At 68.2% G+C, this 55,604-nt stretch carries 57 protein-coding genes and 1 pseudogene (2 of these 58 only partly in view); 23 read left to right on the top strand and 35 right to left on the bottom strand.

Annotated elements, in window-relative coordinates; all coding sequences use genetic code 11:
• Positions 1-416, top strand: the 3' end of a protein-coding gene (locus tag HCA44_RS07735) for a YafY family protein (RefSeq protein WP_169647962.1). Its footprint begins 547 nt before the window's first position; the window shows 416 of its 963 coding nt (coding positions 548-963); the start codon falls outside the window, past its left edge; it ends in the stop codon at positions 414-416.
• A gap of 156 nt (positions 417-572) precedes the next feature.
• Positions 573-986 (top strand): hypothetical protein, encoded by a 414-nt coding sequence (locus tag HCA44_RS07730; protein ID WP_169647961.1) that lies wholly within the window; start codon positions 573-575, stop codon positions 984-986.
• 137 nt (positions 987-1,123) lie between these two features.
• Here HCA44_RS07730 and HCA44_RS07725 read toward each other — a convergent pair whose 3' ends face one another.
• The 4 genes from HCA44_RS07725 to HCA44_RS07710 all read right to left on the bottom strand — a co-directional run bounded on the left by HCA44_RS07725 (position 1,124) and on the right by HCA44_RS07710 (position 4,856).
• On the bottom strand, positions 1,124-1,327 hold the full coding sequence (locus tag HCA44_RS07725; protein WP_169647960.1) for a cold-shock protein: 204 nt from the start codon (positions 1,325-1,327) through the stop codon (positions 1,124-1,126).
• Positions 1,328-1,571: 244 nt separating this feature from the next.
• On the bottom strand, positions 1,572-2,426 hold the full coding sequence (gene rsmA / locus HCA44_RS07720) for a 16S rRNA (adenine(1518)-N(6)/adenine(1519)-N(6))-dimethyltransferase RsmA (RefSeq protein WP_206037880.1): 855 nt from the start codon (positions 2,424-2,426) through the stop codon (positions 1,572-1,574).
• A 118-nt stretch (positions 2,427-2,544) separates the two neighbouring features.
• A complete protein-coding gene (locus HCA44_RS07715; protein WP_169647958.1) occupies positions 2,545-3,672 on the bottom strand; it encodes a resuscitation-promoting factor in 1,128 nt (375 codons plus the stop codon).
• A 56-nt stretch (positions 3,673-3,728) separates the two neighbouring features.
• The gene (locus HCA44_RS07710) at positions 3,729-4,856 is read right to left on the bottom strand and encodes a resuscitation-promoting factor (protein ID WP_169647957.1); all 1,128 of its coding nucleotides are present in this window, start codon (positions 4,854-4,856) and stop codon (positions 3,729-3,731) included.
• Positions 4,857-5,172: 316 nt separating this feature from the next.
• Between HCA44_RS07710 and HCA44_RS07705 the strand changes: the two genes are divergently transcribed.
• Positions 5,173-6,549 (top strand): amino acid ABC transporter substrate-binding protein/permease, encoded by a 1,377-nt coding sequence (locus HCA44_RS07705; RefSeq protein WP_169648098.1) that lies wholly within the window; start codon positions 5,173-5,175, stop codon positions 6,547-6,549.
• Positions 6,546-7,310: an amino acid ABC transporter ATP-binding protein gene (locus tag HCA44_RS07700; RefSeq protein ID WP_169647956.1), complete on the top strand. Its 765-nt coding sequence runs from the start codon at positions 6,546-6,548 to the stop codon at positions 7,308-7,310. The genes HCA44_RS07705 and HCA44_RS07700 overlap by 4 nt, the downstream gene beginning before the upstream one ends.
• 80 nt (positions 7,311-7,390) lie before the next feature.
• Here the strand turns inward: HCA44_RS07700 and HCA44_RS07695 are convergent, their stop codons facing one another.
• Both HCA44_RS07695 and HCA44_RS07690 read right to left on the bottom strand, forming a co-directional pair.
• The gene (locus HCA44_RS07695; RefSeq protein ID WP_169647955.1) at positions 7,391-7,819 is read right to left on the bottom strand and encodes a DoxX family protein; all 429 of its coding nucleotides are present in this window, start codon (positions 7,817-7,819) and stop codon (positions 7,391-7,393) included.
• 90 nt (positions 7,820-7,909) lie between these two features.
• Positions 7,910-8,761: a TatD family hydrolase gene (locus HCA44_RS07690; protein ID WP_169647954.1), complete on the bottom strand. Its 852-nt coding sequence runs from the start codon at positions 8,759-8,761 to the stop codon at positions 7,910-7,912.
• A 155-nt stretch (positions 8,762-8,916) separates the two neighbouring features.
• Between HCA44_RS07690 and HCA44_RS07685 the strand changes: the two genes are divergently transcribed.
• Entirely contained in the window at positions 8,917-9,741 is an 825-nt protein-coding gene (locus tag HCA44_RS07685; protein ID WP_169647953.1) for an SDR family oxidoreductase, read from the top strand.
• A 66-nt stretch (positions 9,742-9,807) separates the two neighbouring features.
• Entirely contained in the window at positions 9,808-11,370 is a 1,563-nt protein-coding gene (gene metG / locus HCA44_RS07680; protein WP_169647952.1) for a methionine--tRNA ligase, read from the top strand.
• A gap of 111 nt (positions 11,371-11,481) precedes the next feature.
• Here metG and HCA44_RS07675 read toward each other — a convergent pair whose 3' ends face one another.
• The 4 genes from HCA44_RS07675 to rsmI all read right to left on the bottom strand — a co-directional run bounded on the left by HCA44_RS07675 (position 11,482) and on the right by rsmI (position 13,901).
• Entirely contained in the window at positions 11,482-12,321 is an 840-nt protein-coding gene (locus tag HCA44_RS07675; RefSeq protein WP_169647951.1) for a class I SAM-dependent methyltransferase, read from the bottom strand.
• Positions 12,322-12,324: 3 nt separating this feature from the next.
• A complete protein-coding gene (locus tag HCA44_RS07670) occupies positions 12,325-12,687 on the bottom strand; it encodes a VOC family protein (RefSeq protein WP_169647950.1) in 363 nt (120 codons plus the stop codon).
• Positions 12,684-12,875: a ribbon-helix-helix protein, CopG family gene (locus HCA44_RS07665; protein WP_169647949.1), complete on the bottom strand. Its 192-nt coding sequence runs from the start codon at positions 12,873-12,875 to the stop codon at positions 12,684-12,686. The genes HCA44_RS07670 and HCA44_RS07665 overlap by 4 nt, the downstream gene beginning before the upstream one ends.
• A gap of 192 nt (positions 12,876-13,067) precedes the next feature.
• Positions 13,068-13,901: a 16S rRNA (cytidine(1402)-2'-O)-methyltransferase gene (gene rsmI / locus HCA44_RS07660; RefSeq protein WP_169647948.1), complete on the bottom strand. Its 834-nt coding sequence runs from the start codon at positions 13,899-13,901 to the stop codon at positions 13,068-13,070.
• Positions 13,902-13,949: 48 nt separating this feature from the next.
• Here rsmI and HCA44_RS07655 point away from each other — a divergent pair, with 48 nt between their 5' ends.
• A complete protein-coding gene (locus HCA44_RS07655) occupies positions 13,950-15,491 on the top strand; it encodes a phospholipid carrier-dependent glycosyltransferase (protein ID WP_169648097.1) in 1,542 nt (513 codons plus the stop codon).
• Between the two features lie 640 nt (positions 15,492-16,131).
• On the opposite strand, the gene HCA44_RS07650 is transcribed toward HCA44_RS07655, so the two are convergent.
• From HCA44_RS07650 to HCA44_RS07640, 3 genes are all read right to left on the bottom strand, one after another.
• Positions 16,132-17,712 (bottom strand): BCCT family transporter, encoded by a 1,581-nt coding sequence (locus HCA44_RS07650; RefSeq protein ID WP_206037878.1) that lies wholly within the window; start codon positions 17,710-17,712, stop codon positions 16,132-16,134.
• Positions 17,713-17,809: 97 nt separating this feature from the next.
• A complete protein-coding gene (locus HCA44_RS07645; protein ID WP_169647946.1) occupies positions 17,810-18,172 on the bottom strand; it encodes a GntR family transcriptional regulator in 363 nt (120 codons plus the stop codon).
• A 138-nt stretch (positions 18,173-18,310) separates the two neighbouring features.
• A complete protein-coding gene (locus HCA44_RS07640) occupies positions 18,311-18,982 on the bottom strand; it encodes an SDR family oxidoreductase (protein WP_346764642.1) in 672 nt (223 codons plus the stop codon).
• A 146-nt stretch (positions 18,983-19,128) separates the two neighbouring features.
• Here HCA44_RS07640 and arsC point away from each other — a divergent pair, with 146 nt between their 5' ends.
• The gene (gene arsC / locus HCA44_RS07635) at positions 19,129-19,476 is read left to right on the top strand and encodes an arsenate reductase (glutaredoxin) (RefSeq protein ID WP_169647944.1); all 348 of its coding nucleotides are present in this window, start codon (positions 19,129-19,131) and stop codon (positions 19,474-19,476) included.
• Between the two features lie 8 nt (positions 19,477-19,484).
• On the opposite strand, the gene arcA is transcribed toward arsC, so the two are convergent.
• Positions 19,485-20,708, bottom strand: coding sequence for an arginine deiminase (arcA, locus tag HCA44_RS07630; RefSeq protein WP_169647943.1), 1,224 nt, complete (start codon positions 20,706-20,708; stop codon positions 19,485-19,487).
• Between the two features lie 142 nt (positions 20,709-20,850).
• On the opposite strand from arcA, the gene HCA44_RS07625 reads away from it, so the two are divergent.
• Together HCA44_RS07625 and soxR are read left to right on the top strand one after the other, a co-directional pair.
• Positions 20,851-21,342, top strand: coding sequence for an FABP family protein (locus HCA44_RS07625; RefSeq protein ID WP_169647942.1), 492 nt, complete (start codon positions 20,851-20,853; stop codon positions 21,340-21,342).
• A 41-nt stretch (positions 21,343-21,383) separates the two neighbouring features.
• A complete protein-coding gene (gene soxR / locus HCA44_RS07620) occupies positions 21,384-21,872 on the top strand; it encodes a redox-sensitive transcriptional activator SoxR (protein ID WP_346764627.1) in 489 nt (162 codons plus the stop codon).
• 3 nt (positions 21,873-21,875) lie between these two features.
• Here the strand turns inward: soxR and HCA44_RS07615 are convergent, their stop codons facing one another.
• Positions 21,876-22,337: a GNAT family N-acetyltransferase gene (locus HCA44_RS07615; protein WP_346764626.1), complete on the bottom strand. Its 462-nt coding sequence runs from the start codon at positions 22,335-22,337 to the stop codon at positions 21,876-21,878.
• Positions 22,338-22,491: 154 nt separating this feature from the next.
• Here HCA44_RS07615 and HCA44_RS07610 point away from each other — a divergent pair, with 154 nt between their 5' ends.
• Positions 22,492-24,777: a glycerol-3-phosphate 1-O-acyltransferase gene (locus tag HCA44_RS07610; protein WP_169647940.1), complete on the top strand. Its 2,286-nt coding sequence runs from the start codon at positions 22,492-22,494 to the stop codon at positions 24,775-24,777.
• A gap of 5 nt (positions 24,778-24,782) precedes the next feature.
• Positions 24,783-26,210: an HAD-IB family hydrolase gene (locus HCA44_RS07605; protein ID WP_169648095.1), complete on the top strand. Its 1,428-nt coding sequence runs from the start codon at positions 24,783-24,785 to the stop codon at positions 26,208-26,210.
• A 44-nt stretch (positions 26,211-26,254) separates the two neighbouring features.
• Here HCA44_RS07605 and HCA44_RS07600 read toward each other — a convergent pair whose 3' ends face one another.
• Positions 26,255-26,476 carry a hypothetical protein gene (locus tag HCA44_RS07600; protein WP_169647939.1) on the bottom strand — a complete coding sequence of 74 codons (222 nt, stop codon included), beginning with the start codon at positions 26,474-26,476 and terminating at the stop codon, positions 26,255-26,257.
• Between the two features lie 225 nt (positions 26,477-26,701).
• Positions 26,702-27,445, bottom strand: a complete 744-nt coding sequence (locus HCA44_RS07595) for an SDR family oxidoreductase (RefSeq protein WP_169647938.1) — start codon at positions 27,443-27,445, stop codon at positions 26,702-26,704.
• A gap of 170 nt (positions 27,446-27,615) precedes the next feature.
• Here HCA44_RS07595 and HCA44_RS07590 point away from each other — a divergent pair, with 170 nt between their 5' ends.
• Entirely contained in the window at positions 27,616-28,515 is a 900-nt protein-coding gene (locus HCA44_RS07590) for a LysR family transcriptional regulator (protein ID WP_206037875.1), read from the top strand.
• Between the two features lie 675 nt (positions 28,516-29,190).
• Here HCA44_RS07590 and HCA44_RS07585 read toward each other — a convergent pair.
• The 4 genes from HCA44_RS07585 to HCA44_RS07570 are packed head-to-tail and all read right to left on the bottom strand — an operon-like array spanning position 29,191 to position 34,551.
• Positions 29,191-30,057: a dipeptide/oligopeptide/nickel ABC transporter ATP-binding protein gene (locus HCA44_RS07585; protein WP_169647936.1), complete on the bottom strand. Its 867-nt coding sequence runs from the start codon at positions 30,055-30,057 to the stop codon at positions 29,191-29,193.
• A complete protein-coding gene (locus tag HCA44_RS07580) occupies positions 30,054-31,778 on the bottom strand; it encodes a dipeptide/oligopeptide/nickel ABC transporter permease/ATP-binding protein (RefSeq protein ID WP_169647935.1) in 1,725 nt (574 codons plus the stop codon). The genes HCA44_RS07585 and HCA44_RS07580 overlap by 4 nt, the downstream gene beginning before the upstream one ends.
• Positions 31,775-32,773 (bottom strand): ABC transporter permease, encoded by a 999-nt coding sequence (locus tag HCA44_RS07575; RefSeq protein ID WP_169647934.1) that lies wholly within the window; start codon positions 32,771-32,773, stop codon positions 31,775-31,777. The genes HCA44_RS07580 and HCA44_RS07575 overlap by 4 nt, the downstream gene beginning before the upstream one ends.
• Before the next feature lie 59 nt (positions 32,774-32,832).
• The gene (locus HCA44_RS07570; RefSeq protein ID WP_169647933.1) at positions 32,833-34,551 is read right to left on the bottom strand and encodes an ABC transporter substrate-binding protein; all 1,719 of its coding nucleotides are present in this window, start codon (positions 34,549-34,551) and stop codon (positions 32,833-32,835) included.
• A 218-nt stretch (positions 34,552-34,769) separates the two neighbouring features.
• On the opposite strand from HCA44_RS07570, the gene HCA44_RS07565 reads away from it, so the two are divergent.
• Genes HCA44_RS07565 through HCA44_RS07555 form a run of 3 tightly spaced genes read left to right on the top strand, consistent with a single transcriptional unit; the run spans position 34,770 to position 37,194 of the window.
• Complete coding sequence (locus HCA44_RS07565; RefSeq protein WP_169647932.1) at positions 34,770-35,417, top strand: hypothetical protein; 648 nt, start codon at positions 34,770-34,772, stop codon at positions 35,415-35,417.
• Positions 35,414-36,139, top strand: coding sequence for a hypothetical protein (locus HCA44_RS07560; protein ID WP_169647931.1), 726 nt, complete (start codon positions 35,414-35,416; stop codon positions 36,137-36,139). The genes HCA44_RS07565 and HCA44_RS07560 overlap by 4 nt, the downstream gene beginning before the upstream one ends.
• Before the next feature lie 47 nt (positions 36,140-36,186).
• Positions 36,187-37,194 carry an iron-siderophore ABC transporter substrate-binding protein gene (locus HCA44_RS07555; protein WP_169647930.1) on the top strand — a complete coding sequence of 336 codons (1,008 nt, stop codon included), beginning with the start codon at positions 36,187-36,189 and terminating at the stop codon, positions 37,192-37,194.
• Between the two features lie 38 nt (positions 37,195-37,232).
• Here HCA44_RS07555 and HCA44_RS07550 read toward each other — a convergent pair whose 3' ends face one another.
• The 11 genes and pseudogenes from HCA44_RS07550 to HCA44_RS07500 all read right to left on the bottom strand — a co-directional run bounded on the left by HCA44_RS07550 (position 37,233) and on the right by HCA44_RS07500 (position 45,655).
• On the bottom strand, positions 37,233-37,616 hold the full coding sequence (locus tag HCA44_RS07550; RefSeq protein ID WP_169647929.1) for a hypothetical protein: 384 nt from the start codon (positions 37,614-37,616) through the stop codon (positions 37,233-37,235).
• A gap of 93 nt (positions 37,617-37,709) precedes the next feature.
• Positions 37,710-38,858 (bottom strand): RNA-guided endonuclease TnpB family protein, encoded by a 1,149-nt coding sequence (locus HCA44_RS07545; RefSeq protein ID WP_169647928.1) that lies wholly within the window; start codon positions 38,856-38,858, stop codon positions 37,710-37,712.
• Between the two features lie 84 nt (positions 38,859-38,942).
• Positions 38,943-39,029, bottom strand: a pseudogene (locus HCA44_RS20950) (helix-turn-helix domain-containing protein); the annotation flags it as partial.
• A 95-nt stretch (positions 39,030-39,124) separates the two neighbouring features.
• Entirely contained in the window at positions 39,125-39,988 is an 864-nt protein-coding gene (locus HCA44_RS07535) for a methylamine utilization protein (protein ID WP_169647927.1), read from the bottom strand.
• Positions 39,989-40,019: 31 nt separating this feature from the next.
• Positions 40,020-40,373 carry a plastocyanin/azurin family copper-binding protein gene (locus tag HCA44_RS07530; RefSeq protein ID WP_169647926.1) on the bottom strand — a complete coding sequence of 118 codons (354 nt, stop codon included), beginning with the start codon at positions 40,371-40,373 and terminating at the stop codon, positions 40,020-40,022.
• A gap of 3 nt (positions 40,374-40,376) precedes the next feature.
• A complete protein-coding gene (locus tag HCA44_RS07525; protein WP_169647925.1) occupies positions 40,377-40,721 on the bottom strand; it encodes a plastocyanin/azurin family copper-binding protein in 345 nt (114 codons plus the stop codon).
• 10 nt (positions 40,722-40,731) lie between these two features.
• Positions 40,732-42,318 (bottom strand): multicopper oxidase family protein, encoded by a 1,587-nt coding sequence (locus HCA44_RS07520; protein ID WP_169647924.1) that lies wholly within the window; start codon positions 42,316-42,318, stop codon positions 40,732-40,734.
• A complete protein-coding gene (locus HCA44_RS07515) occupies positions 42,315-43,631 on the bottom strand; it encodes a hypothetical protein (protein WP_169647923.1) in 1,317 nt (438 codons plus the stop codon). Before HCA44_RS07515 ends, HCA44_RS07520 begins: the two co-directional genes overlap by 4 nt.
• Entirely contained in the window at positions 43,628-44,296 is a 669-nt protein-coding gene (locus HCA44_RS07510; RefSeq protein WP_169648094.1) for a methylamine dehydrogenase light chain, read from the bottom strand. Before HCA44_RS07510 ends, HCA44_RS07515 begins: the two co-directional genes overlap by 4 nt.
• 86 nt (positions 44,297-44,382) lie before the next feature.
• Positions 44,383-44,997 carry a redoxin domain-containing protein gene (locus tag HCA44_RS07505; RefSeq protein WP_169647922.1) on the bottom strand — a complete coding sequence of 205 codons (615 nt, stop codon included), beginning with the start codon at positions 44,995-44,997 and terminating at the stop codon, positions 44,383-44,385.
• A gap of 67 nt (positions 44,998-45,064) precedes the next feature.
• Positions 45,065-45,655, bottom strand: coding sequence for a MauE/DoxX family redox-associated membrane protein (locus tag HCA44_RS07500; RefSeq protein ID WP_169647921.1), 591 nt, complete (start codon positions 45,653-45,655; stop codon positions 45,065-45,067).
• Between the two features lie 354 nt (positions 45,656-46,009).
• Here HCA44_RS07500 and HCA44_RS07495 point away from each other — a divergent pair, with 354 nt between their 5' ends.
• Complete coding sequence (locus HCA44_RS07495) at positions 46,010-47,545, top strand: APC family permease (RefSeq protein WP_169647920.1); 1,536 nt, start codon at positions 46,010-46,012, stop codon at positions 47,543-47,545.
• Positions 47,542-48,300, top strand: coding sequence for an IclR family transcriptional regulator C-terminal domain-containing protein (locus tag HCA44_RS07490; RefSeq protein WP_169647919.1), 759 nt, complete (start codon positions 47,542-47,544; stop codon positions 48,298-48,300). The genes HCA44_RS07495 and HCA44_RS07490 overlap by 4 nt, the downstream gene beginning before the upstream one ends.
• Positions 48,301-48,328: 28 nt before the next feature.
• Here the strand turns inward: HCA44_RS07490 and HCA44_RS07485 are convergent, their stop codons facing one another.
• On the bottom strand, positions 48,329-49,201 hold the full coding sequence (locus HCA44_RS07485; protein ID WP_169647918.1) for an SDR family oxidoreductase: 873 nt from the start codon (positions 49,199-49,201) through the stop codon (positions 48,329-48,331).
• Between the two features lie 163 nt (positions 49,202-49,364).
• Positions 49,365-49,508 carry a hypothetical protein gene (locus tag HCA44_RS07480; RefSeq protein ID WP_169647812.1) on the bottom strand — a complete coding sequence of 48 codons (144 nt, stop codon included), beginning with the start codon at positions 49,506-49,508 and terminating at the stop codon, positions 49,365-49,367.
• 482 nt (positions 49,509-49,990) lie between these two features.
• Between HCA44_RS07480 and HCA44_RS07475 the strand changes: the two genes are divergently transcribed.
• The 5 genes from HCA44_RS07475 (at position 49,991) to HCA44_RS07455 (ending at position 55,306) form a co-directional block, all read left to right on the top strand.
• Positions 49,991-50,407, top strand: a complete 417-nt coding sequence (locus tag HCA44_RS07475) for a helix-turn-helix domain-containing protein (RefSeq protein ID WP_169647917.1) — start codon at positions 49,991-49,993, stop codon at positions 50,405-50,407.
• Between the two features lie 938 nt (positions 50,408-51,345).
• Complete coding sequence (locus tag HCA44_RS07470; protein ID WP_240945363.1) at positions 51,346-52,569, top strand: hypothetical protein; 1,224 nt, start codon at positions 51,346-51,348, stop codon at positions 52,567-52,569.
• Complete coding sequence (locus tag HCA44_RS07465; protein WP_169647916.1) at positions 52,566-52,946, top strand: hypothetical protein; 381 nt, start codon at positions 52,566-52,568, stop codon at positions 52,944-52,946. The genes HCA44_RS07470 and HCA44_RS07465 overlap by 4 nt, the downstream gene beginning before the upstream one ends.
• Positions 52,947-52,970: 24 nt before the next feature.
• Entirely contained in the window at positions 52,971-53,558 is a 588-nt protein-coding gene (locus HCA44_RS07460) for a DUF3558 family protein (RefSeq protein WP_169647915.1), read from the top strand.
• Between the two features lie 296 nt (positions 53,559-53,854).
• Positions 53,855-55,306 (top strand): 2-isopropylmalate synthase, encoded by a 1,452-nt coding sequence (locus HCA44_RS07455; RefSeq protein ID WP_240945362.1) that lies wholly within the window; start codon positions 53,855-53,857, stop codon positions 55,304-55,306.
• On the opposite strand, the gene HCA44_RS07450 is transcribed toward HCA44_RS07455, so the two are convergent.
• Positions 55,221-55,604: the 3' portion of an excinuclease ABC subunit UvrA gene (locus HCA44_RS07450; protein ID WP_206037855.1), read on the bottom strand. Its footprint extends 2,178 nt past the window's final position; 384 of the gene's 2,562 nt are visible here — the last part of the coding sequence; its start codon lies off the right edge, out of view; the stop codon is at positions 55,221-55,223. The genes HCA44_RS07455 and HCA44_RS07450 overlap by 86 nt on opposite strands.

Raw genomic sequence — 55,604 nt, 5'->3', positions numbered from 1 at the left:
TCGTGGCCTGGGACCTCGACCGCGACGACTGGCGCTCCTTCCGCGTCGACCGCCTCACGCCGAAGATTCCGACGGGCCCCCGGTTCGCGCCACGCCCGCTGCCCGACGGCGGCGCGGCGGCATTCGTCGCGCGCGGCGTCAGCCGAGTATTCGGGCAGGCGTCGGCGCGGGTGACACTGCATGCCCCACTCGAGGTCGTCGCGCCGAGAGTGAGCGACGAGTGGTGCGCCCTCGAGGGCCTGCCCGACGGCCGCTGTTCGGTGGTGTTGCACGGCAGTTCGCTCGCGTCGATCGCACGTTGGCTCTCCGCGTTCGACCTCGACTTCACCGTCGAGGAGCCGGCTGCACTGCGCGACGAATGCCGGATCCTGCGCGACCACGCCCTCACCGTCGCCCGTCGATACGGTTGCGCCTGACCGCTCGACAGGTGTCTCATACCTGGGGTATCGCGCATAACGAGCAGGACACGAACGTCGGGGAACAACATCACAGTGAACGTCGGGGAACGACTACCAGCAATCGAATCAGGACCTTTCGAACACGCGGCAGCACCTGTCGAGCAGACGGCGCCCGTGCGTCACGGCGTCGCCGCACGGGATGCGAGACCGTCCACGACCGTCGTCGCCGCGCACGTCGCGCTGTCGACCGCCACGACCGCGATGATGGGCTTCTCGCTGGCCTTCACGTGCGCGTGGGAAGACGGCAGCGAAGGCTGGACGTGGCCCGCGGCGTTCTCCACCGAATGGATGATCGTGGTCGTCGCGGTAGCCGCGGCGGCGTGGGGCGTCGTGAACACCGCACTGTCGTTGTCGCGGCCGTGCTCGCCGAGGGGCGTCACGGCAGCCACGGTTCTGGTCGCGCTCACCCTCGGGTGCAGCGCGGTGGCCGCCTTCGTCGGGCCGGATCACCGGATCGCCGTGCAGTTGTGGATCGTGTGCGCGATGAACCTCGCGTACCAGGCCGTGGGACTGCGCCGCACACGCTGACAGCGGCACTCACACGAACGACGAACGCGCCCAGAACGTAATGTTCTGGGCGCGTTCGGTTCTGCACACAGTCACTCACGCGGGGAAACGGAATTTCTGCCGCGCGAGGATGATTCGGGGCGAACTCCGAAGCAGGATCAGAGCGTGGTGACGCCGGTGGCCTGCGGACCCTTCTGGCCCTGGCCGATCTCGAACGCGACGCGCTGGTTCTCCTCGAGCGTACGGAAGCCGTTGCTCTGGATCTCGGAGTAGTGGACGAAGACGTCGGAGCTACCGTCGTCGGGAGCGATGAAGCCGAACCCCTTCTCGGAGTTGAACCACTTCACGGTGCCTTCTGCCATGTTCTTACCTCTCTGGCATGTTGCGGGTAGGCGACCGGTCGGGCGCCTACGAGGGTCGTCCGAACGAGACGTCGATTCACTTCCGCGGAATGAACATTCCGAAGGAATGGGACTCCAGGAGGATGTCCGAACGCTCGCACTATCGATTTGCGAGCGTGGACTGGCACAAACACAAAACTTACGACCGCAACCAGTATGGCACATCCCGCGACGGGGAGCGAGCGTCGACCCTGCGCGATGCCGGTCACACCGGGGCAGGCGGCACCGCGGCGAGCCGCACGAATGCGTCGATCGGCAACTGCTCGCCGCGCGCCTGCGGGTCGACGTCCGCGGCACGCAGCCGCCGCTCCGCCTCGGCCGCCGAGCCCGCCCAGCCGGCGAGAGCCGCACGTAAAGTCTTGCGGCGCTGCGCGAATGCCGCGTCGATGACCGCGAAGACGCGACGACGATGCTCGGCGTCGGTGGGCCACGGCGGGTCCTCGTACGCGTCGATGCGGACGAGCCCCGACTCGACGCGCGGCACGGGCCAGAAGACGTTGCGACCCACCGCGCCGGCCCGGCGCACGCTGCCGAAGAACCGCGCCTTCGCGCTCGGCACGCCGTACACCTTCGAACCGGGCTCGGCCGCGAGCCGGTCGGCGACCTCGGCCTGGACCATCACCAGCGCGGTGCGCAGGCTGGGCAGTTCCGCGAACAGATGCAACAGCACCGGCACCGCCACGTTGTACGGCAGGTTCGCCACGAGGGCGGTCGGTTCGCCCGCGATCTCGGCCGCGCTCACGCGCATCGCGTCCGCGCCGACGACCGTCAGCCGGTCGGCGAGCCCAGGGGCGCGCTCGGCGACCGTCGCGGGCAGCCGCGCAGCGAGCTTCGGGTCGATCTCCACCACGACGACACGATCGACGACGTCGAGCAGTGCGAGCGTGAGGGATCCGAGACCTGGCCCGACCTCGAGCACCGTGTCGCGCGGGCCGACCCCGGCCGCGGCGACGATGCGGCGCACCGTGTTGGCGTCGTGCACGAAATTCTGGCCGAGGGTCTTGGTGGGCCGGACTCCGAACTCTTCCGCGAGCGCACGCACCTCGGCCGGGCCGAGCAGCGCGGCGCGGCCACGCGCAGCCGCGTCGGGCTGCGGGTCACGGGGCTCGCGATTCTCGGAGTCGCGGAAAGAAGAGCTTTCGGGGTCGGACACGGGACGAACTTAACGTACCGGCCGGTCAGCCCAAACCTAGTCGGCCCGAGCACGACGGCCACGCGCCCCAGCCCTGCGTCTGCTGGGTGCGCGACGCGACCGCGATCTGTTCCTCGCGGGTCGCGAGATCGGCGCGCGGTGCGTACTTCGTGCCGCCCTGACGCTCCCACGTGTTCTGATCGAACTGCACGCCCCCGTAGAAGCCGTTGCCGGTGTTGATCGCCCAGTTGCCGCCCGCCTCGCACTGCGCGAGCGCGTCCCAGGTCGCACCGTTCGCGACCGGCGGCACCTCGGTGCCGGGCTTCGCGCCGACCCGCACGATCTTCGGCTGGGCGGGCTCGAGCACCTCACTCGCCGTCTCGGTGCGGCGGGCCTCGCTGCCGTCGACCACGTCGACGTCGAACGTGACCTTGCGAGTGCCGGGCGTGCCGGTGTGCTCGACGACGGTGCGGCTCTGGTTGAGCTCGGGATCTTCGATGCGCTGCTCGGGCGGTTCGAGCGGCAGCGTCTCGACGCGGCGCTCGGTGCGGTCGCGGGTGACGACGACGGTCTGCCCGTCCGCGGGTCGCGCGTCCGCCGCGGGGACCGTGCGGTCGCGCTGTTCGAGCGGGGCACCCGTCGCGGCGACGAGATCGCCGATCGTGGGGGCAGCGAGATGCACGTCCACCGGCGCGGCGTCGCCGTCGACGAGGCGTACCGACACGGGCGTCACGACGTCGAGCGACGCGCCGTCGAGGGGAAGGCGCTCGCCGCGCGACGCCGACACGTGCACGTCGCCCGCGAGGCGGAACTGCGCGAGCGCGTCGTCGACCGTGAGCGCCGTGGTCCACAACGACTGCTGCCTGCCGTCGACCGTGAGCGACACCTCGCGCGCACGGCGCAGTACGACGGTGTCGCCGTCCGACACCGACGCGTCGGCCGACGGTGCGACGGCGTCGCGCTCCCCCACCGGGTAGCCGGCGTCGTCGAGCACGTCGGCCACCGTGCCCGACATCGTGCCCATCGACCGCACGTCGCCGTCGACGTCGACAGTCACGGTCTTGTGCTGCGCGACGGCGATCCCGGCGCCGAGGATCAACGTCGCGAGCAGTGCGGCGATCACGCCGTACAGCAACGGCGAACGACTGTGGTTGATCCGGGCGAACGGGGACATGCGGGCCTTTCGTCGGGTCTGTTCTCAGCGAGCGCGCGGCTCGGCGGTTTCCGGGGTCAGCGCAGGCCGAGCTTGCTGGTGCACGACGGCCATGCGCCCCAGCCCTGGCCGGCCTGGACCTTCTCCGCGATCGCGATCTGCTGCTCGCGGGTCGCCATGTCGGGGCGCGCGGCGTACTGCGTGCCGCCGTAGCCAGCCCAGGTCTGCTGCGTGAACTGGAGGCCGCCGTAGAAACCGTTGCCGGTGTTGGCGGCCCAGTTGCCGGTGGCCTCGCACTGCGCGAGCGCGTCCCACGTGGAGGCACGGGCCGACACCGGCACGACGGGCTTGGGCTTGGTGCCGACGCGCACGACCGCGGCGGCGGGCTCACGCAGCGTCTCGGACGCGAGTTCGGCGCGCTCGGCCTCGACGCCGTTGACCGTCTTGACGCGCACATCGACCTTGCGCTCGCCGGGCACGCCCGGGTTCTCGACGACCGTGTCGCCCTCGTCGACGTTCGGGTCGTCGACGTGCGTGCGCGGCGGGTCGATCGGGAGGGTCTCGGTCCGCGTCTCGGTGCGGTCCCGGGTCACGTGCACCTCGAGGCCGTCGGTGACCGGGGTGTCGGCGGCGGGCGTCACGCTGTCGGCCTGCTCGAGCGGCGCGCCCTGCACGGACAGCAGGTCGCCCACGGTGAGCGCGGCGACGCGCACGTCGGCGAGCGGGGCGCCACCGTCGGCGATCTTGACGTTCTTCGGCGTCGCGACGTCGAGCGACGCGCCTTCGAGCGGAAGACGTTCGGACCGCGAAGCCGATACGAAGGTGTCGCCCGCGAGCTGGAACTGTTTCAGCGCCTCGTCGACCGTGAGTGCCGTGGTCCACAGCGACTGCTGTGCGCCGTCGACCGACAGCGACACCTCGCGCGCCCGGCGCAGCACGATCTCGTCGCCGTCGTCGATGCGGCTGTCGGCCGCGGGGGCGACCGCGTCGCGCTCGTCGACCGTGAACCCGCCTGCGTCGAGTGCGCCTCGGACGTCGGTGGCCATCGTGCCGAGCGAGATGCGCTCGCCGTCGACGTCGAGCGTGACGGTCTTGTGCCGCGACACGGCGAGCAGTGAGCCGACCACGAGGGTGGCGAGGACGGCGGCGACGACCGCGACGAGCAGCGGCGATCGTGACGCATTGAGCTTGGCAAGAGGTGACACAGTGGATCCCAGGGCTGACGGACAATTGATCACGGCACGGTAACGAACTGGCGATATTATGGCAACTTCATGCCTCTGACCAGCACTTTCGTTCCCACATGCCCCGTCTCGACCATACGAACGTGCGGCCCTGGAGATCCGGCGCGATCGGCCCCACGGGTGCACCACTGCGAAGTAGATTCCGAACTGCACACCACCCCGCGAACGGGGGTGCCGGACACTGGGCGGAGGTCACGACTTGGCAGGCCGATCAGGACAGGCGCCGACAGGGACGACGCGGTGGGCGGCACTCGCCGCGGTGCTCGGCGTCCTGGCGATGCTCTTCACCCCGGCGACGGCGTCGGCGCAACCCGGCCGCACGTACACCATCGCCACCGACGTGACTTTCGCGCCTTTCGAATTCCAGGACGGCTCCGGCAACTTCGTCGGCATCGACATCGACCTGCTGCACGCGATCGCCGAGGACCAGGGCTTCTCGGTGCAGATCCAGCCGGTCGGCTTCGACGCGGCACTGCAAGCGGTGCAAGCCGATCAGGCCGACGGCGTCATCGCGGGCATGTCGATCACCGACGAGCGCAAGAACGTCTTCGACTTCTCCGACCCCTACTTCCAGTCCGGCGTGCAGATGGCGGTGCTCGCCGACAACGACGACATCACGTCCTACGACGACCTGCGCGGCCGACGCGTCGCGGTCAAGAACGGCACCGAGGGCGCTGCGTTCGCCGAATCGATCAAGGCGCAGTACGGCTTCGAGACAGTCTATTTCGCCGATTCGGCGAGCATGTACGACGAGGTCCGCACCGGCAACTCGGTCGCGGTGTTCGACGACTATCCCGTCCTCGCCTACGGCATCACTCAGGGGAACGGCCTGAAGACCGTCACCGAGAAGGAAGCGGGCAACGACTACGGGTTCGCCGTCAACAAGGGGCGCAATCCCGAACTGCTGCAGATGTTCAACGACGGCCTGCAGAACGTGCGCGACAGCGGACGCTACGACGAGATCATCGACTCGTATCTCGGCGAGGGCGCGGCGTCGTCGGACAACTCGATTCCCGGGCTGATCAAGAGCACGTATCCACAACTGCTGAAAGGCCTGTGGCTCACGCTCGTGCTCTCGGTCGTGGGCATCGCGATCGCACTCGTGATCGGCGCGGTGTTCGGCCTGTTCCGGGTGTCCCGCAATGTGGTGCTCCGCGGCATCGGCAGCGTGTACGTCGCGGTCTTCCGCGGCACCCCACTGCTCGTGCAGGCCTTCTTCATCTACTTCGGCATCCCCGCTGCGCTGCACTTCCAGATGTCCGCGTTCACGGCGGGCATCATCACGCTGTCGCTCAACGCCGGCGCCTACATGACCGAGATCGTGCGCGGCGGCATCCAATCCGTCGACAAGGGTCAGATGGAAGCGGCGCGCAGCCTCGGCATCGGTTACCTGAAGTCGATGCGCAAGGTGGTCATGCCGCAGGCGATCCGCACGATGATCCCGTCGTATATCAACCAGTTCGTCATCACGCTCAAGGACACGTCCATCCTGTCGGTGATCGGCCTCGCCGAACTCACCCAGACCGGGCGCATCATCATCGCGCGCAACTTCCAGTCCTTCAACATGTGGCTGATCATCGCGGTGATGTACTTCGTGATCATCATGGCGCTCACCTGGGTGTCGAACCGACTCGAGAAGAGGATCAACGCATGACGCAGGCGACCGTCCCACCCGCGTCCCCCGCGAAGGTCAAGGTCTCGGTCACGGGACTGAAGAAGGCGTTCGGCGACAACGTCGTGCTCCGGTCGATCGACGCCGAGATCCACACCGGCGAGGTCGTGTGCGTCATCGGCCCGTCGGGTTCGGGCAAGAGCACGTTCCTGCGGTGCCTCAACCGACTCGAGGACATCACCGACGGGCGGGTGATCGTCGACGGCTTCGACGTCAGCGACCCGAAGATCGACATCGACAAGGTGCGCAGGCACATCGGCATGGTCTTCCAGCACTTCAACCTGTTCCCGCACATGACGGCGCTCGAGAACGTCATGCTCGCGCCGGTGCTCACCAAGACCGCGAGCAAGGCGGAGGCCCGCGAACGCGCTCTCGAGCAGCTCACGCAGGTGGGCCTGGCCGACAAGGCCGACGCGAAACCCGACAACCTGTCCGGCGGGCAGAAACAGCGAGTCGCGATCGCCCGGGCGCTCGCGATGAAGCCCGACATCATGCTGTTCGACGAGGCCACCAGCGCACTCGATCCCGAGGTGGTGGGCGACGTCCTCGCGGTGCTGCGCGACCTCGCCCGGGCAGGCATGACGATGGTGGTCGTGACCCACGAGATGGGCTTCGCACGCGAGGTATCCGATCGCGTGCTGTTCATGGCCGACGGTTACATCGTCGAAGAAGGCACGCCGGAACAGATTTTCGAGCATCCGCAGCAGAAGCGGACGCAGGACTTCCTGTCTCGGGTGCTCTGACCCGCCTTGCTGCGCCGAACGTGCCGGCGCCCCGAACGCAGCGGGTTCAGGAACACAGCGGGGTCAGGAACGCAGCGGGGTCAGGAACGGATGCGACGCAGCAACGCGTCGACGCTGAATGCACCCGCACCGACGGACGCGAGCAGCAGCGAGCCCGCACCGAGCGCGAGTACCAACTCGTATCCTCCGTCCGCGATCCAGATTCCGCTGTCGGCGTGCGCGTAGAGGAATGCGCCGATCATGTCGAGCACGAACAGCGCGCCGACGACCGGGACCAGCACACCGAGGATCAAGGCGGCGCCGCCGACGATCTCGAGCCACGTCGCCAGGAACGCACTGACCGACGGCGCGGGCACACCCATCCCTTCGAACGCCGCCGCCGTGCCGTCCTGCCCCCACACGCGGAGCTTCTGCAGACCGTGGGCCAGGAAGACGACTCCGATGCCGATGCGCGCAAGCAGAATGCCCACGCTCTGTACCGCGCTGCGGTTCTGTGCCGTTGTCGTCATGTGGGTGCCTTTCGTCGCGGTGCGGCCGGCGCGGGTCACGCCACGGCCACACCTCACGATACGAGACGGTAAGTTGAGACTTCAACTTACTTACTCGGGGCGGGCGCCTCCGGCCGCGAGTCGGTACACCCGCTCGGCATTGGCGGTCGCACACCGAGCGACCTCGTGCGGATCCTCGCCACGCAGTTCGGCGAAGGCGCGCGCCGTGTAGGGCAGGCAGTACGGCTCGTTCGGCGCGCCGCGGAAGGGGTGCGGCGTGAGGAAGGGCGCGTCGGTCTCGAGCAGGAACCGGTCCGACGGCACGAGCGGCGCGGCCTCGCGCAGCGCCTTCGCATTGCGGAAGCTCACGGTGCCGGCGAAGCTCAGCACGTAGCCGGCGTCGAGACACGCGCGGGCGGTGTCCGGGCCGGACGAAAAACAGTGGAAGATCACGGTTTCCGGCGCGCCTTCCTCGCGCAGCACGCGCAACACGTCGTCGTCGGCCTCGCGATTGTGGATCATGAGCGGTTTGCCGAGCCGCTTGGCGAGGTCGATGTGCCAACGAAAGCCTTCGATCTGGGCGTCCCGTTCGGCGCAGCCCTCGAGCTTGCCGGGCCAGTACCAGTCGAGGCCAGTCTCCCCCACCGCAACGGTGCGCTCGTCGCTCGCGAGCCGCTCGATCTCCTGCTTCGTCGCGACGTCGAGAGTGTCCGCCCGCGTCGGATGGATCGCGGCCGCGGCGTACACGCGGCCGTCCCAGTGCGCCGCCGCGACGGCCGCGCGCGCGGCGTCGAGGTCGTCGGCGACGGTGACGACGCGGCCGACACCGACGCTCGCGGCACGATCGACGATCGCCGCGACGGACTCCGCGTCGGTGCCGCCGCACGCGTCGAGATGCGTGTGCGCGTCGATCAACGGTGGGAGCGGATCGGGCAGATCGGGAGCAGGTCGCGTGGCACTCATGCGCCCATTCTTTCAGCGCTCATGCGCCCATGCTCTCAGGGCTCATGAGCCGATCGGCCCGTGCCGAGACGAAGCGCAGCAGGCGCCCGGCCTTCCGGCGTGTGGACTGTGCCACACTGAGCGGCCCCACCACCGATCGGGAGCGAGGTACGTCCATGGCGGTTCCCACGCTCGCGGGACAGGTCGTCGCGGTGACCGGCGGCGCCCGCGGTATCGGCTTCGAGATCGCCCGCGCGCTGGCCGCGGCCGGGGCCCGCGTCGCGATCGGCGACCGTGACGGCGCCCGCGACGCCGCCGCGAGCTTGGGCGAACGGGTTGTCGGGCTCGATCTCGACGTCACCGACACGGCGTCGTTCACGCGCTTCCTCGCCGAGACGGAGCAGCGCCTCGGCCCGCTCGACGTGCTCGTCAACAATGCGGGGGTCATGTGGGTCGGGGCCTTCGACGACGAACCCGAAGTCGCGACGCGACGCCAACTCGACGTCAACCTGCACGGGCCCATCCGGGGCGTGCGGCTCGCGGCACCCGCCATGCGGGCGCGAGGACGCGGTCACATCGTGACGGTGGCGTCGACGGCGTCGAAGCTGTCGCCACCGGGCGAATCGACGTACGCCGCGACCAAGCACGGCATCTACGGCTATCTCGCCGGAGTACGGGAGGAACTGCGCGGCACCGGCGTCGAACTGTCGGTCGTGATGCCGACGGTCGTCGACACCGAACTCGCCGCGGGCACGTCGCCCGGCGGCGTGAAGCTGCTGCAACCTGCCGACGTCGCGAAGGCGGTCGTCGACGTCGTGCGCCGGCCCCGGTTCGAGGCGACGGTGCCGTCGTACGTCGGTCCTGCCGTGCGGTGGGTGAACGTGCTACCCGGGCCGCTGCGCGATCGGGTGCTGCGGCGCATGGTGCCGAACCAGGTGCGTGCCGCCGACCACTCCGCACGCAGCAGCTACGAGGCGCGCACCGTGGCCGACGAGAACTGACCCGACCCGTCGATTACCGGACCGTCACGGCCGACGAGCACGCTGCGCGGATAGAGTGGTCCCACCATGACTGACGCGCATCCCACTCGGCCCCCGTTCTACGTCACGACGGCCATCGCCTACCCGAACGGCGCACCGCACATCGGCCACGCGTACGAGTACATCTCCGCCGATGCGATCGCGCGCTTCAAGAGGCTCGACGGTCACGACGTGTTCTTCCTGACCGGCACGGACGAGCACGGCCTGAAGATGCAGCAGACGGCGGCCAAGGAAGGTGTGCCGGTCGAGCAGCTCGCGGCGCGCAACTCGGATGCGTTCCAGGCGCTCGACAAGGTGCTCGGCATCTCGTACGACCGGTTCATCCGCACCACTGACGCCGATCACGTCGAGGCGAGCAAGGCCATCTGGAAGCGCATGGTCGATGCCGGCGACATCTATCTCGACACCTACTCGGGCTGGTACTCGGTGCGCGACGAGGCGTTCTACGCCGAGGCCGAGACCACCGTCCACGAGGACGGCACGCGTATCGCGACCGAGACGGGCACGCCCGTCGAGTGGACCGAGGAGTCCACCTACTTCTTCCGGCTCTCGAAGTACCAGGACGCGCTGCTCGACTTGTACGAGAACCGGCCGGAGTTCATCGCGCCCACCACCCGGCGCAACGAGGTCGTGAGCTTCGTCAAGGGCGGCCTCAAGGACCTGTCGATCTCGCGCACCACCTTCGACTGGGGTGTCGAGGTGCCCGACGATCCCGCACACGTCATGTACGTGTGGGTCGACGCGCTCACCAACTACCTCACCGGTGTCGGATTCCCGAACACCGATTCGGAGCAGTTCCAGGAGTTCTGGCCCGCGAACCTGCACATCATCGGCAAGGACATCACGCGTTTCCACACCGTGTACTGGCCGGCATTCCTGATGTCGGCGGGCATCGAGTTGCCCGAGCGCGTCTTCGTGCACGGGTTCCTCTACAACAAGGGCGAGAAGATGTCGAAGTCGGTCGGCAACATCGTCGACCCGATCGCGATGGTCGAGCAGTACGGCCTCGACGCGGTGCGTTTCTTCCTGTTGCGCGAGATCTCGTACGGCCAGGACGGCAGCTACAGCCACGACGCGATCGTCACGCGCATCAACGCCGATCTCGCGAACGAACTGGGCAACCTCGCGCAGCGGTCGCTGTCGATGGTCGCCAAGAACTGCAACGGCGCGGTGCCGATTCCCGGTCCACTCAGCGGTGCCGACGAGGCGCTGCTCGTGCAGGCCGACGCGCTCGTCGACACCGTCCGCGCGCACATGGACGTGCAGGCGCTGCATCTCGCCCTCGAGGCGATGTGGTCGGTGCTCGGCGAGACCAACCGGTACTTCTCGGCACAGGAACCGTGGGTACTGCGCAAGACCGACCCGGCGCGCATGGAGACCGTCCTGTACGTGACCCTCGAGGTCGTGCGCATCGTGTCGATCCTGGTGCAGCCGGTCATGCCGGACGCCGCGGCCAAGCTGCTCACGTTGCTCGGGCAGGGCGACGAGGCCCGGCAGTTCGCGGACCTCGGCACGCGCATCGTGCCCGGCACCGAGCTGCCGAAGCCGTCGGGCGTCTTCCCGCGCTACGTCGAGCCGACCGAAGACTGACGCGAGGCGATGCGTTCCGGCGGGCCTCGAAAACCTATGCAGCCGAGGACAGTACCCGCCGTCCGATCGGCAGATGCCGACCGACGATCCACCGATAATCCGGTGGGCGAATCATTCCCCGCCAGTGGTAGCGACCACGAGGTCTTCGCCACCGAAAGGGCTGAGGCGATCATGACGGTTGGCAAAGTACCGGTTGTGCAGGTCGGACGAGGTCACGACTTGCACGTCGGCGAAACCAGCGTCACGCGCAAGGCTGATCGCCTCATCGGGCGCCAGCAAGCTCAGCCAGGGATGTCCGGATGCAGCGGCCCCTTCAGCGGCTCCCTCCAGGATCGGACGAATCTCCAACGGTGCCATCTCGATCGGGCGTGAGTAGCTGAAAACCATCACCGAGCCGGCAGCGAGTGAAGCCGCCGCACGTAGCGTTTCCGTGATCGCCTCACGCGTGAGGTACATCGTCACGCCGAGCATCGACACGACCGTCGGTATCGCCGGGTCCAGGCCCGCGGACACTGCCTTGTCGAGCCATGACTCTCCGGCCTCGAAGTCGACCGGAACCAGGCGCAATCGCTCCGGCGCCAACAGTCCAAGCGCGTCCAGCCGCTGACGCTTCCAGGCCTGGGTGGCAGGCGCATCGACCTCGAACACGCGCACACGTCCCTCATCGCGCTGCGCGAAGGTGTCCAGGCCTGCCCCCAGGACCACGTATTGTTGCGCGCCACGGTCCGTCACAACATCTTCCGTAGCGCGCGCCCGGGCAACGATCGAGGACCGGTTGGATCTCGTACGTTCGGGGTCCATATCGGGACGTTGCTGCCAGTCATCGCCATCGATGCCCGCGATCTGCACCCCAATCGTGTCGTCCAGCACATGTGGCGGCTCGTCGATGAGTACGTGCAGTGCCCGCCACATCGCGGTGCGAACCGCCGTCGAATCAGCTCCACTGCACATGAGTCAGTCTCCGTCCCGCCGGTCGTCGGGCATCGGAGCCTGAAGTCCCCAGACCCGCCCGTCGGGGTCACGTATCGTCGTCATCCTGGTGCCGAAATGCGTCTCCTCGAATGGGCCGTCGGCGCCTAGTTCTCGGAGGCGGCCCTCGGCCGCGTCGGCGTCGGGCACGCCCAGGACGAGCTGGAGGGTCGGATCACGGTCCGGGGGGATCTCCGCGATGAACAGGGGCGGACCGGACTGGCTGCGCAACTGGCCGGAGCTGTGGTCGGTCTCGAATTCGATCTCGTAGCCCAATCGCTGGAAGAAGCGGGCCGACTTCCCCCAGTTGCGTGTCTCCAAGAACACAGCCTCGATACCCTCGGTCATGTCAGCTCCTCTCCTGTTTGCTTCTCTGTCCGTGTTTCCCGGCTTTCCACCCAGTGCAGATGCGCGCTGAGCGCATCAGCCACGATTGCGCTCAGCGACGACTCGGATTCGACTGCGTGGTGCTTGACTCGCTTGATCAGCTCGACCGGCAGGTACACGTTGAATTGTTTGACTTCACCGCTACCCATGACACCGAGGCTATCATGCTAGCAATCTAGTTTGCTGCAGATACGATATCCGCGGTTGCGACGACAATGCACCGATCTACGTCGGCGCGTTGCCAGCGACAAGCCGGATGGGGTTGACCCAAGGCTGGGCCGTGGCCGTGTCGAGGTACGACGATGTGCGCACTGCCGTGACGGCGCCCCGAGTTGCGGCGGTCAGCTCTCGCGCCGCGCTGCGAGAACCGCTTCGTAAAGTTCCCTTTTCGACACACCGTCGGTGGCGACGAGCGCGCATGCGTCCTTGAGCCGCGCCCCCTCGCCGACGAGGCGTTCGACGTCGGCCACGAGGTCGTCCGGGTCGGCGGCCCGGACGGTCGCGCCTTCGAGAACGACGGTGATCTCGCCGCGCACGCCTTCGGCTGCCCACTCGGCAAGCTCGCCCAGGGTGCCGCGGCGCACTTCTTCGTAGGTCTTGGTCAGTTCGCGGCACACGGCCGCGCGCCGCTCGGGGCCGAGTACCTCGACAGCATCCGCGAGACACGCGTCGAGGCGATGCGGCGCCTCGAAGAACACGCACGCACGCGCTTCGGTGCGCAGCGTCTCCAGCCACGCCTTCCGCGGACCGGACTTGCGCGGCGGGAAACCGTCGAAGCAGAACCGTTCGACCGGCAGTGCCGACAGCGCGAGTGCGGTCGTGACGGCCGACGGGCCGGGGAGGCAGGTGACCGGAAGATCCTCGGCGACGCACGCCGCGACGAGCCGGTAGCCGGGGTCGCTGACCGACGGCATGCCCGCGTCGGTGACGAGCAGGACGGTGCGGCCCGCCGCGACGTCGGCGACGAGCCCGGGCGCGCGGGACGTCTCGACCTGATCGTAGAAGCTCACCACTCTGCCGGTGATCGTGACGCCCAGCGCCGACGCGAGCGCCTTCGTGCGGCGCGTGTCCTCGGCGGCGACGACGTCGGCGCTCCCGAGCGCGGCGCGCAACCGCGGCGACGCGTCGTCCACCTCGCCCATCGGAGTTGCCGCGAGCACGAGTCGTCCAGCCATGCCCCACAGCCTACGGTCGGGCCGACGCCCTACGATTGCCACGTGACGATGCTGACCGACGAGCCGACCGACGGGTCGCGCACAGCGTCACCGGGGCCCCGGGTTCCGCCGGACGACTTCGGACCGCTCGACCGCGCACGCGGCTGGATCGTCACGCTCGTCGTCACGGCCGTCGCCGCCGTCACGCGCTTCGTGATGCTCGGCTACCCCACCGACGCGGGCACCCCGGTGTTCGACGAGAAGCACTATGCACCGCAGGCGTGGCAGGTGCTCACAGGTGGCGGCGTCGAGGACAACCCCGCGTACGGCCTCGTGGTGCATCCACCGGTCGGCAAACAGATGATCGCGCTCGGCGAGGCACTGTTCGGATACAACGGCTGGGGCTGGCGGTTCAGCGCCGCGGTGGCAGGCACGATTCTGGTGTTGCTGGTCGTGCGCATCGTGCGCAGGCTCACCCGGTCCACGCTGCTCGGCGCGCTCGCAGGCATCCTGCTGATCGCCGACGGCGTCACCTTCGTGTCGTCGCGCATCGGGATGCTCGACATCTTCCTCGCGCTGTTCACGGTCGCCGCATTCGGCTGTCTGATCGTCGACCGCGACCAGGTACGCGAACGCATGGCCCGCGTGTATCACGACGGCCGTATCGGGCTCACCGACTTCGGACCCCGGCTCGGCGTGCGCTGGTGGCGGTTCGGTGCGGGGCTGATGCTCGGGCTCGCGTGCGGCACCAAGTGGTCCGGCGCGTACTTCATCGCGTTCTTCGGGCTGATGTGCGTCGCCTTCGACGTCGCCGCGCGCCGCGCATACGGGGTGCGCAGGCCGTGGGTGGGCGCGCTCGTGCGCGACATCGGTCCCGCGCTGTACGCGCTCGTCGCGATCCCGCTCGTCGTGTACCTGTGGACCTATCGCGCGTGGTTCGCGGGCGAGGTCACCGTCGACCGGCACGCGGTGGGCACCGACGTCGGGTCGGGTGGCCCGTGGTCGTTCGTGCCCGACGGGCTGCGATCGCTGTGGTACTACAACGCGAACGTACTCGAGTTCCACTCGGGGCTCACCAATTCGGCGGGCAACCATCATCCGTGGGAGTCGAAGCCGTGGACATGGCCGATGGGTCTGCGGCCGATGCTGTACTACTTCGCCGACGGCGACTCGGTCAGCGGCTGCGGAGCCGCGAGCTGCGTCAAAGCGGTCATGCTCGTCGGCACGCCCGCGATGTGGTGGCTCGCGTTGCCGATGCTCGCGTGGGCTCTGTGGCAGGCGCTCGTGCGCCGCAACTGGCGCTACGGCGCCGTGCTCACCGGATACGGTGCGGCGCTCCTGCCGTGGTTCGTCACCCTCGACCGCCAGATGTACTACTTCTACGCAGTCGCGCTCGCACCCTTCCTCGTGATGGGTCTCGCGCTCGTGCTGGGCGACATCCTCGGCAAGGCGTCGGCCACCTACGAGCGCCGCACGACGGGCCTGCTCGCGGTGTGTCTGTACGTCGGTCTCGTCGTCGCCAACTTCGTGTGGCTGTGGCCGATCCTCACGGCGATGCCGATCTCTCCCGAGATGTGGCAGCGCGAGTTGTGGCTGCCCAGCTGGCGTTAGGGAGTGTCCGACGATGGCTGGGCCGTGATCCGGCCATCGGTGGAGGTTTGCCGCGGGGCAACGAAGTGACCGGTAGCCCGCACTGCAACCAGCAGACCTGTCGACGCCAGTCCTGCTGCGCGACTGCCGCGATAGTGGAGCCGGTTCGAACACACGCGCTCCAACTCACTCTGCGGAATCGGGCGAAACAGCACGACGGGCGCGTCCGATCCGGCGATCGTGACTTCCAGTTCGCCTGCGGGCACCGGACCGATGACGGATCCGCAGACAACCCTTCGGGGCCCGACACTGTCGACCGGGACCGAGATGGTCGCACAGAGTGCCCAGCCGATCATGGCCGACGCCAGGACTACCAGCAATGCGCAGCCCGAGCCGAACAGAACCGCATATCGACTGCGACGACGCCGCTTCCACCAGAAACAGGTGAGCGGCAGTGCGACACCGAGGTACACCCACCATGCCCACGACACGAGGAGCCCGAGCGATACACGGCTGCGCCTGATCGGCACCGTCGTCGCCGAGCGATCGTCTACCGCGCTGTGGTGTTGCCGAGGGGCCGCACCGGACGAAGGCCCCGGCTCCGGGGCGACCTCACGTCGTCCCGGAGCCGGGGCCTCGTCGACTTCCTCGGTGCGGTGGCTCAGCGCCGGAAGCGGACTCTCCTGCGTGCACGCGCGGTGACCTGACTGCGCTCGTGGGCGAGCGCGACGACCATCGGGTCGTTCGCCAGATCCTTGTACAGCGAGAAACACAAGCCGATCATCACGATCACGAACGGCGACGCCGCGATGATCGTCATCGTCTGCAGGCCGTCGAGTGCGGTGTCGCCGCCCGTCCACAGGATGAGCGCCGCGACGCCACCGGTGAGCACACCCCAGAAGATCACGATCCATCTCGACGGCTCGAGGGTGCCGCGTTGCGACAGACCACCCATCACCATCGACGCCGCGTCGGCGCCCGAGACGAAGAAGATCCCCACCAGCATCATCACCAGGACGGTCGTCACCCCGGCGAGCGGCAGGTGATCGAGCATCCCGAACAGCTGTGCCTCCTCGGTGGCCTCCGACGCAAGGTCGGCGACGCCCTCTTCCTGTTCTCGAATGCCGGCACCGCCGAAGATCGCGAACCACACCAGGCTCACGAGGCTCGGGACCAGCATCACGCCGACGACGAACTCGCGGATCGTGCGCCCGCGGCTGATCCGCGCCAGGAACAGCCCGACGAAGGGGGTCCACGAAATCCACCATGCCCAGTAGAAGATCGTCCACGACGACAGCCAGTCGGCGGTGGCGGTGTCGGTCGACGCCGCGGTGCGCGCGGCCATCTCGGGCAGTTCCGCGAAGTAGCTTCCGAGCGACGTGGGCAGCAGATTGAGGATGAACACCGTCGGCCCGACGACGAAGACGAATACCGCAAGGATCAGCGCGAGCACCATGTTGATGTTCGAGAGCCATTGGATGCCCTTTGCGACACCCGACACCGCCGAGGCGACGAAGGCCGCGGTCAGCAGCGCGACGATCGTGACGAGCAGCATCGTGCTCATGTGGTCCATCCAGCCGACCACATGGAAGCCCGAGCCGATCTGCAGCGCACCGAGACCCAGCGAGGCGGCGGTGCCGAACAGCGTCGCGAAGATCGCGAGGATGTCGATCACCTTGCCGATCGGCCCCTCCGCGCGGCGGCCGAGCAACGGCAGGAACGCCGAGCTGAACAGCTGTTTGCGGCCGCGGCGGTAGGTGCCGTACGCGATCGCGAGCCCCACCACCGCATACATCGCCCACGGGTGCAGGGTCCAGTGGAACATGGTGGTGGCCATTGCGGTTCCGACGCCGCCGTCGGTGCCGGGCGGAGGTGACGCGAAGTGCCCGAGCGGTTCCGCGACGCCGAAGAACATGAGGCCGATGCCCATGCCGGCGCTGAACATCATCGCGATCCAGCTCACGGTGCGGAATTCGGGACGGTCGCCGTCCTTCCCGAGCGGGATCTTCCCGTACTTGCTGAGCGCCAGCCAGATCGCGAAGAACACGAATCCGGTGGCGGACAGCACGAACAGCCAGCCCCAGTCGGTGACGATGTAGTCCAGGATCGAAGTCGTGGTCGACTCGAGATTCTCCGGAGCCACCAGGCCCCACACCACGATCGCGAGGACGGCCACAGCAGCGACCGAGAATACGGCCGTATCCGTCTCGACTCCCGTCCGCCGCCTTATCGGCCCTGACAGTCTGGTTTCAGTTGCCACAAGAACTCACGTTCTCATATCGGCAGGCGTCAGGAAGAAAAAGCCCGGTCGTCGTCACAAAGCCGTCATCATCTGCGCGTCACGTCGGCGTGTCGAGCGCCGCACGCACGAAACCGAGGATGTCGTCGTCGGGCAGCCCGAGCGAACGCAGGTGGGCAACATAGTCGGTGGCCTGCCGTTGCGCGCGTGTACGAGTGGGGTCGCCGCCGTCGGCGATGAACGTGCCGCGTTTGCCGCGGGTCTCGATGACACCGGATTCGCCCAGCTCACGATAGGCTTTCGCGACCGTGTTGGGCGCGAGCCCGATCTCCGCGGCCAACGCCCGCACGGTCGGGATCTTCGTCCCTGCGATCAACCGGCCGCTGCGCACTTCGCCGAGGATGTGCAACTTCAACTGGTCGTACGGGGCCACACTCGAGCTGGGATCGATGTCGATGCGCAAACGCTCATCACCTCGTTCGTTTCGCGGGCGAAAACTGGTACGGACGAATCCAATATTCAACCAGCTCTCGCGTGCGGTGGGGTCACCCCTCGTGAGCACTTCGCGAGTCCAGGTACGCCGAAAGCGCGCACGGTGAGGTCAGCGGCCGATCGCCTCCACCGCGTCGACGGCGGGCGTCGGCCCGGACGTGAGCATCAACGTCTTGCCGTACGAGCTCTCGGCACCGAGCAGCAGTTCGACGACCGTCGCGACGTCCCCGCGGGGCACCGTGCCGCGCTCGAGCGGTGGCTCGGAGAGCGTGACGAAGCCGGTGGGATCGTCGTCGGTGAGACCACCGGGTCGCACGATCGTCCAGTCGAGATAGGTGCGTGCCCGCAGATCCTCCTCGGCCTTGGTCTTCGCGACGAGGTACGCCGCGAAGACCTCCTCGGTGCCTTCGGGGACGGGCTCGCCCGCACCGAAGGAGCTGATCTGGACGAACCTGCGCACGCCCGCCTTCTCGGCCGCCGCCGCCATGAGTACCGATGCTCCGCGATCGACGGTGTCCTTGCGTGCGACGCCGCTGCCCGGCCCGGCACCCGCGGCGAACACGACGGCGTCCGCGTCGTTCAGGATGGCCGCGACGTCGTCGATCGACGCGCTTTCGAGGTCGACGACGACCGGCATCGCACCGAACGCGGTGATCTCACTTTCCTGCGCAGGATTGCGGATGAGGGCGACCGCGCGGTCGCCGCGCGCGGTGAGCTGCTTGATCAGCTGGCGCGCGATCTTGCCGTGACCACCGGCGATCACGACGCGCCGCGCGAGGATCTCCTGATCGGGTGCGCCCTGAACGTCGGCGTCGGTGTTGTCGGGACCGGACTGTGCGGGCATAACAGCTCCTTCGATACCGGGGATCGTCTCCCTCCGTCATACCCGCTCTGGCGCCGGTGCACACGGACCCGCAGAATCGACGCATGTCCCGAACCGCGACGATCTACCACAACCCCCGCTGCAACACCTCGCGCACGGCGCTCGCGGCGCTGCGCGACGCAGGCATCGAACCGACGATCGTGAAATACCTCGAGACACCGCCGACGCGCGACGAACTCGCGGCCCTGCTCGACGCGGCCGGTCTCGCCCCGAGCCAGGCGATCCGCAAGAAGGAGGCGGTCTTCCGCGAGCTCGGACTCGCCGACGCATCCGACGACGAGCTGCTCGACGCGATGGCCGCCCACCCGATTCTGATCGAACGCCCGATCGTGGTCACCGACAAGGGCACGGTGCTCGCACGACCTGCCGACCGCATCGACGCGGTGCTCTGACCGGACGGTCATTCGGGGATCGGGGCGCGGGCGATCGGGCAGGACATGCATCGTGGCCCGCCGCGACCCGACCCGAGTTCCGAGCCCGCGATGCGGAGGACTTCGATGCCCGATTCCTCCAGCCGCGCATTCGTTTCGACGTTCCGCTCGTATCCGACGACGACTCCCGGTGCGAGCGCGAGGGTGTTGTTGCCGTCGTCCCACTGTTCGCGTTCGGCGGTGACGGAATCGAGGCCGGTGTCGATGACCCGCAGCTTCTCGATCCCCATCGCGTCCGCCGCCGCCTCGACGAAGGGCTGCGCACCCGAGATCGAGACGCCGTCGTCGGTCTTGCGGATCGTGAACGCGGACAGCGAGTCCCGGACCGCCTCGTACATCACGACGGCGTCGACGTCGACCATCGTGCAGACCGTGTCGAGATGCATCGTGGCGCGTTGCTGTTCGATCGGGACGACGAGCACGGTGTGCGCGAGGCCGTCCTCGAACACGCTGCGCGCGAGGGCCTCCGCACCCGCGGGGGTGGTGCGCTCCCCCACCCCGATCGCGAGCACGCCGCGCGCGAGCAGCAGGACGTCGCCTCCCTCGACCGGCGCCGTGCGCGACTCGTACGCGCGCCGGGTGCCGCGAAAACGCGGATGGTGCGCATAGATCAGATCCGTGAGCGACGTCTCGCGCACCCGCGCGGGCATCGCGAGCGAGGTGATCGCGACGCGCGGCCCGATCCACACCGACGAGTCCCGCGTGAACATGAGGTTCGGCAGCGGGTCGATCACGAAGTCGCTGCCGTGGTGCATGCGGCGCACGAGCGACGACGAGCTCGCGTCGACGGGCAGCTCGTCGAACGTCATTCCCGCCGTGAGCAGCGCCGCGAGCTCGGGTGCGGGCAGGGTGCGCAGGTGCCCGGCGAGCTCGAGGGCGAGCGCGTGCCCGATCCGCCGGGGGTCGACCGCCGCACCGATGCCCTGCATGCGGGCCGCGCCGCTCGCCGTGAGCGCCTCGCTGAGCACGTCCGACAGCAACAGCACTTCGACACCGCGCGAACGCAACAGCTCGGCGAACGCGTCGTGCTCCTCCTGCGCGCGGTCCACCCACGGCAGACCGTCGAACAGCAGCTGGTCGGAGTTGCGCGGTGTGAGCCGCCGCAGCTCGTCGCCCGGACGGTGCAACAGCACCGCCCGCAACGGCCCCACCTCGGTGTCGACGCCCAGTGCCGAACCGGATCCCACGTCCATGCACCCACGGTAGAGCGTCGGCGCGGTCGACGGTGGCGGTGCGCGGCAACCCTGCGCGGTACCGGCCGACAGCTGCCCGCGTATAGCGTGGAACGCGCGAGAGAGCGTAGGAGACGCGTACCCGCGACGACGAGAGGCCGCCATGACCGACACGACACCCCCTCTTCCGGCCGCGCTCGCGGCCTTCGAAGGCACGTGGCGCGGCAAGGGCAGCGGCCACTACCCGACGATCGACCCGTTCGAATACGTCGAAGTCGTCGAGTTGCTGCAGGGTCCGAAACCGTTTCTGGAGTACCGGTCACGCACCCGCGACGCCGGCACCGGCGAACCGCGGCACACCGAATGCGGATACCTTCGCGTCGCGGGTGAGACGATCGAACTGCTGCTCGCACAGCCGACCGGCTACGTCGAGATCCACCGCGGCGAGGTGGGGGCCGGCGCCGTCGATTTCACAGAGATCGCGACGGACCGCTCGCCCGACGCCAAGCCCGTGCATTCGGTGCACCGCCGCTGGGCCGTCGAGGGCGACACCCTCGTCTACGACCTGTGGATGTCGCACGCCGACACCCCGACGACCCACCATCTGCATGCCGAACTTCATCGGGAGACGGCGCCGCCTGCCGAGGGTGCGTAGCCTCGACCTCGACGTCCACTCGAGATCCGGAGGTGCCGGCCGTGGAGGCGCAGGGACAGCACGTGCAGTGGCGCGCGAAGGAACTCACGCCGGGCCAGCTGGCGCAGCGCAGCGGTGTCGCGGTGTCGGCGCTGCACTTCTACGAACGCGAGGGCCTCATCTCGAGCAGACGCACGAGCGGCAACCAGCGGCGCTACCGTCGCGACATGCTGCGGCGCGTTGCATTCGTGAAAATAGCTCAGCGAGTAGGTATTCCGCTTGCCGCCATCCGCGAGGCCCTCGCGACCCTGCCGGAGGGCCGCACGCCCACGCGACGCGACTGGGAGGTGTTGTCCCAGCGGTGGCAGGGCGAGCTCGACCGCCGCATCGAGCAGCTGGTCCGGCTGCGCGACGATCTGACCGGGTGCATCGGGTGCGGGTGCCTCTCGCTCGCGACGTGCGCGATCGTCAATTCGCACGACCGTATGGGCGATGACGGTCCCGGCGCCCGCACGCTCGACGTCGCGCTCCGAGCCCCCGAGGGCGACTGAGCGTCAGTCGCGCCGCATCGGGACGTGGTCAATGCCCGCCTCGAGGTACCCGGGCCCGGTGGTGCGGAAACCGAACCTGCCGTACCAGCGCTCCAGGTAGGCCTGCGCCGAGATCTCGACGGGCCCGTCGACGTCCTCGAGCGCCGCGGTGAGCAGCGCACCCGCGACGCCCCGCCCGCGCGCCGCGCGTGCGGTCGCGACCCGGCCGATGTGCACGACGTCGCCGGGGGACGCGAGCACCCGCAGCGTCGCGAGCACGGCGCCGTCGCGTTCGGCCCAGTACAGCGTCGTGGTGGGTTCGAGATCGAGGTCGTCGAGCTCGCGTTCGTCGACGATGCGCTGCTCGTGGACGAACACGTCGTTGCGCAGCGCCAGGATGCGGTAGAGCGTCGCGGGCGCTATCCGGTCGAGCGGGGCGCGGCGGAGCACGGGCGGGTCGGCATCGGGCGGCAACACGTCGGACACGGCGTCGACAGTAGCCATCACCGAGCGAGCCATCACCGAGCGATCCCACGACGAGCCTCGAGCGGCGTACGGTCAGGGCTCACCTTTTCGTGAGATGTGCGTCACAATGTTCTTCGGAGGGACCCGCGGGTCCGAGGCCATGGGGAGGTCGGCGATGGTCGAGCAGTCCGGCACCGACGCCGCTCGTCCGCGGCTGTATCTCACGGAGCCGATGACGCCCGTCGAGCGCGATGTCCTCGACGCATGGCTTCGTGAACGCGCCACGCACTCGGGCGGCCGGGACGGCGTCGTGGTCACGACCGACGAACTCGACGCCGTCACCCGCCGCACCGACGACCCCGTGCTGGCGCCGGTGCGCGTCGTCTGGCTGCCCACCGACGACGAGGCACTGCGCCGCGACGGCAGGCGGGTCCGCGATCTCGTCCGCGTCGACGCCCCGCTGCGCCTCGCGCGTCCACGACAGCGACGCGCCTTGCGATCCGACCCGAGCCGCGCCCACGTCCTCGAGGGCGCCGCTGCGCCGTTGAGCGACCTGGCTCGCCGACGGGACGAGCACGGGAGCGGGTCGCTGCCCGAGTTCGTGCGCAGGCAGGCCGCGCTCGCACTCGAGCGTGCCGAGCGATCGCTGCTCGGCGGCGAGTACAAGGTGTCGCGCTTCGTCGTCGACGAGATCACCGGATCGCGCCGCTTCGACGACGGCGTGCGCGAGCTCGCCGCCCGCCTGGACCTCGACGCCGCGGAGGTCGCGTCCCGCGCCCGGGCCGCGCTCGACGAGATGGTCGCGACACAGAGCCGCCGCGCGAGCGCGGTGTGGGGCCGGTTGGGCCGGTACTTCTCGCGGGCCTATCGCCTGCACGTCGACACGACGCGACTCGACGAGATCGTCGAACTCGACCGGGCACATTCGCTCGTGTTCCTGCCGAGCCATCGCTCCTACCTCGATCCGCTCGTCCTGCGGCCCGCGCTCACGTCGATCGGGCTTCCGCTCAACCACGTGATGGGCGGGCTCAACGTCAGCTTCTGGCCGATCGGGCCGATCAGCAAACGCAGCGGCACGGTGTTCATCCGGCGCACGATGGGCGACGACGACGTCTACAAGTGGTCCCTCGCCGAGTACATGCGATTCCTCACGGCGAAACGATTCAATCTCGAGTGGTATCTCGAGGGCGGGCGCAGCCGCACCGGCAAGCTGCGGCCACCGCGCTTCGGGCTGCTCACGTACCTCGCGAAAGCGGTTGCGGCACAGGATTCCGAGCACGAGGTGTATCTCGTCCCCGTGTCCATCACGTACGACCAGCTGCACGAGGTGGGGGCGATGGCCGACGAGGCGCACGGGGCAGCCAAGACCCGAGAAGGCATCCGCTGGCTCGTGGGATACGTGCGTGCGCAGGGCAATCGGCACGGCGTCGCGCACGTGTCGGTGGGCCGTCCGCTCGCCTTCCGGGAGTTCCTCGCGCGTGAGCCGGACGACCTGCGGCTCGGCGTGCAGAAGGCCGCGTTCGAGGTGTCTCATCGCATCAACGAGGTCACGCCGGTCACGGCGTCGTCGCTCGTGATGCTCGCATTCCTCGGCATCGAGGACCGGGCGCTCACCGCACGAGAACTCGAGGCGACGCTCGGACCGCTCGTCGACTACATCACCGCGCGTCGGCTGCCGACCGCGGGCAGCGTCGACGTCGCCGACCGCGCGGTGGTGCGCGCCGCCGTCGAAACCCACCTCGCGTCGGGTGTGCTGCGGTGCTTCGACCGTGCGGGCGAACCCGTGTACTTCCTGGCGCCGGGCCAGCATCTCGTTGCGGCGTTCTACCGCAACAACACGGTGCACTTCTTCGTCATCCGCGCTATCGCCGAGATGGTGGTCGAAGCGGCCGTCGAGGGTCGGCACGAGGATCCGTTCGCAGCCGGTTGGGCGGAAGCCCTGCGCCTGCGCGACCTGCTGAAGTTCGAGTTCTTCTTCGGCGACAAGGCGTCCTTCGCTCTCGAGCTGCGCGCCGAGCTCGACCTGATCGATCCGACCTGGGAATCCAACATGGGCGACGCGACCCACGCGATGGGCGTGCTCGACCGGATCACGCCGTATCTCGCGCACCGCGTGCTGCAGCCCTATCTCGAGGCGTACGCAGTGGTGGCGGACCTGCTGTGCGACACACCGCCGGGCGACGAGATCGACGAAAAGCAGTTCGTGCGCTCGTGTCTCGATGTCGCCGAGCGGAGAAGGTTGCGTCAGGAGATCGGCAGTCGCGAGTCGATCTCGATCGAACTGTTCTCCACCGCACTGCAACTCGCGCGCAATCGCGATCTCGTCGCGCCCGGCGGGGCCGACCTCGCCGACCGCAGGCGAGCGTTCGCCGACGAGTTGCACACGCACGTGCGCCGCGTGCTGCAGATCAGGGAGATCGCGCACCGCCGGCTCGATCTGATCGAGAGTCCCGCCCCGTGAGCACGGTGAGCAGCACCGACGACCTGCTACGCGCGATCGACGACGCACCGCGCGGATCGGGCGTGCTCGCGATCTTCGACTTCGACGGCACGGTCATCGACGGCTACTCGGCGGAGGTCGCCTACCGGGACCGGCTGCGGCGAGCCGACATCGGACTCGACGAGCTGATCCGCACCGGCTCCGCCGCGCTCGAGATGGCGTTGCGCGAGCGCGACGTGCACAGGCTCATGAACGTCGGCATCGCCCATCTCGCGGGCCGCACCGAGGACGACATGCGCGCGTGGGGCACCCGGCTCTTCCGCGAGCGGTTCGCCGCGATGATCTATCCGGACGTGCGCCGCCTCGTCGCAGCGCACCGCCGCGCAGGCCATCACGTCGTGATGGCGACATCCGCCACCCCGTACCAAGCGCGGGACGTCGCCGTCGATCTCGGGTTCGACGCGCTCGCGTGCACCGTGCCCGAAGTGCGCGACGGCGTCCTCACCGGCAAGCTCGAGACGCCTGCGTTGTGGGGACCGGCGAAGGCCGACGCTGTCGCCGCATATGCGCGTGAGGTCGGCGCGGACCTCGGCCAGGCATTCGCGTACTCGAACGGCGCGGAGGACGAGCCGCTGCTCGCACTGGTGGGCCGCCCGGTCGCCCTCAATCCGGACGGAGCGTTGGCGCGCACGGCGCATCGCCGTGGCTGGACGAAGGCGCATCTCGCCGCGCCGCAGCGTGGTTTCGGCATCGTGTCCACCGCGCGCACCGCGGGCGCGGTCGGTGCCCTGCTCGGCGCGGTCGGCCTCGGCGTCACCACCGCCGCACTCACCAGGAGCAGACGCACCGGCGCGAACCTGGTGGCCGCGTTCGGATCCGAACTCGCCCTCACGGTCGCGGGAATCGACCTGCGTGTCACCGGCGCAGCGAACGCGTGGTCCGCACGGCCCGCGGTGTTCGTGTTCAACCACCAGAGTTCGCTCGATCTCGCGGTACTCGGCGCCGTCCTCGGCCGCGACGTCACCGCGGTCGCGAAGCAGGAGGCCGCACACGACCCGCGGTTCATGCCCGTCGGGGCGCTGCTCGACGTCGCCTACATCGATCGCGCCGACCGCGGCCGAGGCCGCGACGCCCTCGCCCCCGCCGTCGACAAGCTGCAGTCCGGTGTGTCGATCGTGATCGCGCCCGAGGGCACCCGGTCACCCACGCCGTGGCCGGGGCGATTCAAGAAGGGCGCCTTCCACCTTGCGATGCAGGCTGGCGTCCCCGTCGTCCCTGTCGTCATCGACGGTGCGGGAGAGCGCATGTGGCGCAATTCGCTGATCGCGCACCCCGGCCGTGTCGACGTCACCGTGCTCGAACCGATACCGACGGACGACTGGACGCTCGACGACCTGGACGAACGCGTCGAGGGTGTTCGAGAGTTGTTCGTACGCACCCTCGGTCTCGACTGACCACCAGCCGGCCGCTGTACCTGTCCCCGGCGCCGCGGGAACTCTCATGCGGAAATGCTGCGGGTGGCGCGTTCGGCACCCACCGCCACGAGAAGTGCCGCGGCGATGATGGCGGTGCCCTGCGCGAGAAGCGACGCCTCGGTCCGGACGAAGGCGATCACGAGAACGCCGCCCGCGGCGGTCAACAACGACCCCGACAACAAACGTGCGGCACGAGACAGCAGCGCAGCAACCACCATGGCGACAGCGACCCCCGTGGCAATCATCCCGACTCCCCTCGACCCACGCCGGCGCGTTACCGGACACATTCTGGTATCGGTCCACGCGGCGAAACGTTTCACGGGGCAGGTCGGCGCAGAGAGGACGACCCCGGCCGTCACCTTCGCATGAGTCGCCGTCAGGAGCAGACCAGCGCCGGTTGGCAGCCACGGCCCATGCGGAAGGTACTCACCCAGGTCGTCTTCGGGCGGGAGTGGCGACCTACCGCCGCCTCAGAGTTGCGACCCGCCGCCATCCACGGCCAGTTCGGCGCCCGTCGTGAACGTCGCATCGAAGGCGAGGAACGCCACGGCCGTGGCCACTTCTGCCGGCGTTCCCATGCGCAGCATCGGGTTGTCCGCGGCCATCTGCGCCTTGGTCTGCTCGGCCTGCTCCCGAGGCATCGACTTTGCCAGAATCCCGGAGTCGATGGGGCCGGGGCTGACCGCGTTGACGCGGATCCGCTGCGGGAGCAGTTCGCGGGCCAGCGAGCGGGTCATCGACCGCAACGCCGCCTTACTGGCCGCGTAGGCGCTCAGCATCGGCAACCCCAGAACATTGGCGACCGAGGTGGTCAGCACCACCCCGCTGCCCTCGGGAAGTAGTGGCGCGAGTTTCTGCACCGTGAAGTACGGCCCCTTGGCGTTGACGGTCAGCAGTTGGTCGAACAGTTCCTCGCTGGTCGACTCGAACGGCGCGAAACCATTCACCCCGGCATTCGCGAAAAGCGCGTCGGCCGTGCCGAATTCGTTCTTCACCCGGTCGGCCAGATCCTCGATCGCGGCCAGTGATGCCGCGTCGCTGCGTACCGCGATGGCATGCTCGCCGAGTTGTTCGCGTGCGGCGTCGAGCCGCGACTGGTCACGACCGGTGATCAACACCCGCGCCCCTTCGCGCACCAGCAGTTGCGCAGTGGTCAGGCCGAATCCGCTGCTGCCGCCCGTGATCACGACCTTCTTGTTCTCGTACTTGCCCATGTCGATGGTCTCCCTGTTCCGAATCGGTGATCTTCCGGTTCCGGCGAAGCGATGCCTGCCGGGCACTTCCGAGTCAACTGCTGTCCGGAAAAGGCGTCCAAGACCTGTTTCGCATCCCGTGATGCCGCAGGAGCATCACGGGTACCATCGGCTTCATGCCCGACGAAGACCTGCCTGTCACAGCGGTGGATCTCGATCTGCGATTGGTGCGGTACTTCACGGTGGTGGCCGAACACCTGAACTACGCCAGGGCCGCGACCGCATTGCACGTCGCCCAGCCCGCCCTGAGCCGCCAGATCAAGCGTCTGGAAAGCCAACTCGGCGTGCGCCTGCTGGAACGGACCACCCAGGGCAGCACGCTGAGCCCGGCCGGTGCCGCATTCCTGCCGCGGGCGCAGGAACTGCTGTACACGGCACGCAAGGCGACGCTCGCCGCCCACACCGCCGCCCCGCAGCGCACCCTCACCATCGGGTACCTGGAAGATCTCGTCGTCACCCCTGCGTTGCGCGATCTGCAGCATCGCTATCCCGAGGCCCATGTTCGCACGCTGCATCTGGACTGGGATCAGGCTCGCGCCCTCCCGGACTGCCGGGTCGACGTGCTCGTGGCGCGCACCCCGCTGCCCATCCCGAGTGAAGACCTACAGGTGACCGTCCTCTACGAGGAACCCCGGGTGTTGCTCGTCCCCGTGGACCACCGGCTCGCCGGGAAAGAATCGGTGACACCTGGCGATTTCGCCGACGAGCCCCTGGTCGCCTGTGCCGGAATGGCGGCCGCATGGACCGGCTTCTGGCGGCTCGACCCGCGTCCGGACGGCGCCCCGGCGCCGCTCGGGCCCACGCTGGTCGAAACCTTCGAGGACAAGCTCGAGGTGGTGGCAGACGGACGCGCGATCGCGCTGGTGCCCGCCGACGACCGCCGCAGCACGCTGCGCGAGGACCTGGCCACCGTCCCGATCGAGGGCATCCAGCCCTGCGAAGTCGTCGTGGCCGCCCGGGCCGACGACACCAACCCGCTGGTCGCACGCTTCCGTGAATCCGCGACGCGCCATCTCATCCGCGAGCTGTGAGGCGGCCCATTCACGACGCGTCCGTGCCTCTACCGGTTGCTACTACGCCCGTGCGGATGCCAAGTGGCGTTCACGAATTGTCGGCAACGTCGTCAAGCAGTAGACGACTCCGAGCTGGCAGCTGCGACATGACCGCGTCGTAGGAAAGGGGAAACATGGGGCAGGACAGCAACGACCAACGGCTGAAAGGTCAGATGACGAGGAGCTTCTGAGTTTTCGTGCTCCCGGGGCTGGCCCTGTTGGCGTTCTTCCCAGCCGGGACTACTCTGCAGCGTCTACCGGTTGGCGGCAATCGGCGTGTGCGTCGCGATCACTGTGCTCATGACGTACGAACTTACCCGGCCGATCTCTGCAACGATCTGCTGACCTGATCCACCCGTCGGGCCCGCACCATGAGCGGTTGGTGGAGGTCCACGGGCGTTTTCGGAAGGTGCCGGCCAGCAACTGGCGTGGCGAATCTCGAGTCGACGTACTCCGTCGGCGTACGCGGGAGCAGCGGCGAGGACGTCCAGCGCTCGCGCTCACATGCCGGAGCCGCCGCACATGTGGATCAGCTACCGAATGCGTCGCCCAGAGCTGGAAGCCCGTCTCGCATTGCCTCGCACCGCCGAAGGTGGCGACCGAGCATGTGGAATCTGTACCGCGGCAGCGCAGAACTGGACGCCCGCGCCCTACTCACCCGCGTCCACGCCGCGCCCCGCGAAGGGCCGCCGCCAACAGGTTCTTCGTCGTCGCGTGCTGTGGATCGTGCAGCACCGTCGCGGTGCGTCCCTGCTCGACGATCGCGCCGTCGGCCATCACGAGGACGCGGTCGCAGGTGTGGGCGGCGAGCGCCAGGTCGTGGGTGATGTGCAGGATTGCGGTGCCGTGGTCGCGAGCGAGATCGCCCATCAGCTGGGACAGTTCGCCGCGCAGGGTTGCGTCGAGCATGCCCGTCGGTTCGTCGGCCAAGATCACGGCGGGCTTGGTCACGATCGCGCGTGCGAAGGCGACTCGCTGACGTTCGCCACCGGACAGCTCGTGTGGGAGGCGTCGGGCGTAACGCTCGGGGTCGAGACCGACTGCCTCCAACGCCGCACCGGCGGCGTCCGCACGGTCCGCCGCCCGGCCGATTCGGTGGATGACAAGAGGCTCGGCGACGGTATCGAGAATCCGCCGATGTGGCGGGAGAGATGCATACGGGTCCTGCATCACCAGGTGCACGGCCCGCCGCGCGGCACGACGGACGCGGCGCGGCGCCCCGACCAGGTCGACGAGCTCGCTCGGTCCATCTCCGTCGACGGAGGTGTCGAGCAGAATGGTGCCGGACGACGGAAGCACCAGCCCGGCGATCGCTTTCGCCACGGTCGACTTGCCTGCCCCGGAGCCGCCGACGAGCGCCACCGTCTCGCCGGCCCGTAGGGCCAGGTCGACGCCGCGCACGGTGACGGTGTCGTCGTAACGCACGGTCAGCCCGGCTACGCGGAGAACCGACCGGTGCCCGCCTGCCGCGAAGTCGTGGTGTCCGCCCTCGGCCGTGGGAATCGAGACGATCGACGTCACAGTGCCCCCTCGAACTCGGTCATGTCGGGCATCGAGCCCATCAGCTTGCGGGTGTACGGATGCTGCGGATCGGTCAGTACGGCGTCGGCGTCACCCTGCTCGACGACCCGGCCCGCCTGCATGACGGCGACGCGGTCGGCGGCCTGCGTGACGACGGGCAGGTCGTGCGTGACGAGGAGAACGGTCAGGTGCAGTCGGGTGCGCAGATCGTGCAGCAGGTCCAGGATCTCCTGCTGGACAAGGATGTCGAGGCCGCTGGTGGGTTCGTCGGCGACGAGGACATCGGGTTCGTTCGCCAGCGCGATCGCGAGGACGACCCGCTGACGCTGGCCGCCGGAGAGCTCGTGCGGGTAGGCCCGGTATCGCTCGGTCGGCAACCCGACCATCTGCAGGAGTTCGCGGGCACGCTCCTCGGCCCGCGCACGCGGTGCATCTCCGTGGGCGAGCACCGCCTCGCGGATCTGGTGACCGATGCGGTGTACGGGGTTGAGCGCGGATTGCGCTTCCTGGGGTACGAGACCGATGCGTCTGCCGAGCAGCGCCCGGCGTTCGTCGGTACCGAGGCCGAGCACATCGACGCCGCCGAGCAGGATTCGTCCGGAGACGACTCGGGCGGCGGCCGGCATGAGACCCACGATCGCCGCCGCCACAGTCGTTTTGCCCGATCCGGACTCTCCGACGAGGCCGAGAACCTGCCCACGCGGGATCGACAGGTCGACGTCGACGCAGCCTCCCCCGGCATTCTCGCCGTTGCCGTAGCGCACGGTGAGTCCCTCGATCCGGAGCAGGGGCGCGCCGGGGTCGGGAGTGGTGTCCACCGCGCGGGCGGCAATACGCCGCGACGTCGCGCGTCGCACAGCTCGGTGGACACGTCCGCCTGCGGCTCGCTGCGCCGGTCCGCCCGCGGCGCGCTCGACGGCGCCACCGGCGAGAGCGAATCCCAGCACCGTCAGTCCGATGAGCGCCCCGGGCGGAACAACCCACCAGAGCCACGCATCGGTGAGAAAGGCGCTGCGCGCGTTCGCGACGCTCAGCATCATTCCCCAACTCATGGAGGTGATGTCGCCGAGGCCGAGGAAGGCCAACGACGCCTCGAGCAGGACCGCGGTCTTGACCGCGAGAACGAGTTGAGGGACGACGAGCACGCCCACCGCCGGAACGATGTGCCGGGTGAGGACGTAGCTGTTCCGTGCGCCCATCGCGCGCAGCGCCTGAACGTGATCGCGTTCGCGCACACTCAGAACCTGCGCGCGCAGCTCACGCGCCATCGGAGCCCACAGTGCGAGGGAGATGACGAAGATCTGCGTGACGAGTCCGGGCCCGGCGAGAACCCCGACCACGAGCGTGAGCGGGACGACGGGCAACGACAGCACGACGTCGACGAGGCGCATCAGCAGCGTATCGACGGCCCCCCGCATGTACCCGGCGGTCAGCCCGACGGTCATGCCGACGACGGTTGCCGCGATCGCGGCGGTGAAACCCACGAGGAGCGAAGGGCGCGCACCGAAGACGAGGACACTGAGGAGGTCGTGGCCCACATCGTCCGCGCCGAGCAGATGCGAGGACGACGGCACCGCGAACGGTCGGGTGACGCGTTCACCCGGATCGTGCGGTGCCAGCCACGGGGCGAAGATCGCCACCGCGCACAAGGTGAGCACGATGCCGATGCCGATGCGGCTCGTCACGGACAGAGAGCGCCACCCGGCGAGAAGGCGCGTCATGCGGAGACCACCTGTCGTGCGGGCCGTACACGCGGGTCGAGCACCGGATAGAGGAGATCGGCGATGACGTTCGCCAGGACCACACCGAGCGTCGCGAGCAGGAACGCACCCTGGAGCAGCGGATAGTCCCGTGCGGCAACAGCATCGGCGATGACCTTGCCCAAGCCGGGATAGGAGAACACCGTCTCGACGACGACGGCGCCGGAGACGAGGGCCCCGGCGGCCATGGTGGCATTGGTCGCAACGGGCAGGAGCGCTGTGCGTAGGGCGTGTCGGGTGACGACGCGGCGCTCGGGCAGCCCTTTGGCTCGTGCGAGACGGACGAAAGGTTCGCCGAGCACGGTGGTCATCGACGCGCGGGCGAGCAGGTAGTACGTCCCGAGCGAGGTCACGATCATCGTCAGCAACGGCATGACGAGCCGACTGCCGGACTCGATCAACCATGCGAACGTCTCGTCCGGCAGCTCTGCCGACGAGTACGACGGCAGCCACCCGAGTTTCGCGGAAAAGACGGTGATCAGCAGCATTCCGATCCAGAAGCCCGGCATGGCGTCGACGGCCAGCACGCCGACGAGTGTGCCCTTGTCCTGCGCCGGCCGCCCGGAGTCACGACGCCATGCCGACCATGCGCCCAGGAGGGATCCGACGACGAGCGCACCGACGAGGCCGAGTACGACCAGCGTCCGCGACCAGGGCAGCCGGTCCATCAGAACATCGGCCACGGGCTCGTTGTGGCCGGTCGACAGGCCGAGATCCCCGCGCACCAGGTTGGCCCAGAACCTTCCGTACTGGACGAGCACCGGGTCGTCGAGCCCGTACAGTGCACCGAGCTCGGCGAGCTCCGCGGCGGTGGGATCACCTTCGCCGGTGTACATGACCAGCGCGGGGTCGCCCGGGGCCAAACGTGGCAGCGCGAAGTTGAGGGTCACGGCCACCCACAGCACCACGGCGTATTGCCCGAGCCGTGACGGCCACGATCGGTCCAGCCTCTTCATCTACGGTCCTTCCGCGGAGCGCGGGCGACCGGCTGCCGCGGCGGCCGGTCCCCTCGTCGTCAGTGCTCGTGCTCTTCCGAGGCCGGCGGCTCGGTGACGTCGGCGGCCGGCGCGGTACCGGTGAGTTCGACGATCGCGTCGACGGAGCTCGAGTGTGCGGCCAGAGCGACGTCGGCCGGCAGGAACGACCACTTGTGGACGATGCCGTATCCCGGGCTCTCCACCCAGCCGCCGTAGGTCTGCGAGACCGCCCAGTGCTCTTCCGGGTAGAACAGCGGAACGGTTGTCGGCGCGGCGTTGTGGATCGTCTGCAATTCCTGCATCACGCGGATGCGATCGGCGTGGGTGGTCTGCGCCAGCCACTCCGTGTACTTGGCATCCCACTCGTCCCACGCGAGGTCGGTGGCCCAGAGGTAGCCCGATCGGTGCGACATGATGAACTGGTCGGGGTCGGCGACGCCGTGCGCACCGATCGAACTCATGAGCAGGTCGTAGGTCTTCTGCGTCGACCGTTCCGACAGCGTCGCGGCGTCCATGCCCTCGAGTTCGACTCGGACGCCGACCTTGCCGAGGTCCTCGGCGACCAGCTCGGCGGCCCGAACATCCTGCGGCCGACCCGAATCCACGTACATCGTGAGGACGAGGGGCGTGCCGTCGATCTCACGCACACCGTCGTGATCGGTGTCGGTGTAGTCGAGCTCGTCGAGCGCGGCGGCAGCTGCGTGCTGGTCGCTCGGCGTGGAGTTGTCCGGATTGGCGAACGGTGCGTCGGGGTGCGGGTATCCCTTGGTGGCCGCCCTGCCCTGCCCGAGCGCGACCACGTCGAGCATCTGGTCCTTGTCGACGGCGTCGGACAGGGCGCGCCGGAACTCCGGTACGTCCAACGGCTTCCGAGTGAAGTTCATCTTGACTTCGGGGTAGCTGAGCGCCTGCGTCGTGATCGAGTCGAGGTTGCCCGACTGCTCGAACTGTCCGACGAGTTCGGGACTGAGAGTGCGGGTCGTTGCGTCGATCTCACCGGACTGCAGCGCAGTGAACGTTGCCGACTGGTCGGTGATCACCGGCATCGTGATCGTGTCGACCGTGGGCTTGCCTGCGAAATACTTCTCGTTCGCGGTGAAGGTGTATCCCGCGGTCGGGCTGTAGGACGTCAGTTGGTAGGGACCCGTGCCGATCGGCAAGTCCTGCACCGTCTTCGCTTCGGCGGGATCGACTCCCGCCCACATGTGCTCGGCCACGATCGGAAGGTCTGCGAGCGTGACGCGGGCCAGCGAGGGGCACGCGTCCCGGCATTCGAAGCGCACGGTGTCGTCGTCGACCTTCACCGCCCGCTCGACATAGGGGGTGTCGTTGACGTGGTGCGTGTAGCGCCCGGTGGGTGCGTCGTGCATGTACTGGAACGAGAAGACGACGTCTTCCGGCGTGAATTGCTCGCCGTCCTGCCAGGTGACGTCGGTGCGCAGGTCGGCCTCCCAGGTGGCCGGGTCGATCTGGCGTACCTGCGTGGCGAGCCACGGCTGCGGTTCCTCGACGTAGGGCGACGGCGCCAGCAGTTTGTCGTAGACGAGTTCGATGAGCTGATCACTCGCGCCGGCGAACAGATTGACCGGGCCCGAATCCTTCTCGAGCGCGATGGTCAGGTCACCAGCGGTGTCGGGGCCCGTCAACTCGTCGGTCCCCGACCCGGAATCCGCGACGCCGCTACAGGCGCTCAGCGACAGGGCCAGCACGGTTGCCGCGCCGGCGCTCGCCAGGGCGCGGTTGGGACGTTTGCTCATGGATCCTCACTTCAGGAGGTCGAGGAGGGCCACCGTGGGACGGTGGGGCGCGGACGTCGACGCGCCAATCGGAGGCTAGCCTAACCTAATTACCGCCTATGAACCCACCCGGCGAAATGTCCACTTCGCCGGAGCGGGCCCGGCCGCCGCCCCGTCGGTTCGATAGGTTAGCCTCCCCTTACTCGCCCCTCTGCTCCACCTCCGGTCAAGGAGTCTCGATGCCCCCGGTCCTTCACCTCGTCCAGCGCCCCGTATCGCCGTCGGAAGACACGGCACGCATCGCCGTCCGCGATGTGTACGACCTCGACGCGCTCGACCTCGACGCGTTCGCGGGCGTCATGATCGGCGGGGCGTGCGATCAGCGCTTCCTCGGTGCTCGCACCGACCGCCTGTCGGAGTGGGTTCGTGCGGGCGGACGACTCCTCGTCAACGGCCATCCGCTCGAGCGGTTCGTCGACGGCATGCCGAAACACCGCAAGCTCGACTTCCACAGCACTCGCGATCTCTGGCTCACCGCCGTGGGCGCACACCCGATCTGGGACGGAGTCGACCGCCGGGACGTGCTCTTCAACACCGGGGTCCCGGGGCAGCACACCTTCGAAGACCTCGAGCGCGTCGGCGTCGCCGGCTTCTACGCGCACGCGTACCTCGTCGACCTGCCCGAGGACGCCGTCGTGATCACCGGAATCGGTCAAGGGCGGCTGCCGGTCGACGCGTCCTACCCGCTCGGTAGCGGCGAGGTGATCGTCCACCTGGGCAACGACCTGCTCTCCTTCACGCGCCCCGGCACGAGCGCCGCGGACATGGGCGAGCGCACTCTCGCCTACCTCGAGGGTGCCCGGGTGTTGCAGGAGGCCGCGCGATGAGCCGCGTCGCGTTCGTCCACACCGGCAGCTTCTTCCACCTCGCCGACCTGCGCGATCCGGCGGTGCGGGCGATGGATGTGACCGACGTGTACGCGCCCGATCTGCAGCCGGGCGGACTCGACGGATACGACGCCGTCTACGTCGCCGCCCGGTTGCACCCGGGTGTGCTCGCACGCATCGCGCCGATCCTCGTCGGCTTCCTCGACGCCGACGGCGTACGGATGTACGTCGACGGCGAGAACTCCGTCGGCGACTGGCTGCCCGGCACCACCGAAACGCGCCGCGGAACGAACTTCTGGGCGTGGCGGATCGGCGAAGACGTCGGACGCCGCTCGGTCAATCGCGACCACCCGTTCTGGGACGGACTGGCCGACGACGCGGTGCACTGGCACTATCACGGCGTACTCACCCATCCCGAGGCGGCCGTCCCCCTGGTGCGGCTCGAGGAGTTGCCGGACTCCGACGCCGTCGCGGACCCGTGGGGTCTCCCGTATCGGGCGATCCCCGGCCAGAGCAACACACTGATGTACTACGACGCCGACACCTTCGGCGCCGAGCTCGTCGTCAGCACGATGGATGCGTCCTACCATCACGGTTCGGGGTTCATGCCGGGCGCCACGCAGTTGATGTACCGGATGCTGCACTGGCTGCGGGCCGCGCCCGCCGTCCCCGATGCGGGCGGCGGTGGCGGCGCGAGCGAGGACGACTCGACCAGCCCGTAGGCTGACCTGCGCTCACCACACATTATGGCTTTGGGTAGCCTTCCCTCATGCCGAAACTCTGGTCGCGCGCGGGAGTGGTTCTCCTCGCCGCCGCATTCCTGACCTCCTGTGGGACAAACAGTTCCACCGACCAAGCCGCGGGAAACGCGGACGTCGCGACCGGAGGGCAACAGTTCAGCACCGCAGACGCCGAGACCGCCAAGCTCGGCAGCGACGCCGAGCCCGGCGTTTTCCCTCGGACTGTCACCCACGCGCTCGGAGAGACCGTCATCGAGGCCAAGCCCCAGCGAGTGGTCGTCCTCGACGGCGGTGAACTCGACGACGTCCTCTCACTCGGGATGACTCCGGTCGGCTTGGCCAGCCCGGAAAGCGCGGCAGGCCAACCGTCGTACCTGGCGGACAAGCTCGACGGCGTCGCCGATGTCGGCACCATCAACAACCTGAACCTCGAAGCCATCACCGCACTCGAACCCGATCTGATCCTGGGCAGCAAACTCCGCGCGGACAAGCTCTACCCCCAACTGTCGTCGATCGCGCCGACCGTCTTCGGCATCCGCCCGGGATTCCCGTGGAAGGAGAACTTTCTCCTCGTCGCCGATGCGCTCGGCGAGGAGGAGAAGGCGGAACAGACGCTCAACTCCTACCAGCAGCGCGCCGACGAGGTCCGCTCCGCGATCGACGGCACGCCGTCGATTTCGCTGGTGCGCTTCATGTCGGGCAAGATCCGCCTCTACGGCAATCTGTCGTTCATCGGCGTCATCCTCGACGACGTCGGCCTGCCCCGCCCGGCGCTGCAGGACGTCGACGAACTCGCCGTCGAGATCAGCCCCGAGACCATCACCGAAGCCGACGGTGACCACATCTTCTACTCCAGCTACGGCCGCCCCGAAGACACCGGAGAATCCGCGATCGTCGGCGGGCAGATGTGGAACCAGATCCCCGCGGTGCGCGACGGACGAGTCACACACGTCAGCGACGAAACGTGGTTCCTCGCACTCGGCCCCACGGGAGCCATGCTCGTCCTCGACGACCTGCAGACGATGCTGGGCCACTGAGGGGGCTCCCCAAGTGACGCCGCGCAACGCATCGCGGCTCAGGCCGAGCGATCGAGCAGCGCCGTCACACGGTGACGTAGGTCGTCCACGGAGAGGTGCGGTTCGTCGAGTGCGACGACCGACCGGTCGCCTGCCCGCAACAGCCCCAGCAGGATGTGCTCAGGCTCGATCGTTTTCTCCTTGCGCGCAAGGGTTTCGCGCAAGGACAGTTGCAGAGCCTTCTTCGCCGCACCGGTGAACGGGACGTGGCCGGTGCGGCGCGAGAACCAGCCGCGGCTCGCCTCGGGCGTGGCGCGATCGAGGGCGTCCGCGCCGAATGTCTCGTCGATGCTGTCGCGTACGGCATCGAGCTCCGTCTCGCGCGCCTCGGACTGTGCCTGTACGACCGCGGATCGTGCTGCGGCGCTGAATCGCTCGAACATTTGACGTCCTCCCGGTCGTGAACGACCAGGATTCCTACAGCGGCACGTCGTGCCGCTTCGGTCGGTTCCTGTTTCACCGGGACCTGCCTTCCGCTACGCGGCAGGGCTTACGGTCCCTCCACAGGCGTTTAACCTCTCCGCACGTCCTGCGGCGAGAATGTTCTTCGCAGCGTTGATGTCGCGGTCGTGGACCGCACCACACGCTGCACACGTCCACTCTCGAATCGAGAGCGGCTTCGGCCCGTCGACCACTCCACACGCCGAGCACGTCTGGGACGACGGGAACCAGCGGTCGATCTTCACGAAGGTCCGCCCATATCGTGCGGCTTTCTCCTCGAGCATGCGGGTGAACATGCTCCATCCGGCGTCGTGTACCGACTTCGCCAACCGTGTTCGCGCCAACCCGGACACCGCCAGGTCTTCGACGTACACCGCTTGGTTGTCGCGGATGATCGCCGTGGACTGCTGGTGCGCGAAGTTGCGACGCGAATCGGCCACCGTGGCGTGTGCCTTGGCGGCACGCAGGCGCGCCTTGGCCCGGTTGTTGCTGCCCTTCTCCTTGCGGGAGAGGGTCTGCTGAGCCTTGCGGAACGTGCGTTCCGCACGCCGCAGAAACCTCGGCGAGTCGACGACCCTCCCGTCCGAGAGCACCGCAAACGTGGCCAGACCCAAGTCGATACCCACTTCGGAATCGACCTCCGGCAGCGGAGCCTGGTCGACCTCGACGACGAACGAGGCGAAATACCGGCCCGCCGAATCCTTGATGATCGTCACCGACGACGGGTCGGACGGCAGATCCCTCGACCACGCCACCTTCAGCTCGCCGACCTTCGCGACATACAGCTTCCGGTTCGGCCGGATCGAGAATCCGTTGCGCGTGAGCCGGAGCGCCTGCTGGTTGTCCTTGCGGGACCGGAACCGCGGCGCCCCGACCTTGCGGCCCTTACGCTTCCCCGACATCGAGTCGAACCAGTTCCGGTACGCGCGCCGAGCGTCCTGGCACGCCTGCACCAACACCACCGACGCCACCTCGGAAAGCCACACCCACTCCGGGGCCCTCTTCGCCTCGGTGACCACCCGCTTCTGCACATCGGTATCCGAGAGCCTCACCCCGGCCGCATACGCATCCTGCCGGGCACGCAGCGCATCGTTGAACACCCCCCGCGCACACCCGAACGACCGCGCCAGCATGTCCTGCTGGCCCGGCGTCGGATAGACGCGGAACTGGTATCGCAGCTGCACAGCAGGACCATAGCCACTACCACCGACATGATTGATGCACCAACCCGGCCCTGAAGGACCGGGCTTGCCCGCTACCTTGTCCGGTCACTTCCTCCGGCTGTATTTCTGGTGGACCGCTTGCTTGCTCACCTCGAGCGCGTCCGCGATCGCCTGCCACGACCAGCCTTGCTCCGTCAAGAACAATTGACGGCATGGAGGCGAGCGGTACGGATTCTGCCCCCGGCTCCGATCGGAGCCGGGGGCAGAGGAATGTTCGGAGCCGAACGTCAGACGAGGGCCACCCACGCGAAGGCTGCCGCCGCGACGAGCACCGCACCGGTCAGCGTCTGCACGCGCCGATCGACGACGCACATCGCCGACAGGAAGCCGGGCATCGACCCACCGCGACGCGTGTGCACGATCGCAAGCAGGCTCGGCATGCACCGGCCGAGGCTCACGAGCGTGAACAGCGCGGCACCGAGCGCGGGCGATCCGACCGCGACGACGCCGAGCGCGAGCAGGTAGTAGGCGCTCGAACGGATGAAGATCACGAAGCCCGGCCCGATCATCGCACCGAACAGCAGTGACACCTTCCACGGCTCCATCGACCGCCGCAGGTGCCGGGGCAGCTGGCGCCGGCGCATCGGCGTCGGCATGGTCACGAAGCCGAGTTCGTGCAGCCCGTACGCGAGGGCGAGCGCGCCCCACACGCCGAGGGCCCACGGGAGCGGCAGCGCGCCTGCCGCGAGCATCCCGAGCACGCCAAGCAGAGCTCCGGTCGGTGCGCCCGTCGCGACAGACCCGAGCGCGTGCCAGCCGAGCCGGCGCACCGGCGTCGACGAGCCCTTCCGCCCAGGCTGTTTGGGCGCCGCGACGACGCCCGCGACCGACATGCCGCAGGTCGACCAGTTGGCGGCGAGCGCGGTCACCGCCCCGGCCGTGACGACGACCGTGGCCAACGCCGTGCCGAAGGCGGGTGCCGCGACCGCGGCGACCCCGCCCCCGACGACGGCCGCGGCGGCCACGAGCCCGGCCCGCGCGGGCACCGAGACGGCGCGCGCGAGTGTCGGGCGGATCTGCGGAAGATCCGTGTCGAGCGGCGCGTGCGCGAGCACCGGCTCGCGCACGCCTGCCTCGAGGTGAGTCACCATTGCAATTCCTCCATCTCTGAGAACGCTTCCTTCAGCTGGCGGTCACCGTGACGGTGCCGACCATGTACGGGTGCACCGAGCACGAGTACTCGTAGGTGCCGGCCTCGTGGAATGTGTGCGCGAACGTGCCGTCTCCCGTGATGCCGCTGTCGAACTCGTCCCTCGTACCGCCGTCGGCCCCACCGACCGACCGCACATGGTGCAGCACTCCCCCGTCCTCGAACCGCCATTCGACGGTGCCGCCGGCAGGGATCGTGACGTGGTGCGGCGTGAACGCGACATTGCCGATCACGATCGTCGCGTCGGCTGCGCTGTCCGTGGAGCCGCACGCAGCGGGACACGTGACCAGAGCGAACAGAACTGTCGCACACAGCAACCGGCGCATCGGCTATTCGACCACGATGGTGCCGACCATCATCGGGTGCGGCGTGCAGTGGTAGTCGAAGGTGCCTGCCTCGTCGAAGGTGTACTCGAAGGTGCCTTCCGTGAGCAGTTCACTCTTCAACGTGCCTTCGAGTGCGCCCTCGCCCACGACGTCGTGCGGCAGTCCGCCGTCGTCGAAATGCCACTGCACCGTCTGGCCCTTCTCGATCGTGACCTGCGCTGGGCTGTATGCCATGTCCTTGACCTCGATGACGACGGCGGGCTCCGACGACGCGTCGCTCGCGCCGCCACACGCGGTGAGACTCACGGCGGCGAGCAGTCCGACGACGAGGGCGAGCAGCTTCTTCATGGTGATCCTCTCAACGGACGTACCGCAGGTTCGCGGTCATTCCGGCTTCGAAGTGGTAGGCGTTGTGGCAGTGGAACATCCACTCACCGGGGTTGTCGGCGTCGAACTCGATCGCGAGGCTGGTGCCGGGCAGGACGTTCACGGTGTCGCGGCGCAGTCCGCCGTACTCGGGCACCGCGAAGGTGTGCCCGTGCGTGTGCATCGGATGCCACATGGTGGTGGAGTTGGTCATCGTGATCCGTACGCGTTCCCCAGGTTTCATCACGAGCGCGCCGGCGTCGGCACCGGCCATGCCCCACACGTAGCGGTCGCCCGCCTGAATGAGCTCGACCTGGTAGTCCCGATCGGCTGTCCGCTGCGGCAGCAGGGTTCTCGTCGCGGGTCGCAGCGCGTTCTCGGCGAGCAAACGGCCGTTCAGTTCGCCCACGACGCCGCCGACGTCGGGGTCGCGCATCGGCGCGGCATCGTGCGTGCGCAGCACCGTCGATGCGTAGCCGTCGCGGCCCTCGACCTTCGCGATCACGGGCCACGCACCAGATTTCGCGGTGACGAGCACGTCGTAACGCTGTGCCATACCGACGATCAACGTGTCGGCCGTCGCGGGTTCGGTGTCGAAACCGTCGGCGGCGATCACGGTCATCTCGTGTCCGGCGATCGCGAACCGGTACGGCGTCTCGGCGGCCGCGTTGACGATGCGCAGGCGTACCCGCTGCCCGGGTGCGACGACGACCGGTGCCGGATCGTTCGGTGGACGCCCGTTGATCAAATGCAGCGGGTACGCGATGTGCTGGGTCATGCCGCCGAGCGCGTCCGACGACCCGTGCCCCTGCGACACGAGGGACTGCGCCGTCGCGGCGTCGCCCGGTGTGTGCTCGGCGACGCCGGCGCTCCCGCCGTGGCCGGCGTGGCCACCGGCGATTGCCGGGTTGAGCGCCGTGAGCACCGCGTCCGGCGTCGTGCCGAGACCGTCCACCCAGTCGTCGAGCACGAGCACCGCGTCGACGTCGGCGCCCGACGCGTCGTCGGGATCCTCGACGACGAGCGCGCCGAACATCCCCCGGTCGGCCTGCAACCCGCTGTGCGAGTGGTACCAGTGCGTGCCGGGATCGGGAACGACGAAGCCGTAGTCGAATGTGCTGCCGGGGGTGATCGCGGCCTGCGTGACGGGCGCCGCGCCGTCCATGTCGTTACGGATGCGGATGCCGTGCCAGTGCATCGTCGTGTCCTGCTCGAGCGCGTTGGCGACGGCGACCTCGAGCCGGTCGTTCTTCTTCAGTCGGAGCTCCGGGCCGACGGCCTCGCCGCCGAGTGCCCAGGTGTTCACGAGCCGGCCACCGAGATCGACCGTCGCGACACCGGCCGACAGCGCGAACGCCGCCGTCGTCCCGTTCCACGCACGAGCGGCCTCGGCCGCGGCCACCTCGGGGTCGGTCGGCGAGATGTAGTCGAGTTCGGCCGCGTGCTCGCCGGATGCCTCCGACGAGCACGCGACACTGCCGAACCCCACGGCGCCGAGCCCGAGCGCCCCGGCTCCGAACGAGCCGAGCTTCAGGAACCGGCGCCGGCTGAGCACCGACCCGGTATCGGGTCGGCTCATCCGATCACCTCGGGCGTAATCAGGGTGCCGAAGTCCTCGACACCGCCCGACACGTCGACCGAACTGACCTGCTCGCCCGTCTCGGCGGACACTCCGACGATCTTCTGACCCGACTCGCCGTCCACCTCCGGACCACCACCGAGCACGTAGAGCGTCGCGCCGTCGAGCGAGAACGCCATCGACTCGATGCTCGTGAGACCGAGCGTGGGCAGGTCGAGCGTCTTGACGGGCGCGAAGTCCGTGGCGCTGCGCAGTTCGATCTTCGCGATGTCGCCTGCGCGTGCCGACTCGGGATGCACGACGCTGTCGGTGTATTCGATCGCGATGCGCGTGCCCGAGTTGTCGATCGCATTGCCCGCGAACCGCCCGCCGTCCTGGCCCGCATTGCCGATCGGCCGCACCTCGCTGCCGGGTAGACCGTTCGCGAAGTCGAAGACGTAGACGTCGCCGTTGGCCCCGACGAGCAGGCCCTTGTCCACGTCCGCGGCCCACGTGACCTTGCGCGCGCTCACGAAGTCGGCGGGCAGCACCTTCGCGCGCGTCGTCTCGGTGGGCACGCCCGCGTCGTCGATCGAGATCTGCACGAGTTCGCGCGTGTCCTCGCACACGCTGTAGAGCTCGTGGCCGACCATCCAGGTGAACGGACCGCACCCGACGAGTTGCAGTGCGCCGCTTTCCTTCTTCGCGGCCAGGTCGACGACACGCACGCCGTACAGACCGTCGTCCCAGGTCACGAAGTACTTGCCGTCGGATGTGACGGCGTGCGAGCCGTCGCGCGAGTGCACACGCGCATAATCCGGCAGCAAGGCCTCGGCCGGTTCGAGCAGGTTGCCCGAGTACGTGCTGACCGTGAAGTCGGCCGCACCGCGCGAGCCACGGGGGCGCCACACCTCGGCGGCGAGTACGGCGGGATCACTCGACGTCTCGCCGACGAAGCCGTGGATCACCGGGTCCCAGATCCCGGGGCCGACGACCACGCGACTGCCCGCGACGCCCGTCGCGGGGTCGATCACGTTGACGCCGAGTTCGAGCTTGCCGAAACCTCCTGCCACGGCGAGCAGTTCGTTCGGCTTGATCGGATCGATCTCGCCGGTGTGCACCGTCTCGGGGATCGTGTCGCTGATCGGCTGGTCGTCGTGGCCCAGCGCGGTGTCCTCGCCGGGCGGCACGACCGGGACGGTTTCGTAGGTGACCTCGCCCGGTGCGGACGGGTCGTCGCTCGACGAGCTGCACCCCGCGAGGACGAGAGCGATGCTGATCGGGACCGCGACGGCAGCGGCGGGCCGCGCGAAACGCGTGCGCGAGAGACTCATGCGCCCGCCCCCACCTTGGGCCGGGCCGCCGGACGCGTCTGGCAGTCCTCGCCGATGATCGGCGCCATCGTGCACGTGTAGGCCTGCGACTCGTCGGAGACGCACCAGATGATCTCCTGGTCGTAGCTGCCTGCGACCGGGTTGTACATGATGGCCTGCATGTCGGGCTCACCGCAGAACGCGTTCGAGCACGACGGCGCACCGCAGCAGTCGTAGTAGGCGATCAGATAGGTCTTGCCGGTGTCCGGATTGGTACAGCAGCCCACCCAGAACTCCGCGCCGGGCTTGCTGCCGGGCGCACACGTGGTGACGCCGCCGCCGTTGCATGCCGCGCACGACGTGCCGTCCATGTTGCACCAGCGCCAGTACTCGCATTCGGCGGGATCGTTGCCGTCGAACGTGATGAACTGCGGGTCGCCGCCGGGCGCCGGGGCCGGCGGCGCCTCCTGTGCGAACGCGGTGCGCGTCACGGGCAGCGAACCGATCATCGCGACACCCGACACGCCCATCGTCCATCGACCGATGCGGCTGATCATCGAACGGCGTGAAACCCGTTCGGACATCCGGCGACTCGCGCGGCTCGCGAGGCTGCCGCCCTTGCCGGCCATCCAGGCGGACTGCTCCTCGACGGTGTCCTGGTCCACCGGATATCGGTTCTCGTACATCTCCGGCTGGTCGTACGCAGGCTTGTCGTCCAACTCTTTCTCTCCCGTCGTGAGTGGTGGAAACCCGTGAGTGGTGGAACGGTCGGTCAGACCGCGGCGCTCGCGCGGGCCTTCGCCGAGTCGTGCAGATGCTGCAGCGACGGCGTGCCCGATTCGAGTGCGTTGAGGAGGCTTTCGACCTGGGCCATGTGGTTGCACAGCCCCTTGCCGCGGATCTTGCCGTGCGCGTCGAGGATCACGCCGTAGGGCGTCGTGCCCACCTGGTAGGCGATGCCGACGTCGCGGGCGTCGACATAGCTCAGTTCGTCGCCGATGCTGCTGCCCGCCAGGAACTCCCGGTGCTCGTCGGCCGTGCCGTCGGACACGATGACGACCTCGAGATCCTTCTCGGCCTTGGCCATCGCACGCACCCCGGGCAGCAGGCTCTTGCACGTCGAGCACGTCGGCGCGGTGAAGAGCAACAGTTGCGGCTTGTCGCGGTGTCCGCCCACGCCGACCGAGCGGCCCACGTGGTCGGTGAGACCGCGGAAGGACGGGCCCGCCTGCTCGATCTTGGGGCCGGTGTCCATCATCCGAGCCCCGAGGGGGCCGAGACGCACCTGGACGCGGCCGATCTCGCGTGCGAGCGCGAGCACCATCAGGAACAGCACCGCGACTGCGACGATCAGCACGACGATTGCGACGAGAAGGAATGTCTCCATGAGTAAAGGACCTACCTGTGTTCGGGGACTGCTGTGTCCGGGCCGGCGGTGAACTCGTGAATGCGGGTCACGGCGCGTAGCGCGAGAGTGTGGAGGCGGCGCGCAGTTCGATCGACGCGCGCGACAGGTGCTCGTCGACGGGCCTGCGGCCGAGGTGCACCACTGCGCGCAACTGCGCAGCGGCCAGCACGCCGGCCAGTACGGTCGCCGCCAGAACAGCGCCCGCCGCGGTGTCGGCGGCCGTCGTCGCTGCCGGTGCGGAGACGACGAGCACGAGCGACACGAGCGCCAGGGCCGCCGCGCGCGCCGCGTGGAACCAGCCGATGCGTGGCGCCTCGCCATGCTGCGCGAACGCGAAACAGCCGCAGTCGAGTTCGGTGCGTCCACGCGCGAGGTTCGCGGTGAGGCCGACGAAGAACGCGACGAACAAGGCCGCGGCCGCTGCGCCTGCGGCCCGGTCGGCCACCCCGCACACGAGCAGCGCGCCGACGACGGTCTCCGCCCAGGGCAGCACCCGCGCCGTCGCGCGTTCGAGCGGGGACGGCAGGAGCCGGTAGCCCCGCACGGCGCGGAGCACCGCGTCGTGGTCGCGGATCTTGGGGACGCCGGCTGCCAACAGGGTGCCGCCGACGAGCGACGCGACGAACGACCAGATCATGCGCGCTCCTCCTGTGGTCTCGGTGTGATGTCCGCGCCCGGAGGCACGGTGTGTTGCTGCCGACCAAGAGTGCTGCGCGATTGCGTCGCGCCTGCGTCGCTCACGCAACGACCGTGTGCACCCCGAACGGGAATCCGCGTAACGGCGGATCTCGTCGTGTCGGTGCAGGTGGCGGCCGCCCTCCGTGCATCCGAGCCGGGCCACGTCGGCGCGATCAGGTGTGTACGGACACACATCGCGCCGACCGGATTCCCACTTGGAATGCACATGTTGTTCGCACCGGTAACCACCGCGTAACACCGCGGCGCTAGTTTTCGTCCGCACCGATGGTTCGAAGAGAGAGGCGGCGATGTCGTGACTACCGCGCTCCTGGCCGCGATCGCCCGTTCGCACGACGCCGCGCCCGCGCACGCGCCGGTGCGCTCGCCGCTGCACGCACTCGGCAGGCGGCAGTTGTCGCCGATCGACCTGCTGGGGCAATCACTCTCGACGATCGCTCCTGCGACGGGCATGGTCTTCATCGCGCTGTGGATGTCGACCTACCGGCCGGGGATCGTCGGTGTCGCCGCGATCGCGGGCACCACCGCGGTCGTCGTGATGGTCGCGGTATGCATCGCCCAGTTCACGCGCCGGCTCGCCGCGGCCGGCTCGCTCTACAGCTTCGTCGGGCAGGGGCTCGGCGTGCGGGCGACTCTCGCCGTCGGTGCCGCACTCGTGCTCGGCTATCTGGGCATCTCGATCTCGGTGCTGGCGCAAGCCGCGCACAGCCTGCTCACGCTTGGCGCGCTCGTCACGGGAGACGGCCGGCCCGGCACCGCTGCCTGGCTCGCGACGATCGTGCTGCTCGCGGGCGTCGTCGGCGTCGTCACGGTGCGCGGCGTCCGGTTCGCGACGCGCTCGATTCTCGTGATCGAAAGCTGTTCGCTCGCTTTACTGGTCACGCTGATGATCGCCGCCCCGGTTGCGGCTACCGACGCGCCCTCCACCGTGCCCGACGCCCCGGTGAGCGTGCTCCCCTTCCTGGCCATGCTGACAGTGCTGTCGATGGCCGGATTCGAGAGCGCGGCCTTCTTCGGGCCCGAGTCGAAACGGCCGCTCGTGACGGTCACACGCACCGTGCTCGTGTCGCCGATCGTCGTCGGGGCACTGTTCGTGTTCGCGGCGTGGGCCGCGATGTCCGGTCGCGGTGCGTTCGTCGTCGACGCGTACTTCGAGGGCACAGCCTCCGGGGCGAGCGCGGGCGTCGTGTTCGCGGTCCAGTTCGGTATGACGTGCTCGTGGTTCGCGTCGACGCTCGGGTGCGCACAGGCCGGCTCGCGACTGCTGTACTCGATGGGCCTCGAAGGCGTACTGCCGCGGCGCCTTTCCCGGGTACAGCCCAGGTTCCGCACACCGCACGTCGCGGTCGTCGCCTTCGTCGCCGCGGGGTGCGCCGGAGCGTCGTGTTATGCGCTCGCCGCACATGCGAACTCGGACACCTACGACGGCGTCGTCGAGGTCGGTCTCGTCGCCGCCTACACCCTCGTGGCCGCCGCGTCGCTCCACTTCCTCTCGCGGATCGGCGAGTCGACGGTCCTTACTCGCGTCGTCGCGGCGTTCGTCACCGCGGTGGGCACCGGACTGCTCGTGTTCATTGCGGTCGACAGTGCGGTGCATCGCGCATGGGCGGTACCGCTCTCGATCGTCGCGGTCGGAGCGTCGGGCGTCGTGTGGCGCCGGGTACTGCAGCGTGTGCGGCCGCGCAGCCTCGACTCGGTGGGAGTGTTCGACTCGGTGGAGACCACCGACCTGCTGCCCGGATCGGGCACGATCGTCCTCGACGACTCGGGCCGGGCGCGCATCGTCGCGGATCCGCACGATCCCCTCGCGGGAGGTGACGCGCCGCGGTGAGCCAACGAACGACAGCGCCGCATCCGGCGCATTTCAGTGGCCGGCAGCCGCACGCCGTGCAGAAGGCGCTCGGGCTGCTCGAGGCCGTCGCCCATCTCGGCCCGGGAACGAGCGCGAAGGAGATCGCCCGCTTCACCGACATCGCACCCACCACTGCCTATCGCATGCTCAACCTGCTCGTCGCGGACGGATTCCTCGTGCGCGTACCCGACCTGTCGGGCTTCGCACTCGGCAGGCGCACCGCCGAGCTCGCGCACGCGGCGGCCGAGACCAGCCCGTCGGCGTCGTTGCACGAGATCGTCGAGGAACTGCGCGACCACACCCGGTTCGGGATCCACGTCGCGTCGTTCGCGGGCGGGCGGCTCCGCTTCGTCGACCACGACCCGGACCACGAGATCATCGCGATCAACCTGCTGCCGAAGAACCTGCACGCGAACGCGCTCGGCAAGATCATGCTGGCGCTCGTGTCCGGCCACGCGCCGGAGCCGACGCTTCCCCGGCTCACCGATTTCACGATCGTCGACCACGACGCGCTGCGCACCGAACTGCAGGGCGTCGCATTCCGCGGGTTCGCGTACGAGCATCAGGAGACGCGGCTGGGCCGCGCCGCGCTTGCGGTACCGGTGCGCGACGAGGCCGCCTTCGTGGTGGGCGGGCTGTATCTGCAGGGATCGGCCGAGCGGGTGCGCGGCGACGACGACGAACTCGTGCGCTTCCTGGTCGACGGGTCCGCGCGGCTCGCGGGGCTCGTATGACCCGCGACCGGCGCTCGCCGGACCTGCTTCAGAGGAACTTGCTGAACTGGTTGTTCGCCCGTTGCATCACGAACTCGTACGGCGGCGCGAACTTGCGGGCCCACCAGTAGCCGAAGCGCACGTCGAAGGACGTGTAGACGAGAAAGCGGTTCTTCTCGAGGCCCCGCAGGATGCAGTCGGCCACGTGCTCGGGTGTCACGGCCCGCTTTTCGAACAGCGACACGAACTTGCGCACGCGGGGGTCCTCGCGGTCGACTCCCGCGATCTCGACGGTGCCCACGAGCGGAGTGCGGACCGCACCGGGGACCACGAGGCTCACGCCGATGCCGTGGCGCGCGAGATCGAAGCGCAGCACCTCGGACACACCGCGCAGACCGAACTTGCTCGCGCTGTAGGCCGCGTGCCACGGCAGCGCGAGCAGCCCCGCCGCGGACGACACGTTGACCAGGTGGCCGCCGCGCCCGGCCGCGACCATCGGCGGCACGAACGTCTCGATGACGTGGATCGGCCCCATGAGGTTGACGTCCACCATCTTCTTCCAGTGGCGGTGCTCGAGATTCTCGACAGTGCCCCACGCCGACACCCCCGCGACGTTCATCACGACGTCGAGGCTGCCGAACTGCCGATGGACGTCGTCGCCCCACGCGCGCACCGCGTCGTAGTCGGAGATGTCGAACGCCTGTGCCGACGCCACGGTGCCCCCGGCCTTGTCGATCGAGGCGACCGTGTCGGCGAGGCCGACGGTGTCGACGTCGGTGACGAACAGTTCGGCGCCTTGCGCCGCGGCGGCGAGTGCGGTGGCGCGTCCGATACCGCTGCCTGCCCCCGTCACCAGGACTTTGCGCCCCGTCAAGACCTGCTGTCGTGCTGAACCCTGTCGTCCGAGGATCGGGCGCGCCATCGGCTTCCCCCTGTCGCGAGTGTCGGCAGTCCGGCGCCCGGCCCGTCCGATCGCGTGCGGGCGAGGCCGCCGGTACGGGCGAGTGTACGGACACGCGCAAGCCCTCTCGGGGACGTCGACACGTACTCGAGGGATCGGCTCGCTCGGAGTCGTCGGGCCGCGATCAGGGTCGCAGCGTCATCTCGTGCTGGTAGTTGCGCACGGTGCCCTCGAGCAGTTCGGCCTCGGCGTCGTCGCCGCGCCGATGTGCCCGAGACGCGCGGTCGCGCAGGATCGCGATCGCGCGACGCAGCTCGGCATCGCTCATCTTGTGCTCCATGTCACAATGATGCCAGGGGTCCCGGTCGCTCGCCAGGGCGGAAAACCCACGGACCTGGACAATCGTCCGATAGCCAGGCATTCCCCCGAGCCGCGGGGCAGCGCTGCTCGGATAGCTAATGTTGGGTAATTTGCCTCGAATATCCAGTACAACGCTGGTCGATGAGGTATGCCTCGGCCGCGAGATCGCCCCACTCCTCAGCCAAATCGGGCCGAGTTTCTCCCGGTTGTACGCGTTGCTCCCACCCACGTACAGACGATGACGCACGGCTCATTCGGCGCGGAGGCAGCTTCGGTTCGACGGCGCGCACGTTCCCGCGAATCGGTACGCGGAAGGCCGAAAATGGTGCGACCGTCGAGTTATTGGTGGGCTAATTCGTGATACGGTTTCTGTACCGAGGTCAGTCCTCGCAAGGCGCGGTGTGCAGGGTCAGCACCAACTTGACGACGAGAGGAACACGGCGGCTCACGATGGCAAGCTTTGCAGAGCGTTTGAACACACTCTTCGAGACCGTGCACCCGCCAGGTCGCAAGCCGCACACCAACGCCGAGGTCGCGGCCGCGCTCATCGCCGACGGCCACCAGATCTCCAAGCCCTACATCTCGCAACTGCGTTCCGGGCAGCGCACCAACCCGTCCGACGAAACTGTCGCGGCGTTCGCGCGCTTCTTCAAGGTCAAGCCCGACTACTTCTTCAACGACGTCTACGCGGCCAAGATCGACCACGATCTCGAACTTCTGTCACAACTCCAGGGGTACGGCCTGCGCCGGCTGTCGAGCCGCGCGTTCGACCTGTCGGAGGAATCGCAGAATCTCCTCACCACGATGGCCGAGAAGCTCCGCGCCAGCGAGGGCCTACCCGAGGTTCCGCCCGACGCGTCGCGCTGACGAGTTCCGCAACTATGGATGCGACTGTCGACAGCCGACTGCGAACAGCAACGAGGGGCGGCGCTCACACCCATCACAGATGCCGCTAGCATCTCCCGCGACGAAACAACGGAACTGCAGTTGGCATGCGCACTGGGGGGTGACCTGAAATCAGCTTTCGGCGTCCTCTCCTGCGTGTCGCCCTCGCCGCCGGGGCTGCCTACGGCGTTCTCGCGTTGGTCCCATATCTCGCGAATGTCGGACCTCAAGGTCCTGACGAGTCCGATACTGCCGAACTCCATGATGCGCTCGGCACACCCCCGTCGGGCGCACACTCAGCTACCGCACTACCCCCGCCTGCAGGTTTTCCTTCGCTGAGTCTTCCCCCGGAAATCGAAGCGGGCCCGAACGAGCCACAACCGATCGCGACGAGATTCGGGCTCACCTACGATGCCCCCGCTCATTGGGAGACGAGGCACGGCGCGACCGCCGGTTGGGCCGACACCAGTTACGGGAGTATCAGCCGATACGGAGCCGGATACTGCGAGGCCGAGGATGGATCCCGCCTCGGGCTAACCGGTACCACTGGAAAAAACGCCATTGATCTTGATTCGGCCGCTCGCTCGGAGATCGCGAGGGTCGAACGCATCTTCTCGGACGAACTAGGCAACAAGCCGACCGTCCGTACATCGGATCCCATCGCATTCGAGGTCAGCGGACGCGCGGCTATCCGCTACACCGCGACAGTCACGCAGATCCCCTCCGACAGCCCGTGCGACCCGCCCTCCGCGCAGTTCGACGTCGTCGCCACGTCGGGGTATGCGACGGCCGAGGTCATGGTGTTGATCGTCGAGATGCACCAAGACCTCCCTGATGCACCCGATCCACACGACGCCGACGCAATAATCTCATCTCTGCGGGCAAGTTGAGTTCTGACCGAACGATAACGGGGGGTTTCGATGACGAGTGGCGCCTTCGAAGTGCGGGCCGACGAAGTGGCCGGCGTCGCAGTTCTCGCGACGGAGGTTGGAGAAGATTCGGAAGCCGCTGCCAGGTTCTGCCATGAGCAGACGCAGCCTTTCGGCGATTTCGGTGGCGATATTATGCAGCTCCTGTTGACACCTCTGACCGCGGCAAGCGATTTCACGCATGATCGCATGCTGGGTCTGGCGGGCACCAACAGCAGGATGGGCGTCGAGCTAAACCGCGCAGCCTGGATGTATGTCGACCAGGACAACCGTAACTACGACGCGTTGAACGCGCATGCCGAAGCGGCGATACTCAATCCCGGACAGTATGGGTCGACTACACCGGCACCAGGGCCAGCTGAGAGCTTTCCCGACCCAGCCCGCTACGTACTCCCGGACAAGATCAACCTTGGTGAGCCCGAGACGGCTGCCGAGGACATCCGCCGTCTGATCGCGGATTCCGCAGGGTGGCTCGGCGACGTCGACGACGCGATCAAAGCTGCAACCAACTGGAGTCCCCTCGAGCAAGTCATCAAGCCGATCAGCGGCAACTGGAACGAGTTGAAGCGCATCGGTGATGCGTACAAGATAGCGGGCGAAGCGTTCGACAAGTCCGCGAAGAACCTCGAGGCCGGGGCAAAACAGGTTAGCGACCACTGGAACGGCAAAGCCGCGAGCGCCTTTCAAAACTATGCGCAGCTTCAGATCGAAGCAATGAAGTGGGAGGCGCCTGTTGGTCGAGTGATCAAAGCAGCGCTCGATAGGGTAGCCGAGGAAATCAAAAGCGCTGCGGTCGAAGCGATCACGAATCTGAAGGAGATGCTCGAGGATGAGGTGCGAGTCAACGACGCGTGGGATCTGCTCAAGTTCGCTGTAAAGAAGATCCCGGTCATTGGCAACGCCGCACAAGTTGCGTCGATACTGAAAATCATCCACGACGTCGCCGAACGTGTCATGAAGCTGGTCGACAAAATCCGCGAGGTAGTTGACGCGCTGAAGAGTTTCCTCGGAACACTCGCATCACCGAGCGGACACTTCAACGAGGTCTCCGAGAGCACACTCGCACCCATCACGGACAAGGTCACGAACATGAAGAAGAAGGCCGAACTGATACGAGATGTGAAGAATGCCCTCGACGCAGAAGGCCCAGCAAACAAGCCCACTAACGACTTCTCGGTCGGCGAAGGCTCAGATCCGTGGGCGGGGGCGGTATGAGCACCGATGTGCCGCCTTTTCTTCAATCATCGTTCGACCGAATCATGGGTGCCGCAGATGACCTCGCTACTGCCCGCATACAGGCTGCAAAGCAGCGATCAGGGGACTGGGACATGCGGACCGTCATCGACGACGCGTTCATGGATCGACTCGCTGAGTCACCGGTCGCATCGGACCAACTGAAAGCATATGCGGCCCGGGTCGCAGCAGGCGAATGCACTTGGCCCCAAATCGATACGAAGGTCACAACGCTTCCGCCGGAGATTCCTGAACTTCGAGACTCGCCCCAGTTCCGCTGGTTTCCATATTTCAGTCCGAAGGCACCTGAGCCAACGGAAGACCAGTGGGATGAGCCGTACAGAATCAAGTGGGAATGACCGGATGCCGACGAAGGAGCAACCATGATCCAGCTACGGTCGCAAGTAGCCAGGCGACTGTCGAATGTGACCGCGGCGGGGCTCGTGACCCTCGCGTTCGCTTCCGGCTGCGCCCAGTCCGACTCACCCGATGTCGGGTCAGAGCCACCATCGTCGCCCGGAGCGACACCATCTGCAGTGGACGCGAAGGTGTCGCCCGCCTTCGAGGGAGTAGATCCATGTGAGCTGGTCCCCACCGCAGATGTGGCCGAAGCGGTCGGCGTTGCGGAGATCGAAGCTGAGCGCTCACCACAGGATTCACCTGACATCATCGGCTGCGACTGGGGCGGATTCGGCGAGGGCAGCGCCAGCCTCGCGTTCATGCTCGACGGCGATATGGGAGTCGACTACCAGCCGATCGGTGATGCCGGCGGCCGGGAAATCAAACTGATGACCGGCGCGGCCGACAACTGCACGGTTCAGGTCCGCTACACCAACGACCGAACGATGCTCGTCGGGGTCGTACCGACCAAACAAAGCCAGCCCTCATCGTCAGGAGACCCGAACAGGAAGTGGTGTGACCAAGCGGTCGCCCTTGCCCGTACGGCAGATTCGAATCTCGGGTGGGAATAGCCGCTAGCCGCATTGCCTGAGACCGGGCGGGCGGCGCAGGGATTGACTGCAGTCGCGGGACGCATCTTCTGGCCCCGACTTGTCGGCCCGGCACTGCAGCACATGATGACGCCGCACCCGCCGTGGGGTGCGGCGTCACCCGATACTTGTCAGACATCCGAATGTGAACTAGGTTCACCGTCATGCCGAGTCTCTCGCTTCTCCTTCCGCGCCGCGGCGGGGCCTGTCACGACCGGCACCCCGTCGCGGGTTAGGCGCGTGTGCCGGTCGGACGTCCCGACATCGGAAGGCACGACATGAACACCACTCCCCGCTCCTCTCGCTGGAATCGGCAGCGGCCGTCCGCGATGCCGTCGCACCGCTACCGTTCGATCTTCGATCGGGTCACGGTGCCCGAGTTCGACCGTGCGTGGCCGTCCGCGCGGATCACCCACGCGCCGTTGTGGGTCCCCGTCGATCTGCGCGACGGCAACCAGGCTCTCGCCGAGCCGATGGATCCCGCGCGCAAGGCGCGCTTCTTCCGACTCATGGTCGACATGGGGTACACCGAGATCGAGATCGGGTATCCGTCCGCGTCGCGCACCGACTACGACTTCGTGCGCGCCCTCGCCGCCGACGAGACGCTGCCCGACGACGTGGCTCTCGTCGTGTTCACGCCCGCCCGAGCCGATCTGATCGATCGCACCATCGAATCGGTTCGCGGACTGCGTAATCCCGTCGTCGTACACATGTACGCTGCGACGGCGCCGACGTGGCGCGACACCGTGCTCGGCGTGTCCCGCGCCGAGCTGACCGACATGGTGGTCGCGGGCGCCACTCGCATTCTCGACGCGACACGAGGCATGCCCGACGTCCGCTTCCAGTTCTCCCCCGAGGTCTTCAACCTCACCGAACCCGACGTCGTCCTCGACCTGTGCGATCGCATGACGACGCTGTGGGACGCGAGCCCCGATCGGCCGGTGACGCTGAATCTTCCTGCCACGGTGGAGGTTGCGACCCCGAATGTGTACGCCGACCAGATCGAGTACATGGACCGCAATCTGGCACGACGCGACGGCGTCGTGCTGTCCGTCCACCCGCACAACGACCGCGGCACGGGCGTCGCGTGCGCCGAACTCGCGGTGCTCGCCGGCGCACAGCGCATCGAAGGGTGCCTGCTCGGCAACGGCGAACGCACGGGCAATGTCGACCTCGTGACCCTCGCGCTGAATCTGCACGCACAGGGCGTCGATCCGATGATCGACTTCTCCGACATCGACGAGGTGCGCCGCATGGTCGAGCAGTGCACCCGGCTGCCCGTGCACGAACGTCACCCGTACGCAGGCGATCTCGTCTACACGGCATTCTCCGGCACTCACCAGGACGCGATCCGCAAAGGTTTCGCTGCACATGCGAAGAGCGCGGCCGACGCGGGGGTGTCCGAGGACGACGCGCCGTGGAACGTGCCGTACCTGCCGATCGATCCCGCCGACGTGGGCCGCGGGTACGACGCCGTCGTACGCGTGAACTCGCAGTCCGGCAAGGGCGGCATCGCATACGTCCTCGAGGAGAACTACGGCATCTCACTGCCGCGGCCGGTGCAGATCGAGCTCGCCCGCATCGTCCAACGTCACACCGACGAAACCGGACACGAGGCGGACGCGGCGACCTTGCTGGCCCTGCTCACCGAGCATTTCGCGGACGACGACCGCGTCCCCCTCGACCACCACCCTGATTCGAAAGGTGTTCGCGCAGATAGCAACCGGTGACACTGCCGTCGTCCTGCGCGACGGCGTCGGGGGTGCCCGTGGCCACGATGCGGCCACCCTCGACGCCCCCCGACGGACCCATGTCGATCACGTAGTCGGCGTTCGCGATGACGTCCAGGTCGTGCTCGATGACCACGACGGTGCCGCCCTGGTCGAGCAGTCGCTGCAGTACGCCGATCAGCGTGCGCACATCGAGCGGATGCAGGCCGACGGTGGGCTCGTCGAGGACGAACAGGGTGGCCCCCTGCCGCCGGTCGAGTTCGGACACCAGCTTGAGGCGCTGCGCCTCGCCGCCGGA

Origin of the sequence: Rhodococcus sp. HNM0569 (assembly GCF_012726205.1) — a bacterium.
Lineage (GTDB): Bacteria > Actinomycetota > Actinomycetes > Mycobacteriales > Mycobacteriaceae > Rhodococcus_F.
Note: the sequence above shows the minus strand (reverse complement) of the source record. Positions and strands in the feature narration are given on the sequence as shown.

What these genes read in the sequence shown, in the direction of transcription:
- HCA44_RS07695 (WP_169647955.1), bottom strand. Translation starts at nt 7,819, where the DNA reads ATGACGACAACGGCACAGAACCGCAGCGCGGTACAGAGCGTGGGCATT.
- HCA44_RS07665 (WP_169647949.1), bottom strand. Translation starts at nt 12,875, where the DNA reads ATGGGTAGCGGTGAAGTCAAACAATTCAACGTGTACCTGCCGGTCGAG.
- HCA44_RS07685 (WP_169647953.1), top strand. Translation starts at nt 8,917, where the DNA reads ATGGCGGTTCCCACGCTCGCGGGACAGGTCGTCGCGGTGACCGGCGGC.
- HCA44_RS07460 (WP_169647915.1), top strand. Translation starts at nt 52,971, where the DNA reads ATGATCCAGCTACGGTCGCAAGTAGCCAGGCGACTGTCGAATGTGACC.
- HCA44_RS07465 (WP_169647916.1), top strand. Translation starts at nt 52,566, where the DNA reads ATGAGCACCGATGTGCCGCCTTTTCTTCAATCATCGTTCGACCGAATC.
- rsmI (WP_169647948.1), bottom strand. Translation starts at nt 13,901, where the DNA reads ATGGCTGGACGACTCGTGCTCGCGGCAACTCCGATGGGCGAGGTGGAC.
- HCA44_RS07580 (WP_169647935.1), bottom strand. Translation starts at nt 31,778, where the DNA reads ATGACGCGCCTTCTCGCCGGGTGGCGCTCTCTGTCCGTGACGAGCCGC.
- HCA44_RS07555 (WP_169647930.1), top strand. Translation starts at nt 36,187, where the DNA reads ATGCCGAAACTCTGGTCGCGCGCGGGAGTGGTTCTCCTCGCCGCCGCA.
- HCA44_RS07455 (WP_240945362.1), top strand. Translation starts at nt 53,855, where the DNA reads ATGAACACCACTCCCCGCTCCTCTCGCTGGAATCGGCAGCGGCCGTCC.
- HCA44_RS07575 (WP_169647934.1), bottom strand. Translation starts at nt 32,773, where the DNA reads ATGAAGAGGCTGGACCGATCGTGGCCGTCACGGCTCGGGCAATACGCC.
- HCA44_RS07670 (WP_169647950.1), bottom strand. Translation starts at nt 12,687, where the DNA reads ATGACCGAGGGTATCGAGGCTGTGTTCTTGGAGACACGCAACTGGGGG.
- HCA44_RS07485 (WP_169647918.1), bottom strand. Translation starts at nt 49,201, where the DNA reads ATGGCGCGCCCGATCCTCGGACGACAGGGTTCAGCACGACAGCAGGTC.
- HCA44_RS07570 (WP_169647933.1), bottom strand. Translation starts at nt 34,551, where the DNA reads ATGAGCAAACGTCCCAACCGCGCCCTGGCGAGCGCCGGCGCGGCAACC.
- HCA44_RS07480 (WP_169647812.1), bottom strand. Translation starts at nt 49,508, where the DNA reads ATGAGCGATGCCGAGCTGCGTCGCGCGATCGCGATCCTGCGCGACCGC.
- HCA44_RS07530 (WP_169647926.1), bottom strand. Translation starts at nt 40,373, where the DNA reads ATGCGCCGGTTGCTGTGTGCGACAGTTCTGTTCGCTCTGGTCACGTGT.
- arsC (WP_169647944.1), top strand. Translation starts at nt 19,129, where the DNA reads ATGTCCCGAACCGCGACGATCTACCACAACCCCCGCTGCAACACCTCG.
- HCA44_RS07725 (WP_169647960.1), bottom strand. Translation starts at nt 1,327, where the DNA reads ATGGCAGAAGGCACCGTGAAGTGGTTCAACTCCGAGAAGGGGTTCGGC.
- HCA44_RS07475 (WP_169647917.1), top strand. Translation starts at nt 49,991, where the DNA reads ATGGCAAGCTTTGCAGAGCGTTTGAACACACTCTTCGAGACCGTGCAC.
- HCA44_RS07625 (WP_169647942.1), top strand. Translation starts at nt 20,851, where the DNA reads ATGACCGACACGACACCCCCTCTTCCGGCCGCGCTCGCGGCCTTCGAA.
- HCA44_RS07595 (WP_169647938.1), bottom strand. Translation starts at nt 27,445, where the DNA reads ATGGGCAAGTACGAGAACAAGAAGGTCGTGATCACGGGCGGCAGCAGC.
- HCA44_RS07560 (WP_169647931.1), top strand. Translation starts at nt 35,414, where the DNA reads ATGAGCCGCGTCGCGTTCGTCCACACCGGCAGCTTCTTCCACCTCGCC.
- HCA44_RS07655 (WP_169648097.1), top strand. Translation starts at nt 13,950, where the DNA reads ATGCTGACCGACGAGCCGACCGACGGGTCGCGCACAGCGTCACCGGGG.
- HCA44_RS07500 (WP_169647921.1), bottom strand. Translation starts at nt 45,655, where the DNA reads ATGATCTGGTCGTTCGTCGCGTCGCTCGTCGGCGGCACCCTGTTGGCA.
- HCA44_RS07535 (WP_169647927.1), bottom strand. Translation starts at nt 39,988, where the DNA reads ATGGTGACTCACCTCGAGGCAGGCGTGCGCGAGCCGGTGCTCGCGCAC.
- HCA44_RS07675 (WP_169647951.1), bottom strand. Translation starts at nt 12,321, where the DNA reads ATGTGCAGTGGAGCTGATTCGACGGCGGTTCGCACCGCGATGTGGCGG.
- HCA44_RS07565 (WP_169647932.1), top strand. Translation starts at nt 34,770, where the DNA reads ATGCCCCCGGTCCTTCACCTCGTCCAGCGCCCCGTATCGCCGTCGGAA.
- metG (WP_169647952.1), top strand. Translation starts at nt 9,808, where the DNA reads ATGACTGACGCGCATCCCACTCGGCCCCCGTTCTACGTCACGACGGCC.
- HCA44_RS07470 (WP_240945363.1), top strand. Translation starts at nt 51,346, where the DNA reads ATGACGAGTGGCGCCTTCGAAGTGCGGGCCGACGAAGTGGCCGGCGTC.
- HCA44_RS07520 (WP_169647924.1), bottom strand. Translation starts at nt 42,318, where the DNA reads ATGAGCCGACCCGATACCGGGTCGGTGCTCAGCCGGCGCCGGTTCCTG.
- HCA44_RS07550 (WP_169647929.1), bottom strand. Translation starts at nt 37,616, where the DNA reads ATGTTCGAGCGATTCAGCGCCGCAGCACGATCCGCGGTCGTACAGGCA.
- HCA44_RS07505 (WP_169647922.1), bottom strand. Translation starts at nt 44,997, where the DNA reads ATGGAGACATTCCTTCTCGTCGCAATCGTCGTGCTGATCGTCGCAGTC.
- HCA44_RS07600 (WP_169647939.1), bottom strand. Translation starts at nt 26,476, where the DNA reads ATGATTGCCACGGGGGTCGCTGTCGCCATGGTGGTTGCTGCGCTGCTG.
- HCA44_RS07705 (WP_169648098.1), top strand. Translation starts at nt 5,173, where the DNA reads ATGCTCTTCACCCCGGCGACGGCGTCGGCGCAACCCGGCCGCACGTAC.
- HCA44_RS07690 (WP_169647954.1), bottom strand. Translation starts at nt 8,761, where the DNA reads ATGAGTGCCACGCGACCTGCTCCCGATCTGCCCGATCCGCTCCCACCG.
- arcA (WP_169647943.1), bottom strand. Translation starts at nt 20,708, where the DNA reads ATGGACGTGGGATCCGGTTCGGCACTGGGCGTCGACACCGAGGTGGGG.
- HCA44_RS07510 (WP_169648094.1), bottom strand. Translation starts at nt 44,296, where the DNA reads ATGTACGAGAACCGATATCCGGTGGACCAGGACACCGTCGAGGAGCAG.
- HCA44_RS07610 (WP_169647940.1), top strand. Translation starts at nt 22,492, where the DNA reads ATGGTCGAGCAGTCCGGCACCGACGCCGCTCGTCCGCGGCTGTATCTC.
- HCA44_RS07715 (WP_169647958.1), bottom strand. Translation starts at nt 3,672, where the DNA reads ATGTCCCCGTTCGCCCGGATCAACCACAGTCGTTCGCCGTTGCTGTAC.
- HCA44_RS07515 (WP_169647923.1), bottom strand. Translation starts at nt 43,631, where the DNA reads ATGAGTCTCTCGCGCACGCGTTTCGCGCGGCCCGCCGCTGCCGTCGCG.
- HCA44_RS07700 (WP_169647956.1), top strand. Translation starts at nt 6,546, where the DNA reads ATGACGCAGGCGACCGTCCCACCCGCGTCCCCCGCGAAGGTCAAGGTC.
- HCA44_RS07525 (WP_169647925.1), bottom strand. Translation starts at nt 40,721, where the DNA reads ATGAAGAAGCTGCTCGCCCTCGTCGTCGGACTGCTCGCCGCCGTGAGT.